Source organism: Aquisalimonas asiatica (assembly GCF_900110585.1).
GTDB classification, from domain to species: domain Bacteria; phylum Pseudomonadota; class Gammaproteobacteria; order Nitrococcales; family Aquisalimonadaceae; genus Aquisalimonas; species Aquisalimonas asiatica.
The window spans coordinates 55,501-110,897 of sequence record NZ_FOEG01000009.1 but is presented as its reverse complement, the minus strand read 5'-3'; the positions used below and the strand labels follow the sequence as shown (position 1 = coordinate 110,897).

Below are 55,397 nucleotides of genomic sequence, written 5' to 3'. Positions count from 1 at the left end.
TGCTCACGGTGCCACTGATGTGAAGGCCAGGGAAACTCCGTCAGCTCCATGGAGGGGCCGCCCTGCTCCGCCAGGGACCGGAGGGCGCGCACCGTCACGGCCATGACTTCGGGGCCGATCCCGTCGCCCGGCAGCACGGCAATCTTCCACTGCTTCCGGCGACCGCCATCACGGTTCCACATCGCGCTCTTTCCCCCTGGTGATCGGCGGCTGTGACCGCCTGCATGGAAATCGACTTCTCGTTTCATTACGGTCACCGACCACTTTCCAAAATGCAACAATGAAGGAGCGGTTCATGGGCAGGACGTGGATGCTCTACGGCGCCACCGGCTACACCGGACGGTTGATTGCCACTGCGGCGCGGGATGCGGGACTCACGCCGATACTCGCCGGGCGCAACGCGGAGGCGCTGGAATCAATGGCCGGCGAGCTCGGGCTGGACTGGCGAGCGTTCACACTGGACGACCCCGCGGCGCTCGACGAGGGGCTTCGCGACATCAGCCTGGTGCTGCTGGCCGCCGGCCCCTTCTCGGCCACCAGCGCGCCGATGCTGGACGCCTGCCTGCGCAACGGTGCGCACTATCTGGACATCACCGGCGAAGTGGATGTCTTCGAACACGCCCACGGGCGCGATGCCGACGCCCGCGGGGCCGGCATCGTCGTCTGCCCCGGTGTCGGTTTCGACGTCATCCCCACGGACTGCATTGCCGCAACCCTGAAGGCGGCGTTGCCGGACGCCACTCACCTGCGGCTTGGCTTCGACTCCCGCTCCGGCCCCAGCCCGGGCACGGCCCGCACCGCCATGGAAGGGCTGGCCGGCGGCGGACGTGCGCGCATCGACGGCGTCATCCGTCAGGTGCCGCTGGGCTGGAAGACCCTCAACATCGACTTCGGCGACGGGCCGAAGACCGCGGTCACCATCCCCTGGGGCGATATCGCCACGGCGTACTACACCACCGCCATCCCCAACATCGAAACCTACATCCCCATGGCGCCACGCACTGCCCGCCGCCTGGCACGGGCGAACTGGATCCGCCCCCTGCTCGCCACCGGCCCGGTTCAGCGCTTCCTGCAACGCCGCGCGGCACGGATTCAGGGCCCGGATGCAGCGCGCCGGAAGAAGACACCGACCCACGTCTGGGGTGAAGTCGTGAACGACCGGGGTGACATCCGCACCGCGCGGGTACGCACCGCGAATGGCTACGACGTCACCACCCACGGTGCGCTGGCGGTGGTGCGGCATCTGCTGGAGACGGACGTGGCGCCCGGCGCAACCACCCCCTCCCGGCTCATGGGTCCCGACTTCGTGACCCGGCTTCCCGGGAGCACCAGCATCGATCTGGACTGACCCGTCGGGACACGGTGGCGCCCGGGCTGGTATAATCCGGACCCGCTGAGTACGGATTCGAAACGCCAGACTGGCGCCACTGTCGGCCGCCGGAGGATTACGCATGTACAGCCCGAACGGTGAACCCGTTATCTTCAATCGCGATTGCGACGCGGTGGTCATCCCGGCCGGGGAGTCGGGCACCATTCCGGAAGGCGTCGAGGGGGTGATCACCCAGGCGCTCGGCGGCAGCTACACCGTTTACATCCAGGGCAACCTGTTCCGCATCGCGGGTGTGGACGCAGACGCCATCGGCAAGGAGCCCACGCCGCTGCCGGAGTTGCCGGAGAACGCGTCGGACAAGGACGTGGAAGATCTCGTCTGGGATCAGATGCACACCTGCTTCGACCCGGAGATTCCCATCGACATCGTGGAACTGGGGCTGGTGTACTACTGCAACATCGAAAAGCTGGATGGGGAACGTCGCAAGGTGGACATCCAGATGACGCTGACCGCGCCGGGGTGTGGCATGGGCGACATCATCGCCAGCGACGTCAAGCACAAGGTGGAGCTGGTCCCCACCGTGGAAGTCTGCAACGTGGAACTGGTGTTCGACCCGCCGTGGTCGGCGGACATGATGACCGACGCGGCCAAGCTGCAGACCGGGATGCTCTGACCCTGCTCAGGGATTACTCACCCGGCAGGGGCAGCCTCGGGGCATTGCGGAACAGCGCCATGCCCTCTTCCATCATCTCTTCCATGACCGACATGTACGACGGCCCCAGCAGCTCCATGCGGCCGGCCGTCTCGCCGTACTCCGCCGAGAGCGTCATGTCGAACTTGCGGGCGATGCGGTGCATGCGGCGGTTGCCCGGTTCGGAGACGATGTACACCCGGGACACGGCGCGGTTGCGGGCATGCATCACCAGCCGCCGGAACAGCGCCGTCCCCAGGCCGCGGTTCTGCCAGCCCGACTCCACGCTGAAGGCCAGCTCCGCCCGCCGTGGCGCGTCGTGGCTCAGCATGGCGAACTCGCCCACGGCCCGCAGCTCACCGTCCACGAAAGCCCCGAACAGGGTCAGCGAGAACGGATCCACGCGGGCACAGTAGCTGCGGATGAACGCATCGCTGACCACACCGGCGAATCGATCGCGCCGGTCCTGGGGACCCAGCCGCAGAAGATGCTCGCACCAGTCCTCGTGCTCGCTCGCCCAGAGACGCCGGATCACCGGCTCCGAGCCCCAGAAACCCAACAGGTTCGCTGGTGTATCCATGCCTACCTCGACTAGACCAGTCTGTACATTGATGCGGTGCATCATACCGCGCGCGAGCCCCCCGCGGCAAGCGAACTCGGTCACGTTTCCGGCGGCCATTGACGCCGTCACCGATCCTCCCGAGACTGGCGCGTTCGCTGGCGCGCTTCGGGCGGCTGACGATACTTTCAACAAGAACATGACAACCGGAGGAGACCACCATGAAGGCCTGGACCATTACCCAGCCCGGCAAACCCGACGTTCTGGAGCTGCGCGAGACCCAGCCCCCGGAGATGGGTCCCACGGATGTCCGCATTGCCGTCCAGGCCATCGGCCTCAATCGCGCCGATATCCTCCAACGGCAGGGGCTCTATCCCGCCCCGCCCGGCACCAACCCGGACGTCCCCGGCCTCGAATACGCCGGCGTGGTCACCGAAGTGGGCAGCAATGTCCAGGGCCGGCAGCCCGGCGACCGCGTCATGGGGCTGGTGGGCGGCGGTGCCTACGCCGAACAGGTGGTGGTGAACGAGCGCGAGACCATCGCCGTGCCCGCATCCCTTAGCATCACCGACGCCGCCGCCGTGCCCGAGGCGTTTCTCACCGCCTACCGCGCCATCTTCCTGGAGGGCGGCCTGCAACCGGGTGGCTGGTGCCTGATCCGTGCCGCCACATCCGGTATCGGCATCGCCGCCATGCAGCTCACCCGTGCGTTCGGGGCGCGCTCCCTGGGCACCAGCCGGTCCATGGAGCGTCTGAACGCCGTGCGCCACTGGGGGTTGGACGCCGCCCATGCGGAGCAGGACGGCCCACTGGTGGACGCCGTGCGCCAGCACACCGGTCCCGGTGCCCACGTCATCCTCGACCTGGTCGGGGGCAGCGGCTACCTGGAGGAGAACATGGCGTGTCTGCGCCCGGAGGGCACCCAGGTGGTGGTGGGCATCATGGCCGGCCGCGACGACAGCATCGACATGGGTACCCTGCTGTTCAAGCGCCTCACCCTGCGCGCCATGACCATGCGCTCGCTCCCCCTGGAGCGCCGCATCGGCCTGGCGCAGCTGTTCACCGAGCGCCTGGCACCGTTCTTCGCCGAAGGCCGGCTCAAGCCCGTGGTGGATACGGTCAGGCCCTTCGATCAGGCGCGCGAGGCCCACGAACTGATGGAATCCGGCGTCCACACGGGCAAGATCGTACTGGCCAATCTGGACAATGCCGGCGGCTGAGCATTCCAATTCCTGACCAGTCCATGCACAATCCCGGTTCGCGCACCAGCTGGGGGCATCGCGACCAATGGTCCGGAACGCAGAGAAACGGCTAGCCAGTCTTCTGAACACCCATCAGCGCGGGCTTCTGCGCGGGAGCCTGAAGGGGCTGGAGAAAGAGAGCCTGCGCGTGGACCGGGACGGCCACATCGCCCAGACGCCCCACCCCGGGGCGCTGGGCTCGAATCTCACGCACCCCTGGATCACCACCGATTATTCCGAGGCGCTGCTGGAGTTCATCACGCCGCCGGAGCACGAGATCTCCAGCGCACTGGCATTTCTCGAGGACATCCACACCTTCACCTACCAGAACATCGGTGACGAGCTGCTGTGGGCCACCAGCATGCCCTGCATTGTCGGCGGCGACGCCTCCATTCCCATCGCCTGGTACGGCGAGTCCAACGTGGGCATGATGAAGCACGTCTACCGCCGCGGGCTGGACTGGCGCTACGGCCGCGCCATGCAGGCGATCTCCGGCATCCACTTCAACTACTCGTTCAGCAGCGCGTTCTGGGAGGTGCTCAAGGAACACGAGGGCGACACGCGCGACCTGCAGACGTTCATCTCAGACGCCTACTTCCGGCTGATCCGCAACTTCCAGCGTTTCGGCTGGTTGATCCCGTTCCTGTTCGGTGCGTCGCCGGCCGTGTGCAAGTCGTTTACCGGTGGCGACAATCCGGGGTTCGGGGAATTCGACGCCTACACGTTCTACGAGCCCTACGGCACCTCGCTGCGCATGAGCGATGTGGGCTACAAGAACAAGGCCCAGGCGGGCCTGAACATCTCCTACAACGATCTGGACGCCTACGTGGGCAGCCTGGAGCGTGCCATCAGCACCGAAGACCCGGAGTGGGCAAAGATCGGCGCCCGGGTGGATGGCGAATGGCGGCAGCTCAACACCAACGTGCTGCAGATCGAGAACGAATACTACAGCTTCGTGCGCCCCAAGGCGGTGGCACGCTCCGGCGAGAAGCCCACGCGGGCGCTGCGCCGTGCGGGTGTGGAGTACGTGGAAATCCGCGCCCTGGACCTGGACCCGTTCGCCCCGGTGGGCGTGGTGGCCAGCCAGCTGCACTTCCTGGAAGCGCTGCTGGTCTACTGCCTGCTGGAAGACAGCCCCCCGATCTCCGCCCGCGAGCAGGGTCGCATCAACCAGAATCAGGGTCTGGTGGCCCGCAAGGGCCGTGACCCGGAGCTGATGCTGGATGACGGCCAGGGCGGGATCCGCCTGCAGGAATGGGCGGACACCATCTGCCGCGACCTTGCCTGCATCGCCGAACTGCTGGATCAGACCCGCACGGATACACCCTACGGCGATGCCGTGGCGCTCTACCACGCCAGCGTTCGGGACACCGACCGCACCCCGTCGGCGCGCGTGCTTGAGAGCATGCGCGGCAACGGCGAGAACTTCATCGAATTCGCCATGCGGCAGTCACGGGGCCACGAGCAGGCCTTCAAGAGCCACCCCCTGGATCCCGACACCCGGGCACGATTCGAAGCGGCCAGCCGCGAATCCCTGGCAGAACAGGCCGCCGTGGAACAGGCCGACACCCTCACCTTCGAGCAGTACCTGGCCCGCTATTTCAGTCAGGCCGCTGTCTCCTGACCCCCGCCATCACCGTGCGACCCAACCAGAAAGCGTTAATGATCGCTTGATTACCCGTTGTGCCAACCAGATCACAGCTTGTTGGCCGTCAGACTGGCATACCTGTAACTTCTGACAGGCTGATACTATAGACGTTGCCCCACCGCTTCGGGGGCAACCCGATCTGAAGCGATACCAAAATGACAACAGCCACGCCGTTGCCGGTTACGCACGATGGAATGAAGAGCAACCAGAAACAGACCCGGGACACCGTTCGCGACGCAGCCTTCCGGCTGTTTGGCCGCCATGGCTACGACGGCGTCTCCATCGACACCATTGCCCGGGCCGTTGGCCTCAGCAAGGGCGCCCTCTACTGGCATTTCGACGGCAAGGAAGCCCTCTTCAGGGAATGTCTCGAGGGCCTGGAGTCACTGTTCGACGAACACATCATCGCACCGATGCAGGCGGCCGCAACGCCGCGGGAGCAGCTCGACACCTTCTTCCGGGGTGTCTCGGCCCTGGCCGAGGACGAGCGCATTGCCGACGGTATCGCCGGGTACTGGCAGGAGCCATACAACAGTGCGGTCAACCGGGTCTTCCGCGAGCAGCTCGGTCGCCAGGAAGACAAGCTGCGACAACTGCTCCAGCAGTGCCTCGCGGGGCTGGCGCGGGAGCGTGGCGAGCGGTCCGTGGCGGATCTGGAGACGCGCAGCGAGACCCTGATGACGCTCATGGAGGCCGTGCTGCTCCCCCTGCGCCGGCGCAACCCCGCCGCCCGGGGCGCCATCATCGGCGAGCTCCGCGACACCGTCCTCAAGGCCTATTGAAACGGCCCGGTGGACGAGGGCACGCCGCCGGTCAGTAGCCGGTCAGCTCGGCGTAGCCCACCCCGTCCGGCCCCTGCTCCGCAGTGACGCGGATGGCGCCTTCCCAGTAACGAAAGGCGCCTCGCAGCTCCTGGTCGTCCACGACCGCCTCAAGCCGGAGATCCAGCTCCTCCTCCGGTAGCTGCATGCGCCAGGCGACCGGATACCGGGTGCCATCGTCGCTCTCCCAGTGCCGCTCCGGCTCCAGCGCCACGTCGTCCAGCGACAGCACCCGGCTCTCGCCGTCGGGTGCCACCAGCACCCCCTTGCTCAGGGGGTCGATGGAGCCGTCATCCCGGCGCAGGTGGTAGAACATGATGTCCCGGTCGTCCTCCAGCTGTATGGAGAACCAGTCCCACCCCGCCTGCTCCTCGCTCAGCGTGCTGGTGCCCCACTCCCGGTCCATCCACGCCTGTCCGCTGACCCCGTGGGTGGCGTCGCCCACCGTCAGCTCCCCGGACGCCGCCAGGCGGGTATAGGAGTAGTACCGGGAGGCGTTGCCCGCCTCCGGCCCCTTGCGGCTGTAGCCGTCCTCGCCCTGGAGCACCAGGTCCTTGCGCGGCTCCAGCAGAATATCCAGGCCCAGCTCGTCATCGGGGAACTGCAGCCGCAACGGCATCATGTCGTCCCCCTCGCCGGTCATCTCCCAGTCCTCTACCCAGACGCGGAAGGGCTCCGCGACACCGCCGGCCAGCCCCGCCGCCCCGCGCACGAACCGCTCACGGTGATGAAACTCGCCGCTCTCGGTGTCCGTAATGGCCAGATGCCCCATCCACAGCTGGTTGGTGGCCAGCGCCGCCTCCCGCTCCGGCGGATCGGCGGCGACGTTGAAACGGAACAGGGTGACCTGGAAGCCGAAATGGCGATCATCGTCATCGCGCACATTGCCGGTGACGTACCACCACTCATGGCGATAATCAGGATGGGGGCCGTGGTCTTCCGGGAACGACAGGGGCTCGGGGCCGGTGACACGTGCAAAGCCGGCCGCATCCTCTTCCCCGGACAGCGCCCCGGTCACGTCGAACCCGTCCGCCTCGGGGGTATCCGCGTCGTCCTCACCGGACCACATACGTAGCAGGAGCAGCAACACCAGCACCGCGACGACGGTGACGCCAAGCTGCCAGCGCATGCGCCGTCCGATGGGTCGGTGTTCGGGGTCCGTTGCCATGGGTCAGTCCTCTTTCATTGCCAGGGCCGGCGTGGTGCGGGCCATGCGCCAGGCCGGATAGAGCCCGGCCACCAGCGCCGCAACCAGAGCCAGCCCGAGGGCCTGCAGCAGTATCCAGGGATCGACGGCCAGGTCCATGGACCAGCCGAAGGAGCGCTGGTTGATCACAAGAATCAGCGCCGCCGCCAGGCCCAGCCCCAGCGGTATGGCGAACAGGCCGCTGAGCACGCCCACCAGGGCGTTCTGCGCGGTGACCAGCCCCCCGAGTTCGCGTGGTGTGACCCCAACCGCGCGGAGGACGGCATACTCCCGGGCCCGCTCCAGCGACAACGCCAGCAGCGCACTCAACACGCCGGTGACCGCCACGAGAATCGCCAGCATCCGCAGCACCTGGGTGATGGTGAACGTCTGATCGAAGATCTCCAGGGACAGCGCACGGATCTCGCGGTTGGACTGGAACTGCAACAACTGCTCACCCTCTGCGGCCGCGCCCTGGAGCCGCTCCCGCAACGCCTCCGTGGAGACACCGTCGCTGGCGTACACGCCGAGGCTGTCCACGGCCGGGTCATCCCAGTGGCCGTCGTACGTCTCGCGCCCCATGATAACCGCCCCCTCCGAGGTCCCGTAATCGTAGAGCACGGCCGCCACCGGGAAGGCGCGTTCGCCGCGGGAGGTGCCGAGGGTGATGGTGTCGCCGACGGCGACCCCGTGGTGCCAGGCATAGGGCTCCGTGACGAACACCGCCCCGTCGTCCCGGTACGCCTGCCAGGCCCTCCCGGGGTCGCCGGCCCGGAAACGGAAACCATCCTCGGCGGGCGGCGGGATGTCGAACACCCGCAGCCGGGCGTCATGGTCACCGGCGCCGACCCGCACGAAGCGCGACCGGGTGACGAAATCGACGCCGTCCACCCCTTCGAGTCGCTCGCGCTGGTCCGGTTCCATGGCCCCGCCGCCCGGCACCGAGACGTAGACGTCCGCGTGCAGCGTGGCATCCAGCCAGTCCGCGAAAGTGGTGCGGAAGCTGTCCACCATGACGCCGACGCCGATAACGGCGGACACCGCCACCGTAAGCGCGGCGGCGGCCACCCCCGTGCGCGAGAGGCTTGCGCCCACGCCGCGCGCGGTCATGCGCCCGAGATACCCGGCCGAGGCGCCCAGTACCGGCGCCAGCAGGCGCACGCTCAGGAACAGCAACGGCGGCACCAGCAGCGCCATGCCGACGATGAGCGCGAACAGCCCGGCAAACGCCGGTGCCAGCTGCTCCCCGGTGGCCGCCAGCAGCACCACGCCGAGCGCGCCCAGCACCAGCCCGACGGTGCTGAGCAGTGGCAGCCAGCGGCGGCGGCGATGCTCGAGGAACGAGCGGCTCAGCGCCGCCCGGGGCGGGATGGCGGTCGCTTCCCGCGCCGGCGCGAGCGCGGCGACAACAGTCATGCCGACGCCGAGCAGGGCCCCGCGCAGCAGCGACGCCGGATCGACGCTGAGCTCCCGGATGGCCAGCGCAAAGTAGAGGTCGTCGATGGTCCGGGTCACCAGGTCCACCAGGACCGTGGCCAGGGCAAGCCCCAGCAGCAGCCCGGCGGCCGTGCCGACAACCCCGATGATGGCGGCTTCCAGCAGAATCACCCGGAACACTTCGCCGCGGGTGGTGCCGGTGGCGCGGAGCATGCCCAGCAGCTGCCGGCGCTGCACCACCGAGAAGGTCATGGTGTTGTAGATCAGGAATGCGCCCACAACCAGGGCCAGCAGGCTGAACGCCTGCAGGTTGAGCTGAAAGGCGTCGGTCATCTGTGCCAGGGAGGCGGCGCGCTGATCCGCCTCCACCAGCCGCGCACCATCCGGCAGCAGCTCGGACAACACCGCCAGACGCCGCTCGTCCAGCACGAAATCCACCCGGTCCAGGCGCCCTTCCCGGCCCAGCAGTTCCTGGGCCGCCGCGATATCCATGATGACCACATCCCGCAGGCCGGTGGCATCCAGCTCCCGCTGCGGCGTCATCCCGTCCAGTATCCGCAGGGTGTGATCCCGCCCCCGGTGGCGGACGGTGAGCGGTTCACCCGGCTCCAGCTCCAGCCGGGCCAGGTCCGACGCCAGCATCACCGCGCCGTCCGGGTAGGCCAGCAGCTCCCCCACCGGCACGCGGCCGGTGATGCCACCAATGGCGGGGCGCATGCCGCCCTCGGCGAACACGTCCACGCCAAGCACCCGCAGACTGCGATCGTCCCGCTCCGGCAGGCGCACAAACCCTTCCACCACCGGTGCAGCGGGTCGCAGGCCGTGGTCGCGCCGCAGTGCCACGTACCAGTCTTCGGGGATGCCTTCCGGGCCGGCCACCACCTGGTGGGTCGCCTCGCCGGTCAATGCCTCGGTGGACAGGGTGAACGCCCGCGAGGCGCTCTGGTTGGCCAGGTCCACGGCCACCACCACGGCAACGCCGACGGCCACCCCCAGCAGCGCCAGCCCGAGCTGCCACGGGTGGCGCCAGAGGTAGCGCAGACTCGCGCGCAGCAGCAGGGAGCGCGGTGACAGCAACGCCATCAGCCAGTGCCACCCCCGAGCCTGAGCACGCGATCCATGCGGTGAGCCACGGCCATGCTGTGGGTCACGAGCACCACGGTCACCTGCCCCTGGCCGGTGAGCTCGTCCAGCAGTGCCAGGACCTCTTCGGCCGTGTCCTCGTCGAGGGTACCGGTGGGCTCGTCGGCCAGCAGCACGTCCGGCGCATGCACCAGCGCCCGGGCAATGGCGATGCGCTGCTGCTCACCGCCGGAGAGCGCATCGGGGAACGCTTCTTCGCGATCCGCCAGCCCCACGCGTTCCAGGAGGCCCCGCGCCCGCTGCCGGCCGGCCGTATCAACACCGCCGGTCATCTCCAGCGGCATGAGCAGGTTCTCGGTGACGGTCAGGGTGGGAATGAGATTGAAGAACTGGAACACGAAACCGATACGGTGGCGGCGCAGCAGTGTGCGCTCGCGCTCGTTCATGGCGGTGAGCTCGGCATCGCCGATGTGCACCCGGCCGGCATCGGGCACGTCCATGCCGCCAAGCAGGTTCAGCAGGGTGGACTTGCCGACACCGCTACGCCCGACCACCGCCAGCCGCTCGCCGGTGGCGACCGTCTCGGAGAACCGGTCCAGCACCACCCGCGATCGGCCGCCCTCGGTGAACGCGCGGGAGACCTGATCCAGGACGATCATCAGCGCCGCTCGGTCCGTTCCCGGCCGCAGCGCGAACAGCGAAGCACGGTCATCAGGCGCCCTTCGCGCACGTCGAAACGGGACTCGGTCACCACTTCCCAGCGGTGGCGACCGGCGCGGCAGAGGGTGTCACCTTCGCGTTTGCGCTGCCGGCGCTGGCGCCGCTGCAGCGGAATGACATCGGCCATGGTGGGGCTCCATCACCTAGCTGGAACCGCCATTGTGCCTGAGCCGGCGCCGCTTGGGGGAGCGCCGGTTACCGCTTGAACAGCACCAGCGCGTCACCCCGGCATACCACACGGCCATCGACGCCGGTGCACTCGGTGTCCAGGTTCACCAGCGCCTTGTCCGGGCGCAACCGGGTGATGACAACACGCGCCGTAATGGCCTCCCCCACCTGCGCCGGGCTGACCACCTCCAGGTGCTGCTTCAGGTAGTTGGTCCCGTGCCCCGGCAGGGTCTCGCCCAGCAGACAGGAGAACAGGCCCGCCAGCAGGGGCTCCGGAACGCCGTCTGCCGGCTCCGGAGCACGCGCCAGCGCCGCCCATTGCCGGACATCCTCGGCGGAGTAGGTGCGCACCAGGGAGGCGGTGTCACCCACGGCGAGCCGGTGGAACGCGTCGAGTACGGCGCTCATGACTGCGCCTCCCCGCCGAACCTGACCAGGCACTGACCATCGAGCCCGCGGCGCCCGTCCGCCTTCTCCACGCGGGTGGCGACGCGCCAGCAGTCGTCATCTTCCTGCCACAGGGGCTCCAGGGCGATGCTCACCGGTTCGTCGGCATAGGTCGGCGCCGGGAACATGAGATCCTGCGCCACCAGCTTCGCACCGGGCCAGCTGCGTGCGGCCAGGCCGTGCACCGCGCTGAACAGCAGCATGCCGTGCGCCACGGTGGCCCCGAACGCGGTGTCGGCGGAGAAAGCCGGGTCCACGTGGATGGGATTGCGATCGCCCGAGAGATCACCGAAGTGCTCGAAGTCGGCCTGGGTGAACACCCGTTCCTCGTGAACGGCCTGCAGTTCAGCGGCGTGCATCGTCGCGCAACTCCTGTTTCTGAACCTTGCCCAGGGCGTTGCGCGGCAGCGCATCGCGGATGGTGAACACCTTCGGCACCTTGTAGCCGGCGAGCCGCTCGCGGCACCAGTGGCGCAGCGCGTCGGCATCGGCGGCGCCCCCATCGCCGAGGCAGACGTACGCGCAACCCACTTCGCCCCAGCGCTCGTCCGGCATGCCCACCACCGCCACATCGGCCACGGCGTCGTGCTGCAGCAGCACCTGCTCCACCTCCGCGGGGTAGACGTTCTCGCCGCCGGAGATGAACATGTCCTTCCAGCGATCGACGATGAAGTAGTAGCCGTCCGCATCACAGCGGGCCACGTCGCCGCTGTGCAGCCAGCCGTCGGCCTCGATGGTCTCCGCGGTGGCGTCCGGGCGCTGCCAGTAGCCCGGTGTGACACCCGGCCCGCGGATCAGCAGCTCGCCGGGCTCGCCCGGGGGCACGTCATTGCCGTCACGGTCGACGATACGGGTCTCCGCCAGCAGCTGGGGCCGCCCGACGGAGCCGGTCTTGTCGAGCACGCGCTCCTCGTCCAGCAGGAACACGGTGGGGCCGGTCTCGGTCATGCCGAAGCCGGTGCGCACGTGGATGCCGTGGGCGACGTAACGTTCGGCCACCGACAGCGGCAGCGGCGCGCCGCCACACCCCCAGGAGCGCACGTGCCCGAGCCGCTCGCCGCTGAAACCGGGCTGCTCGATGAGCATCTGGTAGACGGCCGGAACACCGAAGAAGACGGTGGCCCGCCGCGCCAGCACGTCCAGGGCCTGCTCCGGCTCGAAACTGCGCTGCACCAGCACGGCCCCGCCCACCAGGAAGACGGCGGTGGAATACAGGTTGATGCCGGCGGTGTGGAACATGGGCAGTACGTTGAGCAGCACGTCGTCCTGCCGCAGCTCCACGGGAATACCGATGTTCCAGTAGTTCGCCATCATCATGCGGAAGGTCTGGATCACGCCCTTGGGCCGACCGGTGGTGCCGGAGGTATAAAGCAGGTACCACGGGGTGTCGGGTGATCGCGGCGCATGGGGCCCGAGGTCGGGCGTGGCCGCCGCGATGTCGTCTTCGTACGCCCGCGCGCCGGCTGCTCCCCCCTCCATGCCCACACTGACCAGTGCCGGACGACTGCCGGCCAGCGTGCCGGCGGCGTCGGCGAACTCGGCACCATGGATGAGCGCGGTGGGCGTGGCGTCGTCCAGCAGCCCGTCCAGTTCGGGCACGGCAAGCCGCCAGTTCAACGGTACCAGGATCACCCCGGCCTTGGCGCAGCCGAACAGCAGGGCGAAGAACTCGGCGCGATTGTGCCCAAGGTAGGCAAGGCGGTCACCGGCATCGAGCCCCCAGGTTCCGGTCGCCGCCGCGGCGACACGGGCGGCCCGCTCGTTGAGCTGGGCATAGGTGTAACGGGTGCCGTCGGTCAGATCTTCCACGGCCAGCGCATCGGGCGTCACCCGGGCCCGGTGCGCAAGCAGGTCGAACATGTCCATGGCCTTGCCCTCCGCGTTTCTGATTCACTTCGGGGTGTCTTCGTCCCTCACCCCTTGCCAAGAAAGGCAGCCATCCCCTGTTCCGCCTCGTCACTCCCGATCTGTTCGAGGAAGTTGTCCAGCTCGGCCTCCAGCCGGCGCTCCACGGCGACCGGGTCGGGCCGCGTCAGTGCCAATGTCCGGCGCACGCTCCCCGGCCAGCGGCTCTCCAGTTCATCTGCCAGCGCCAGGGCGGTCTCCACAACGCCCTCGTGGGGGGCCAGCCGCTGGACCAGCCCCAGCGCCGCTGCCGTGTCCGCGTCCAGCGCGCCGTTGCAAAGCTGCAGCTCCAGCGCCCGGGCGCGGCCGATCCGCTCGGGCAACAGCGCCGTCCAGCCGCCGTCGGGGCTGAAGCCCACATGGGTGTACCATGGCGAGAAGCTCGCGCGCGGCCCGGCGACCACCAGATCGCTGGCCAGCACCAGCCCCAGGGAGCCACCGGTCACCACGCCGTGCACCGCGGCGATGGTGGGCACCGGCAGGCGCAGAAGCTGGAGAATGACACCGTTCAGCGCACGCACTACGCGCCGGGCGTACTCCACCCGTTGCGCCCGGGGAACGGCATAGAACCCGGCCACGTCACCGCCCGTGGAGAACGATCTGCCGTTGGCCGCCAGCACCACTGCGCGTGGCTCATGCGCCGACGCCTGTGCCAGCGCCTCGGTCAGGGCGTCCAGCAATTCAGGCACCAGGGCGTTGTGCCGGTCGGGTCTGTTCAGCGTCAGCCGGACCACGTCCCCGGTACGGGTGGCCATTACCAACGGTTCATTCATTGTTGTGCTCTCCGGTCATCAGGCCGCTCCGGAGCAGATCACGCACCGTGTCCACGACGCGGTCCAGGGGCACGTCCCGCTCCCACAGCCCGTAGCGAAGCCCGAGAAAGTGCGCCATGCCCATCAGCGCCCAGACGCGGATACGGTTGTCCCCCGGGCGCACCTCACCGTCGGCTTCCGCCACATCCAGCAGGCGCAGGTAGCTCTCGCCGAACGCCTCGTAGTACTCGCGGTAAATGGACTCGTCCACGAACTGTGCTTCCTGCAGCACCCGGTACATCCACGGATGGCCGGCCACGTAGGCCAGGAAGGCCCGCAGCCCCCGCGCTTCGGCATCCAGGCGGTCACGGGCGTCGGAGATCTCCGCCGCCAGGTGCGCGCGCAGATCCCGGCCCATGTTGCGCACCAGCTCCCGCAGCACCTCTTCCTTGTTGCGGAAGTAGGAGTAGAACGTGCCCTGGGCAACCCCCGCCGCCAGGGTGATGTCGCTGATGCCCGCCCTGTGGTAACCGCGGGAGCCAAACGCTTCTTCCGCGGCCCGCAGCAGGCGGGAGCGGGTCTGGGCACCTCGGCGGGTGCGGGGCGCGGAATCGCGTGGCAGTGACTGATCCGGCATGGCAGTTCCGAAACATGACTCAATTGTCATTAATTTATTCGCGACCCGCCCCGGGGTCAAGACTGCAGGCGCACCTCAGTCCTTCCCCTGCAGGCGCTCCCAAAGGGCCCTGGCGGTGGCGCGATCCCGGTCGCCCTCCACGTCCAGGCTCAGGGTCTCGATATCCACCGGGTCGTCCGGCCCGTCGGGGGCAATGATCCGGTAGGTGAACACGTGCGGCCGATCGTCGCCGATCCACTCGAAGGCCTGGCCATAGCGCAGATCCCGGAACAGGAGCTCCCCCTCCTGCTCCGCCATCTGGTAGTACCCCTCGGAGACCTGCAGCAGATCCTGAACCACGGGGGCGTCACGATAGGGCGCCAGCAAGTCCGCGCGCCGCTCGAAGTGAATGAACGTCTCCGGCGGACCGTCGTCCAGCCGCGAATGAAAGCCGACCCAGTAGCCGTCGTCGACCTCGGCGATACCCCGCCAGAGCACGTTGTTGAACACCGTGGGCTTGACGAACAGGCGCTCGTGCTCGATCCCGGCACGCTCGAGCCCCGTCTCGAACACGGTGGTCACCCACCACTTGTGGGCGAGCGTGAACGCCAGGTAGGCACTGGACAGCGCCACGCCCACCCAGGCGAGCAGGCTCCGCCAGCGGGAGTGCTCGCGGAAGAACACCAGCGCCGGCACCGTGAGCAGGAGCGGTAGGGTATAGAGCGGATCGATCACCGAGATGCTGGCGAGGGCCACCGCGTGGTCGCTGAACGGCAGGAACAGCTGAATGCCGTAGGACGTGAAGGCGTCAATGACCAGATGGCTCAGCAACACCAGCCAGACCATCAGCGACCACCCCTGCCAGCCCACGCCGCGGCTTCGGTGGATACGCGCCAGCAGCCAGCCGAGCAACGGCGCCAGCAACGTGACGAAGAGCAGCGAATGGGTGATGCCACGGTGGAAGGTCAGCGCAGCGGCGTCGCCCATCAGTTCGCCGATGGGCACGTCCACATCCGGCACCAGGGCCACCGCGGCGCCCCAGGCCACCGCCACGTTGCCGACGCGGCGGCCGAGGGCAAGCTGCCCGATGGCGCCACCGAGCAGCAGATGAGAGACGGTATCCATTCAGCCTCCGGCCAGCAGCGAGGTGAGGAACACGGTGCACAGCCCCAGGTAAATGGACACCCCGGTGATGTCGGTGATGGTTGTCAGCACGGGACCGGTCATCATGGCGGGGTCGCGGCCGATGCGCTTGATCAGGAACGGAATGGTCCCGCCGACCACACCGGCCACCAGCACGTTCACCGCCAGGGCCGTCCCGGCCACGAGCCCGAGCACCAGGCTGCCCTGCATGACGTAGGCGACCACCGTGAACAGGGCCCCCAGGGCGATGCCATTGCAGATGCCGATGAACAGCTCCTTGCGCACCGCGAGCCAGAAGTCCCGCAGGCGCACCTCCCCCAGGGCAATACTGCGGATGGACACCGACAGTGCCTGGATGCCGACATTCCCGCCCATGTCGGTGATCATGGGCAGGAAGGCGGCGAGTATGGCCACCTGCACCAGGGTCTCCTCGAACGAGGTGATGACCACCACCGCCCCGAGGTTCAGAAAGATGTTCGCCGCCATCCACGGCAACCGCCGTCGCACCGCTTCGGCCGGCGGCGTGAAGAAGGTCTCGTCCACCGAGACGGCGTGAATCTGGGCGACCTCGTCCACCGCTTCGTGCGCCAGCAGGTCCATGGCCTGGTTGATGGTAATCACGCCAACAAGGCGGCTGTCGCCGTCCACCACGGGCAGCAGTTTCAGGCGGCGGCTGCGCACACGCCGCGCGGCATCCATGGCCGCGTCGTCCACACGCGCCACCATGACATCGCGGGTCATGAGGTCGCTGACCTCGTCGCGGGCCCGCGCCAGGGTCAGGTCGCGCAGGGACACCACGCCCACCGGGCGGCGCTCGGCATCCACCACGTAGATGTATGCCCCCCGTTCCACGTCGGCGGGCGCATAACGCACCGCGTCCACCGCCTCGTGGGCACTGGCGTGCTCCGGGACCGCCAGGTAATAGGGGCTCATGATCGAACCGGCACTGTCGTCGGGGTAGGCGGCGATGGTCTCCACCTGTCGCAACACATCCGCATCCAGCCCCTGCTTGATGGCCTGGCGCTCGTCCTCGGGCAGCACATCGAGCACGTCGGCGATGACGTGATAGGGCATCCCCGCGATGAGCAGCCGCGCCTCGTCATCCTCCATTTCGCCGAGCAGCCGGGCAGTGAACTCCCGCGGGAGATAGGTCGCCAGGCTCGCCGCCTTCTCCCATCCGGCGAGGCGGAAGAACGGCACCACGGTCCCTCTGGGCGCTTCCATCAGCACGGACGCCGCCCGCAGTGTGGAGACGTTGCCTGACGCCTTCAGCGCCGCGGGCAAATCGCCCTCTTTCAGGTTTGATGCGAGATCGGACGCGTAGCCGTCCAGTGTTGCGGTATCAAGCAGCATCGACATTCCCCGATCGATCAGTAGTGGCGCTATTGTCCACGAGCCCCACGGGCGGTGCCACCGGCGGTATAATCGCCGCGGCAACTGGAGCCCTCATGTCCGTTTCACACCCCCAACCTGCTGCCCGCCGTCGCGTTGCCGGCTGGCTGCTGGCCGGTACCGCACTGTTCACGGTGGTCACGGCCATGACGCCGGCGGACTGGCGGATCGCTGCCGGCATCACGGCCTGGGCAGCGTGCCTGCTGATGCTGCCGGATATCGCCCGGCGTTCGCGCTGGCAGAGCGGCGTGCTGATGACACTCGGTGCAGGCGGCATGCTCTGGGGGCTGTTCCAGGGCGAGGCCATCCAGTGGCAGCGCGCCGTCGCCGCGAATACCGGCCTGATCTCGCTGCTGATCGGCGTCAGCTTCCTGCAGCTCGTGGCCATGCCCCGTCGCGCAAGCGACACCACGCTGCCCACGGGCCCCTCCGCCTATCGCAACACGCAGGTCGGGGTGCAGCTCTTCGGCTCGGTCATCAACCTGTCCACGGTGTTCATCGTCGGCGACCGCCTGACCCGGGAACAGGGCATGGACCGCCGGCTCACCATTCTGCTCACCCGCAGCTTCTCCGTTGCAGCATTCTGGTCGCCCTTCTTCGCGTCCATGGCCGCGGCACTGGCATTCGCGCCGGACGCCAACGTCGGCCACCTGATCGCAACCGGGCTGCCTCTGGCCACGGCAGCGCTGCTGGGCACCTATCTCCTGGAAGGGCGCAAGGTGGACCACCGGTTCCAGGGTTACCCCATCCGTTACGACAGCCTGGCGCTGCCCGGTCTTCTGGCGGTCACCGTGCTGGTGGTCCACGCCTTCTACCCGGAGGTCTCGGTCATCGCCCTGATCACGCTGCTGGGGCCCATGATCACCATGGCGGCCCTGATCCCCCGGGGCCGCTCAGGCCGTCGGGCGCTGAAGCAGCAGGTGGAGGAAAACCTGCCGGGCATGGGCAACGAGCTGTCGCTGTTCCTGGCGGCTGGCGTTCTCGCCGCGGGGCTGGGCAGCGTGCTGGCAACCACCGGGGACTGGCTCCCGTTCCAGGCGTTCGGCGGGCTGGAGGCGTGGCTGACGCTGGTGGCCATGATCGGGCTGGCGATGGTGGGCGTGCACCCGGTGATCAGCGTGGCCACATTCGGCACCATGCTGGAGCCGCTGAACCCGGATCACAGCCTGCTCGCCGCCACCTTCCTGGCAGGCTGGGCCCTTGGCGTCTGTGTCAGCCCCCTGTCCGGGCTGACTCTCGCATTCCAGGGGCGCTACGGCGTCGACGGCACCCGCATTACCCGCTGGAACCTGGGATACACGGCATGGATGCTCGGTCTCTGCGCCGTCTCCCTCAGCCTGCTCGCCATGTGGACGGCAGGGGGATGATCAGGCCGCAAGGCTCATGAAGAACGGCGCATAGGCGATCACCAGCACCAGTGACACGAGCAGCTCGGAGCGGATGATGAGACGCAGCCGGGCCACCTCGTCAGGCGTGTTGTCGCTCATCCAGACCCGGGACATGAGGGCATCCAGCAGCAGGCCCACCAGGAACAGCGGCGCCAGCGTCGGCATGACCACCGTCTCCACGAACCCCATGCCTTCGTAGACGGTTTGCGCATCACCGGCGGGGGCCATGACCATGACGATCACCGACCCCACGATGAGCGCCGCGCGCAGCACTCCCAGCTGTCGGAAGTAGCCGCCTATGACGGTGCCGAACGCCTGTACGTAAGCCATTGGGAAAAGTCCACTCGATGCAATGCGGAAATCGGGAACGGATTGTAGCAGCCCGGGCCCCCAAGGGGGCACCGTCCGGCGGGTCAGGCAGAGCGTTGCTGGTAACGCTCGAACACGTACTCCCGCAGGGCACTGCGGCTGTCCCGGTCCATGTCCCGGCGGTCGAACGCCATGGCCACACCCACCCGGTCACCCGAGCGCCGCACACGCACCACGCGCCCGCCGACACGGACACCGTCGTGGTTGGGCAGTTGCAGGTGCAGCCCGGACAGGCTGGCCCCGCTGGACACCTCTTTCGCCTCCTCGCCCTGGAGGAAAACGCCGCTTGTGGAGATATCCACCACATCGGCCTGTTGCAGCCGCCCGCCATGGTCGCGGACACGGACTTCACCGTTACCGGGCCGAACCCGCAGGCTGCGGGCGCGACCCCGACGGTCCACGAGAACGGGATACCGGGCCCGCAGCTTGAGTTCGCGTGAGGCCAGGCTGTCGGGGTCCACGTCCAGCGAGTACTGGAGGGTCTCACCGTCACCATCGACGATCAGGCGCAGCCGCCCGGAGGCCAGCAGCCGCTGCACGAACCCGCTCTGCCCGGAATCCGCCTCGATCACGACGCGCTCCTCCGTCGTGGTGTCATCGCCGCGGCGGCGGGACTCGGCAAACAGTTCGCGCAGGAAACGGCGCTCATCCACAGTGAGAATGGTCCAGGCGTCGTGACGCGTCATCCAGTCACCCCGTTTTCAATACATCATCGAAGGCGTGCCGGTCGGCTTCGGAGAAGAACACGAAGCGGACCAGCCGCGGTGGCTCACCCAACGTCTCCAACGCATCGTCCACTCCCTGAACGGCCACTCTGGCAGCGTCCCGGAACGGATAGCCGAACGCGCCCGTGGACAAGGCCGGAAACCCCACGGACTGAATACCATATTGCGCGGTCAATTGCAGGGCATTCCGATAGCAGTCCGCCAGCAGCGTATCGGCCGGTTCGTCGATACCGAAGCGCGGGCCCAGGCAGTGGATGATCCAGCGGTTGGGCATGTTGAATGCGGGTGTCACCACCGCCTGACCGGGTGAGATCGGCGCAAGTGGGCGACATGCGGCCACCAGCTCCTCGCCCGCCGCACGGTGAATCGCCCCGGCCACCCCTCCGCCGGGCATCAATTGGGCGTTGGCGGCATTCACCACGGCGTCCAGGTCATCCTGCTGCGTGATGTCGCCGGTGACGGTCTCGATTCGCGTCGTCTCGTGTACCACGGTCAACACCCTCCCGTGACAGGGTCATGGGCGCCAAGCATACCAATCCGCTCCCCGGGTGTCGTGGTCATGCCCCCGGCCTGCGCCCGGTCAGGGGCGCAGCAGCCGCAGCCACAGCCAGACATTCAGCAGACTCATGGCGGCGGCGGCCACGTAGGTGAGCGCGGCGGCCTGCAGAATCCGCCGCGCGTGGGGGCGATCCTCGGGGTGCAGGTACCCGGCTTCCAGCAGCGGCATGGCGCGGCGGAAGCTGGCATCGAACTCCGTTGGCAGCGTCACCAGGTGGACCAGCACCCCCGTGGCCAGCCCCGCCACCCCCAGTGCCGCGGCCGGCAACAGCAGGGCCGGTGACCGGCTTACCGCCAGAATCAGCGGCAGCCCGAGCAGCAGCCCGGCGCCCACGCGCTGCCCCGCGGTGGCCCAGCGCACCATGCGCGTGCGCCAGTGCAGGGGCCGATAGCCGATGGCGTCCTGAACGGCGTGCCCGACCTCGTGGGCCGCGACGGTCACCGCGGTCAGCGACCGCCCCTCGTAGTTCTCCCTGCTCAGACCGATCCGGCGTCGCAGCGGATCATAATGGTCACCCTGCGTGGTCTGCTCGACCTCCACGTGCGGCAGCTCCAGGCGCCGCAGCAGATCGCGGGCAAGCTCCGCGCCGGTCATCCGGTAACGGTCTCCGGGCGTCCGGTAGCGCCCCATCACGCGGCGCACCCAGAGCCCGGGCACACCGGCGGCGACGAGGATAATGGCGCCGAGCACGAGCAGGGGAATCATCGGGAAATCGTCCGGGCCACCGGGAAATCGTGGAACATGAACCAGGGCCGCGTTGCAGCGCGTGACTTGCGCACTGGCAATACGCCTGAGAAGGTTAGTAGCATACCTGCCAGTAGCAGTGTACGTCAGTCAACGGGCGCATCGGGAGCGCGCCCTGCTGGCAGGGCAGCCCCAGGCAACAGGACGGACGCATGGCGACCAGTGAGACCCAGAAACGGCAGCGGGCCGAGCGGACGCGCGCGTTCCTTGACCAGCTCATGGAACAGTTCCCCGCCTGCTTCACCAGGGACCGCGAACAGATTCGCCCCCTGGCCATCGGTATTCAGAAGTCGCTGCGCGATGCCCTGGCCCGCAACCCCGAGACCGAGGAAACGCCGGGGTGGCTGGTGCGCCAGGCACTTGCCCTCTACACGCGCTCGCCAGCCTACCTGGACGCCACCATCGCCCGCCGCAACCGCATTCACCTCGACGGCAGCGACGCCGGGGAGGTGAGCGATGAGGCGGTCCGCTACGCCCAGGAACGGCGGGACGAACAAAAGAAGCGCCGCGCCGCCAAACGCAAACAGCACGCCAAGGCCGCCAAGCCACGCAAGCCGTCGGCCGAGGAGCGCAAACAGCAGAAGCTCGAGGCACTGGCGCGCAAGTTCAACGCCTGAACACCGCAGGGGCGCGGCCAGCGGCTGAACGCAGGCGCGCCAGCGCGGTCAAAAGCGCGAGCATGGCCGGTCCGCCCGTGACGGGCCGCGCAGGACCCGATAATCCCCTCCCGCACGATGGCGGCGATTCCGCAGGCATGGGTGGCCAATGAAGCAATACGGATCCGTGAGCGTCGTGCTCGCGCTCGGTCTCGCGCTGGGCGCGCTGATCTGGTTTACCGGTGACGACGACACCCCCTCGCGCCCCTCGGGCGAACCCCGGGGCGTGCCCGTGGAAGCCGTTCAGGTGGAGCAGCGTGACCTCACCCAGCGCGCCCGTTTCAGCGGCTCCCTCATGGCCGCCACCCAGGTGGGCATCGCGCCCCGGATCACGGGGCGGCTGGATTATCTGCACGTGGATCTCGGCGACGTGGTGGAGTCGGGCGAGATTCTCGCCGAACTGGATGACGAGGAGGTGCGCCAGGAACTGGCACAGGTCCGCGCCGAGCTGCTGGTCGCCAGGGCCAGCACCAACGAGGCGGAAGCGGCGCGCAACGCGGCCGAGCGACGCCTGAATCGAACCCGGGAGCTGCGTGAACAGCGCGTCGCCTCGGAATCGGAACTGGAGGCGGCAGAGACGGAGCTGCAGGCGGAGCGCGCCCGGCTGGAGCTGGCCCAGGCTCAGGTCAGCCAGCGCGAGGCTGCCGTGCGCGCCGCGGAGATCCGCCTGGGTTACTCCCGCATCCGCGCGGACCGGGTCGCCGACGGCGCCACGCGGCTGGTCGCCGAACGGCTCGCCGACCCCGGCTCCATCGTCCAGGCAAACGAACCGATTCTCACGCTGGTGGACCTCGATCCCCTGCGCGGTGTGGTGTTCGCCACGGAGCGGGAGTACGCCACGCTCCAGCGTGGTCAGACCGTGCTGCTGCGCAGCGACGCCCACCCGGACGAGACGTTCGAGGGCCGGATCGCGCGCATCGCGCCGGTGTTCCGTGAAGACTCCCGGCAGGCGCGCATCGAGATCGAGATCCCGAACCCCGACCACCGCCTGCGTCCGGGCATGTTCGTGGATGCCCGGGTCATCACCGGCGCGCGCGAGCAGGTCACCACCGTGCCGGCAGGCGCGCTGCTGGAGCGCAACGGAACGCGGGGCGTCTTTCGCCTGGAGCGCGACGACGACCGCTACCGTGCCCGGTTCGTGGAGGTCACTACCGGCGTGCGCGACGGCGAGTGGGTGGAAGTGCGTGACCCGGACCTGGACGGCCGCGTGGTCACCCTGGGCCGCCACCTGCTGACCGACGGCACCCCCGTGCAGGTCACCGACGAACCGGCCGTGACCGCGGAGCGCACGCCGTGAACCTGGCCGGGTTCACGGTTCGGCGGCCGGTTCTGACACTCATGGTCACGCTGATCAGCGTGACCATCGGCCTCATGGCCCTGAGCCGGTTGCCCATCGACCTGCTGCCGGACATCACCTACCCCACCATCACGGTCACCACCGAATACCCCAACGCCGGGCCGGAGGAAGTGGAGCAGCTCATCACCCGGCCCGTGGAAGAGGCGGTCGGCGCCGTGGAGGGCGTCGAGGAGATCAGTTCCACCTCCACGGAGGGGAGCAGCAACGTCCGCATCGCCTTTGGCTGGGGCACCAACCTGGAGGAGGCGTCCAACGACATCCGCGACCGCCTGGAGCGCATCATCGGCGCGCTGCCCGACGACGCCGACCGGCCACGGGTGCGCAAGTTCGACGCCGCCGACACCCCCATTCTGCTGATCGGCGTTGCCGCACCACTCGACCCCATCGAGCTGCGCCAGCTCGTGGACGACCGCATCCGGCCGCGGCTGGAGCGCCAGAGCGGGGTGGCCGCGGTGGATGTCTGGGGCGGCCTGGAGCGGGAGATCCGGGTGGACGTGCAGCCGCAGCGGATGCAGGCGCTGGGGCTGGATCTCCAGGACGTGCGCGATGCCATCCGTGACGCCAACGTGATCGTCCCCGGCGGCGACATCATGGACGGCCTGTTCGAGGTGCGGGTGCGCACGCCCGGGGAATTCCGCACGCTGGACGACATCGCCACAACGGTGATCGACGTGCGCAACGGCGCCCCGGTCACCATCGGGCAGGTGGCGGACGTGCAGGACACCCACCAGCGGGTGACGCGCATCATCCGCATCAACGACGACCCCGGCCTGCGGCTCGCGGTGCGCAAGCAGTCGGACGCCAACACCGTGGAAGTGGCGCGCAACGTCAACGCCGAGATCGAGCGCCTCGCGCGGGACTATCCGCAACTCCAGATCGTGCCGGCGGTGGACAACGCGGCGTTCATCCAGCGCTCCATCGACAACGTCAGCCGCTCCATCCTCTACGGCGGCAGCCTGGCGGTCCTGGTGCTGCTGTTCTTCCTGCGCAACATCCCGTCCACGCTGGTGGCGGCCACCGCCATCCCGGTATCGGTGATCGCGACCTTCGCGCTGATCTACTTCGGCGGTTTCACCCTGAACCTCATGACCCTGGGCGGGCTGGCGCTGGGGGTCGGCCTGATGGTGGACAACGCCATCGTGGTCATCGAAAACATCACGCGCCGCCGCCGCGATCTGGGCGAGGATCAGAACGTGGCGGCGGTGGCCGGCACCGGCGATGTGGCCGCGGCCATCATCGCCAGCACGCTGACCACCCTGGCCATTTTCCTGCCCATGTTCTTCGCCCAGGAGCTGGCTGGCGTGCTGTTCCGGCAGCTCGCCTACGTGGTGGCATTCGCGCTGTTCTGCTCGCTGCTGGTGGCCCTGACTCTGGTCCCCATGCTCATGGCGCGCCCGACCGTGGAGCGCGCGGCGGCGCCGGGCTTTTTCACGCCGCTGGCCAACGGCTGCGGGCGCCTGATTCGTGGACTCGAGCGCGGTTACCTGCGCGCCCTGGAATGGGTGCTCGGCAACCGCGCCGCCGTGCTGCTCGGCGCCGTGATCCTGTTCGTTGCGGCCATCGCCGTGGTACCCCGCCTTGGTACGGAGTTCATGCCCGCCACCGACGACGGCGAGGTACGTGTGACCTTCGAGATGGAGCCCGGGACCCGGCTGGACGTCATCGACGAACAGGTCCAGCGGGCCGAGGCGATCATCGGCGCCGCCGTCCCCGAGCTGCAGAACAGCGTCGTCAGCGTGGGCTCCTCGACCTTCCGTGCCAGCTCGCCGGCGCGGGCGGACATCACCATGAGCCTCGTACCAAGGGCCGAGCGCGACCGCAGCAGTGAGGACATCGCCAATGACCTGCGCCGCCGTCTCACGGACACCGCCGGCGCCACGGTGCGTGTGCGCGCCAGCCAGGGCATGGTGTTCCGCCGTCTCGGTGGTGGCGGCGAGGAACAGCTCGAAATCGACATCCAGGGCTTCGAGCTGGAGACCCTGGACGCCGTGGCCCGTGAGGTGGCCGACCGGCTGGAGGATGTGCCCGGTATCACCGACATCGCCCTCGCCCGGGAGGACGGCACGCCCCAGGAGCTGGTGCGGGTGAACCGCGAGCGCGCGGCGGACCTGGGCCTCAGCGTCGGCCGCGTGGCCCGCACGGTGGAGACCGCCCTGGGCGGCAGCACCACGGGTCAATTCCGCGACGGCGGCAGCGAACACCCGATCCGGGTCCAGCTCCAGGACGCGCGGCGCATGAGCACCGACGACCTGCTGGCGCTGACCATTCCCGGCCTCGACGGCGACAATATCGCCCTGCGCAACGTCGTCACCCTGGAATCCGCCGAGGGGCCGATCCAGATCTTCCGCAAGGAACAGCAGCGCCTGAATACCGTCTCCGCCAATGTCTCGGAACGCGACCTGGGGTCGGTGGTGGCGGACGCGCGGGCGGCACTGGCGGACATGCCGCTGCCCCGCGGGGTCGACATCACCTTCGCCGGCGATTACGAGGAGCAGGAGGCGGCCTTCTCCGAACTCGGCCTGTCCATGCTGCTGGCCATCGCGCTCGTCTACATGGTACTGGCGAGCCTGTACGAGTCCTTCCGGGACCCGCTGATCGTCATGGGCGCCGTCCCCATGGCCGCCATCGGCGTGGTGGGCCTGCTGCTCGCCACCGGCACCACCCTGAACACCCAGTCGCTGATCGGCTGCATCATGCTGGTGGGCATCGCCGTGAACAACGCCATCCTGCTGGTGGACCAGAGCGCGCGCCTGCGTGCCCACGACGGCTTCGCCGTGGGCGCCGCGGTGCGGGAGGCGGCCCGGCGGCGCCTGCGGCCGATTCTCATGACCTCGTTGACCACCATACTCGCGCTGCTGCCCCTGGCCCTGGGGGTCGGTGAAGGTGGCGAAGCGCAGGCGCCCATGGCGCGGGCCGTCATCGGCGGGCTGCTCAGCTCGACCGTCATCGCGCTGTTCGTAATCCCCGTGCTCTACACCCTGTTCCACCGGGAGCATCGCCAATGAGGCTATCCGCCGCACTGCCCGTCGCCCTGCTCGCAACAACCGCCCTGGCCCCGCCCACCCTGCCGGCGGAGCAGCCCGGCGACGCCGCGCGGGAGTACATCGATACCCGGCCGGTAGACCCGGACACTACGGCGCCGGATGGGACCGTGGAACAGCTGGACCGTGATCCCCCCCGGGAGGCGACCGGCGCGGAGCTGGATCTCTCCCTGCCGCTGGACTGGACAGGCCCCGAGCCGGTGGATGACGTGCCCCTGTCCCTGTCCGTGGAAGACGCCGTGCTGCTCACCCTGGAGAACAATCGCTCACTCGCCTCGGAGCGCCTGCAGCCCGCCATCGCCGGCACCTTCGAAGCGGTGGAGCGCGCCGTGTTCGACCCGGTGATCTTCGGCGAGATCAGCATCGGCCGCGACCGCGTCGTGCAGCAATTCCAGGAGGTGGATGAGCCCCCCGAGGAGCGGCGCACCGAGACCGAGCGGATCGAGGGCGGGCTGCGCCAGGCGCTGCCCACCGGCACCGAGCTGGAGCTGTCCGTGCGCAGTGACCGCGCCGACCGGTCCGGGGTCGAGGAGCAGTACGCCAGCCGCCTCGGCGTCACCCTCACCCAGGCCCTGCTCCAGGGTGGTCGCATCGACTCCAACCTGGCCAGCCTGCGCCAGGCGGAGATCGACACCCTCGCCAGCGTCTACGAGCTGCGCGGCTTTGCCGAGGCCCTGGTGGCGGAGGTGGAGAGCGCCTACTGGGGCTACGTGCTGGCCGACGAGCAGGTGGCCATCTTCGAAGAGGCCCTGGACGTGGCGGAGCAGCAGCTGGAGGAGACCCGGCGACGCATCAGCGTGGGCGACCGGCCCGAGACGGACGAGACCGCCGCGCAGGCGGAGGTGGCCCTGCGCCGCCAGGGCCTGATCGATGTCCGCAGCCAGCGGGAGAGCGCGCGCCTGTCGCTGCTACGCCTCATGAACCCGCCCGGCGCCACCTGGGACACGACGCTGGAGGCACAGGACGAACCGGACGTGATCCCCCTCCCGCTCGGCGAGGTCCGCGACCACGTCCAGCTGGGCCGCGGCCTGCGCCCGGACCTCAACGAAGCGCGCCTGCAGATCCGGCGCGGCGAGCTGGAAGTGGTACGCACCCGAGACGGCATGCTGCCGCGGCTGGATTTCTTCGTCACCCTCGGCAAGACCGGGTACGCCGACAGCTTCGGTGACTCCTGGCGCGACGTGGACGGGCCGGGCTACGACTTCCGCGCCGGCATCCAGGTGGAGACGCCGGTGTTCCGCCGGGCGGAGGAGGCCCAACAGGATCGCGCCCTGTTCAACCGCGAACAGGCCGGCGAAGCGGTGGCCAACCTGCGCCAGCTGGTGGACCTGGACGTGCGCAATGCCTGGCTGGAGGTGGAGCGCACCCGCGAGCAGGTGGACGCCGTGGCCGTCACCCGGCGCCTGCAGGAGGAAGTCCTGCGCGCCGAGCAGGCCCGCTTCGAGGTGGGCGAAACCACCGCACTGGTGGTCGCGCAGGCTCAGCGCGACCTGCTGGAGAGCCAACTCGAGGAAGTGGAGGCCGCCATCTCCTGGCGCCAGGCCGTCACCGAACTCCATCGGCAGAGCGGCACACTGCTGCTCCGGCGGGGAATCGGCATGCCGGGCGACGAGGAAGTGCTGACCCGGTGACACCCGACAGATTGACTTCCGGACGCGTGTGCCTGTCATAATGAGTGAGAATTAGACTCAATCTAAAGGAAGACCCATGCGTCCCCTGCTCACTGCCGTGCTGCTCAGTCTGCTGATTGCCGCGACCCCGGCACACGCCGCCGACGATGACCGCCTGAAGGTGGTTGCAACGTTCTCGATTCTCGCGGATATCACCAAGCGCATCGGCGGTGACGCCATCGCGCTCACCAGCCTCACGCCGGTCGGTGCCGAAGTGCACGAATGGGAGCTCAACGCCCGCAACTTCGCGGCCCTGGAAGAGGCCGACGTGGTCCTCTATAACGGCTATAACCTGGAGCAGTGGATGGGTCAGGTCCGCGCCACGGTCCAGGACGACACCCCGCTGGTGCCGGTCGCCGAGGAGAGCGGCCGGGAGACCCTGGGCATCGTTACCGGCGACCTGGAAGGGGATCCGGACCCACACCTGTGGATGGACCCACGCGCCGCCGCCGCATACGGGCAGGCCATCGCCGACGCCCTGGGCGAGCGGGCCCCGGAACACGCCGAGCGGTTCCAGTCCCGGGCCGACGCGTTCGCCGAGGAGATGGACGCCCTTTACGACGAGATCCAGACAATCCTGGCGGTCATCCCCGATGATCACCGCACCCTGATCACCAGCGAGGCCGCCTTCCTCTACTTCGCCGACGCGTTCGACTTCCATCACGACGGCATCTGGGGCACCAACTCCGAGGAGGAAGGCACACCGCGGCAGGTGGCCCGGGTCACCGACGTCATCCTGGAACGCCAGCCGCAGGCGCTGTTCTGGGAGAGCACCATCTCCGACCGCCACGTCCGCAGCATCTCGGGTGATACCGGCGTGCCCTACCACGGGCCCCTGTACGTGGACTCCCTGAGCGCGGCCGACGGCGATGCGCCCGATTACGCCACCATGCTGCGCCACAATGCGCGCATGCTCGCGGACCGGCTCGCACCCTGACCGCCATGGTGACGAACCCCGCCTCCCATCCGTCCTCCCCGACGCCCGCCAGTGCCGTGTCGGTGTCAGGGCTCACCGCGGCCTACGACGGTGCGCCGGTGCTGAGCAACGTCTCGTTCGAGCTGGACGCCGGACGATGGCATTCGGTCATCGGCCCGAACGGCTCCGGCAAGACCACGCTGCTGACCATCCTGGCCGGGTCACTGACACCGGTGCGTGGCGAGGTGCGGCTGTTCGGTGGCGACCCGGAGGCGTGCCGGCGCCGCAGCGAAGTGGCGTACATGCCCCAGCACGAGCACCTGGAGTGGGATTTCCCCATCTCCGTCTGGGACACGGTCATGACCGGTCGCTACGGGCACATGCGTCGGGACGCCCTGTGGCGTCGCTGCCTGCCGGCGCGGCTGAGCGCCAGCCGCCACCGGGAGATCTGTGCCCGCGCCCTGGCCGAAGTGCGCATGGACCACCTGGCCCGGCGCCCCATCGGCCAGCTCTCGGGCGGGCAGAAAAAGCGCGTGCTGCTGGCGCGCATGCTCACCCAGGAGGCGCCGCTGGTGCTGCTGGACGAGCCGCTGGTGGGCCTGGACAAGGACAGCCGCCGCCTGATCCTGGACGTACTGCGCCGGCAGCGGGAGCAGGGGCAGACCATCGTCATGGTGACCCACGATCTGGTGAATACGACCCGATACGCCGATCAGGTGCTGTTGCTGAATCGCTCGGTGATCGACATGGGCCCGCCGGCAGAGATGCTGCGCGACGACATGCTCACCCGCACCGCCACCGCCAACTGGCTGACCCAGACGCCCGCCACTGACGAGGAGGAGGTCTGATCGCCATGGTGGAGGAATTCGAGGCATTCAGCCGCATCGTGGTCGACGCACTCCTGAGCGGGCTCATGGGAGTGGTGGGCCTGCTCCCGGAGAGCATCGCCGCGCCGTTCCAGTACGCGTTCATGCAACGCGCCCTGCTCACCGCCATCGTGGTGGGGGCGACCTGCGGGATGCTGTCGTGCTTCATCGTGCTCAAGCGGTGGTCACTGCTCGGCGACGCCATCTCCCACGCGGTCCTGCCCGGCGTGGCCATCGCCTACCTGGTGGGCTGGCCCTTTTTCATCGGCGCCTTCATTACCGGCGCGCTGACGTCCCTGGGCATCGGCGCCATCGAGCGACACACGCGGCTGAAGGCCGATGCCGCCATGGGTGTCATGTTCACGGCGGCGTTCGCCATCGGCGTGGTCATCATCAGCCAGATCGCCTCCAGCACCCACCTGATGCATATCCTGTTCGGCAACGTGCTGGGCGTGCAGCCCGCGGCGCTGCTGCTGACCATCATCGCGGGCCTGATCGCCGTGGCGGCGGTGACGCTGTTCTACAAGGAGCTGCTGCTCTACACCTTCGACCCGGTGCAGACGCGGGCGCTGGGGTTCCACTCGGGCCGCATTCACTACGGCCTCATTCTGCTGCTGACGCTGACCATCGTGGCCAGCCTGGAGACCGTGGGCATCATCCTCGTGGTGGCAATGCTGGCCACACCTGGCGCCACCGCGCATCTGCTCACTGACCGCCTGCCGGTGATGCTCGCCATCGCCATCGGCGTGGGCGTGTTCTCGGCGATCATCGGCCTGTACCTGGCCTACTATTTCAACCTCGCCTCCGGTGGCAGCATCGTGGTGGTGGCCTCGACGCTGTTCCTGCTGGCGCTGGTGTTCTCGCCACGCCACGGCCTGCTGCGGCGCTGGTTCCGGGACGCGGCGATCCGGCGGGCGCACTGACCCGCCGCGATCAGCGCTTGCCGAGCCGGTTCTCCAGCCGCTCCACCTTCTCGTGCAGCTCCTCGATCAGCCGCAGCATCCGCTCGCGCTCCTCGTGCGCCTTGGCCTCGGTCTGCTGATGCTTGGCATCGGCCTCTTCCATGTGCCGCTCCTGCATGGTGTTGACGATGATACCGATGAAGAGGTTGAGCACCGTGAACGCGGACAGCAGGATGAAGACCACGAAGTAGAGCCAGGCCAGCGGGTAGACCTGCATCACCGGCCGCGCGATCTCCTCGGACCAGCTCTCCAGGGTCATCACCTGGAACAGGGAGAACAGCGTCAGACCCAGGTGACCGAAGTCCTCGGGGAAGCTCTCGCCGAAGAGCTTCGTGCCCATGACCCCGAAGATGTAGAACACCAGCCCCAGCAGAAAGGCGATCCAGCCGATGCTCGGAATCGCCTTCAGCAGCGACTCCACGATCATGCGCAGCCGCCCTACCTTGGCCACCAGGCGCAGCACGCGAAGGATACGCAGGGCGCGCAGCACCGAGAACGGCCCGGAGTCGGGCAACAACGAGATGGCGACGATGACGAAGTCGAAGACGTTCCAGCCTTCCCGGAAGAACCGGTAGTCGAAGGCGAACAGCTTCAGCGCGATCTCGATGACGAACACGGTCAGCACCGCCCGCTCGATGATGAGCAGCGGGCCGCCCGCGTAGTGCTGCACGATATCGAACGTCTCCAGCCCCAGCGTGATGGCGTTGAAGCAGATCAGAACGATGATGAAGTTCTGCACGGGGCGGCTTTCCACCCACTGCCCGACGCGCTGGCGCAGCCCCGGCGACGATGTGTATTCCATTGCCAACCTCTCGCTCGAAAACGGTCTGCCGCAGGCGGGGTACGAGCGAGCCGGGGCTCATGGGTCTCGTGGCACCGCGGCACCGAGGCGATGCATTATATCGGCGCTGCTCAGAAACCGAACAGGGCCCCGGTGACCAGAAACAACGCCATGCCCACCAGTGCACCAACCAGTGTGCCGTTGATCCGGATGAACTGCAGATCACGCCCCACTGCCAGCTCCAGCCGGTCCACCAGGCTGTCCGTGGGCCAGTCGCGGACCACGTCCGCGATGAAGGTGCCGATACTGTCCCGGAACGGCAGCACCAGCTCCCGCAGCAGCGCCTCCAGCCGTTCGTCCAGGCGGGCACGGGCTTCCGGGTCGGCCTGCAGGGTATCACCAAACCGCTGCAGACTGCCCACCAGGGATTGCCGGAAACCGCTGTCACCGTCGGAGACGCCGTCCACCAGCGCCTGGCGCAGATCACCCCAGAGCTGCTCCAGCAGCCCCTGCAGTTCCTCGCTGGCGAGAATGCTGTCGCGAATGCCGTCCAGTCGGTCACGCACGGCACCGGACGTGCGCATCTGACCGATCAGTTCGTGGACGGTCCGGTCGAAATCCTGCCGCACCGGGTGGTCGTGCTGGGCCAGCTCGCCCAACCACTCCTCGACCCCTTCCATGATGGCGTCGGCGAGGCGCCGGTCGAATCGACGGGGCACCCACCAATGGCTGCGCGCGCTGACCTGCGCGCGGATGGTGTCGCGATTGCGGCTGAGCAGATCCCGGGCCAGGTGCAGGGAGCGGTCGAACAGCCGCTGGTGGTCCCGGCTTTCCAGGAACAGCTCCAGCAGCCGCGCGATCACCGGCACCAGGTCCAGCTGGCGGACGTGCTGGGCCAGGGCGTCGCGATAGAAACCGCGGACTTCCTGATCCTCGAAGGCGTTGATGACGTCCGGCGCCAGCACCAGCAAGCGGTCGGCCACCAGGTCGGCGTTCTCCGGCCGAGCCAGCCAGCGCCCCAGGTGCAGGGACGGATCGGCCGCGTGCAGCCGCGAGATCACCACGTCCTGATCCAGGAAGTTCCGCGACACGAAATGGCCCAGCCCGCGCCCCAGCCGCTCCTTGTTACGCGGCAGAATGGCGGTGTGGGGAATGGGCAGCCCCAGGGGCCGGCGGAACAGCGCAGTGACCGCGAACCAGTCGGCGATGCCGCCGATCAGGCCCGCTTCCGCCCCCGCCCGCACCAGCAGCACCCACTGGTCCGGCTGCTCCACGAACTGGGTACCGAAATAGACGCCGGCCGCCCCGACCAGGGACGCCGTCGCCACGCGGCGATGCCTGCGCAGCACATCCCGCTGCAGCGTGTCGTCTTCGGCGGCGGTCATTCGCCGGCCCGGTGCCTCTGCACGCTGGCCACCTTGTCGTCCAGGCTCTGCGCCCGGTCCGTGCGCGTTCCGATCTTGAGGTTGGTGAACAGCCGCGGCGCGCCCATGGCATGAAGCCGTTCATGGCAACGTCTGATCGCCGCGAACACGGCATCCCACTCACCTTCGACGTTGGTACCGAAGGCGTGCAGCTCAACGGTCAGCCCGGCCGCCTCCAGCTCGTCCTGGCAGGCGGCGATGTAGGCCCCGAGCGACGGATCGGTGCCGATCGGGATGACACACAGTTCGACGTGGACGTGCATGACGGAACCCTCCGTAACGCGCGCGACCGTCCCGGCGGTCACGCGCCGTTGATCTCGATGACCCGGGCCGGGTCGAACGGCGCGCCCGGCACGGTTTCGTCCGGGTAGCCGCGCTGGTTGCTCAACACGTGCACCCCGCAGTGGTAGAGGTCCACATTGGCGTGGGTGTGGCCGTAGATCCACGCGGATGGCGCCCCCTCGGCCAGCAACGGGTGCAGATCGCTGACAAAGGCGGTGGAGACCTCGTTCAGACCGTAGTCCGGGTGTGCGCAGTCCAGCAGCGGCGCGGCGTGGGTCACCACCACGGTCGGCTGCTCATGCTCCGAGGTGAGCTCCTCGTACAGCCAGGCGCGGGTCTGCCGATGGCAGGAGCGGGTCATCTCCGGGGTCAACGGCTCGTCGTCGCCATTGATCTGGATGCAGCGGTAGTCCGGCATGTGCTGGCCCACCGTCGGCATGACGCGCGAGGGTGGAAAACGGCCGTCACCGGCAAAGTCCGTCCACAGCGTCGCCCCCAGAAAGCGCACGCCTCCGAGGGTGACGGCATCCTGTTCAAGCACCCGCACACCGGTGCCGTGCGCCTCGTCGCGCAGGGCATCCACCAGGCCCGGGTACTGGTTGCCGTAGAACTCGTGATTGCCGGCCACGTAGATGCACGGGATATCCAGAGCCCGCGACTGCTCGGCGGCCCAGCGCACGCCCTCCACGCCGTTGTCGATATCACCGGCAAGCACCAGCACATCCGCTCCGGCATCCGGCAGCCGCGGCGGCTCGTCACCGGAGTAGTGGCGCACCACTTCGTTATGGAGATCGCTGACGACCTGGATCCGCATCAGTCCTCCCCGGCAAAGCGGGCATCCAGCGCCGCCAGATACTCACGAATGCGCTCGGCATTGGCGCCGAGATCGCTGCGACCGAGGCGCGACGCGGACCGGACGTCCACGACAACCCCGTCATCCTCTTCCCGCAGCCGGACCACCACGTCGTCCTGGAAGCCGAACCACATGGTGGTGGCCACCGCCTCGATGCGGCCGTCGTCCCGGTCGGCTTCCTCGATGCGCCACTGCATGACCCGGGCGGCCTCTTCGGCGGCATCGAACACCGCGTCCATGGAGGCGCCGTAGCGGCGCGACTCCAGATCGGGATACGCCTCCTGCTGCTGCGCGATGACGTCTTCGCCCGGATGGTCGACCGCGTTGGGCGCGGCTTCCCGGGCGTCCACCAGGGCAACAAAGGCCGGCACGTCGTCGGTATCGGTGGTGATGTCGTGAATGGGCGGCGCGCTATCGGCACGGTGCTGAATGGTCAGATGACCCGACGCGGCACCAAGCCCGAACACCAGTGCCACGAGCCCCACCAGCGCACGCGCCCGGTTACGCGCCACCAGGGCAGCAAGAATCACGGCAAACCCGCACACCGCGGCGGCCAGACCGATCCAGGCCCCGTACTCGATCATGGTGAAGGCCGTGCCCACATCCACCCAGCCGAGTTGATACCAGGGGCCCGCCAACAGCACTACCAACCCCGCCAGCACACCCAGCGCCACACCGACACCGGCGACAGCACGCTGCCGGGGGCCGCCTTCATGTTTGCCGAACACCATTACTCTCCCATTCCGCACGGTCCGGACAGGATACCCGGAATGGCAACGCCAACACACGGGGGCGCGGGCCTCCACATCGCCGGACTGGAAAAACGCCCGCATCTCGGGTATCAACAAGACCATGGCATTCACGATCCCCGCTCCACCCTCGCTGTTGCCCTGCCAGGCCTGGCTCAACTGGCTGCTGCTGGCCGTTGTGGTCGTGGCACTGACGGGCTGCGGCCCGCGCGCGCAGGATGCCGAACCGCCCTCCAATCCGCCCCGGCTGGACCCCGGCGTGGCCACCATGCCGGACGGGCAGCGGCTACCCATGAGCCGCTGGAGTGCCCACGGTGGTGACCCCGACGCGGTGATCCTCGGCGTGCACGGCTTCAACGATTACCGCCGTGGCTGGGCCGTGCTGGGGCAGGACCTCCGCGAGCGGGGCATCTCCGTGTACGCCTACGACCAGCGCGGGTTCGGCGCCACGGAGCAGCGCGGGGTGTGGGCAGGCACCGACATCATGACCTCGGACCTGGCAGTGCTGGCCGCGCTGCTGCGGGAGCAGTATCCGGACACGCCGCTGTATATCGCCGGCGAGAGCATGGGTGGCGCCGTCACGCTGGTGACTCACGCCCGACACCCGGACCTGGATATCGACGGCACGATTCTGCTGGCCCCCGCCGTGTGGAACCGCGGCAACATGCCCTGGTACCAGCGTTTCGGCCTGTGGATGGCGTCCTGGGTTGCCCCCCAGAGCACGCTTCGCGGCAGCGGGCTCGAGGTCCGCCCCTCGGACAACCGCGAGATGCTGCGCGCCCTCGGCCGCGATCCGTTGATCCAGCGCGGTGCACGCGTCGACGCCCTGAGCGGGCTCGCCGATCTCATGGACCAGGCCCAGGCGGCCATCCCGGCGTACCGGGGCCGTACACTGATTCTCTACGGCGAGAAGGACCAGATCATTCCCCGCCGGCCCACCTGCGACATGTTCCGCCGCCTGCCCAACCCGGATCTGTGGCGCGCCGCGCTCTACCAGGAGGGCTATCACATGCTGACCCGCGATCTCCAGGGTGAGGTGGTGCGTGCGGATATCGGCGACTGGGCGCTGGACCCGGAGGGCCCGCTGTCCTCGGGCGAGGAAACGGAACTGGACGGCCGCCTGGGCGCGTTCTGCGGATACCGCGCCTGAGGCGGCGCCAATCACGACGACTTAGTCCACGCCCCCGCGCAGGGGCGCCACCTGGCCGGAGCGCAGCCAGTGGCGGTAGTCCTCCAGGATCAAGGCGTGGTCGAACACCAGCGGACCGGGGTGGTCCACCTCGGCAACCAGCACCGCTGCGGCGTCGTCGTCCGCAACCGGCTGCCCGCGCGCATCGGCCACGTACACACAGCTCACCGTATGGCCGCGCGGATCCCGGTCCGGGCGGGAATAGACGCCGAGCAGGCACACCAGCCGCACAGCCAGGCCCGTTTCTTCCCTGGCTTCGCGGCATGCAGCCGATTCCACCGCCTCGCCCGGGTCGACGAACCCGCCGGGCAACGCGCGGCCCAGTGGCGGATTGGCCCGCTCGATGAGCACGATACGGTGCGGATCGCCGTCCAGCCGGATGATGCAGTCGGCGGCCAGTGGCGGTGTCTCCGGCCGGGTCATCAGACGCTCACGTCCCGCATCAGATCCGGCTCCAGGGCATCTCGGGCCGTGCATCCGGATCCAGACCAAGCAGGGCGTGGACCGCATCGGAATCCGATGCCTCGCATACCGAGGCTGCCCGACGCCGGGCCTCGCCGGTATCCGTCTCCTGGACGACCCGAGCCAGGGTGGGAATCAGCCGCGGCGCCATGGAAAACCGCCGGAACCCCAGCCCGACCAGCAGCGGCAGCACACCGGGGAGCTGCTGCAGAAGGCCGCAGAGCTGAACGCGCTCGCAATCGTTGCCCGCCTGCCCGGCAACGATGCGAAGAAACCGCAGCAGGGGCGGCGAATACGGATCCAGGTAGCCGGCGACCTCGGGAATGTCCCGATCCGCCCCGAACAGGCACTGCATGAGGTCATTGCAGCCGATGGACACCATGTCCGCCCGCTCGCGCCACTCGGGCATCGCCAGCGCCGCCGCCGGCGTCTCCGCCATGATCCCCACGGGCACGGTCTCGGGTAACCAGGCACCCAGTTCCTGACGCCAGTGGCGGAACTCCTCGGGGCTCGCCACGTAGGGAATCAGCACGCGCAGATCATACCGGTCCGCCAGCTCCGCGATGGCGGCCACCTGAGCGCGCACGACACTGCGCACGGGCTCCACCGCGAACAGCCGCGAGCCCTGCATGCCCAGCAGCCCGGCCATGCCGGCCATCTCCCCGAGCCAGGGCGGGCGCTTGTCCACGGAGATATCCAGCAAGCGGAACGTGACCGGCAGGTTGCCGGCGGCGGCACAGATCTCACCCAGCGCCTCCCGGTAGAAGGCAACATCCGGCGGGCGCCCGTGGGGCGGGGTGAGGTACTCGGTACGCACCATGCCGATCCCCGCTGCACCGACGGTAACGGCCTCCCGTGCGCCTTCGGCGCCGGTGATGCTGCCGCGCAGCTCGACAGGCACCCCGTCAGCCGTGTACACCGGCGCACCCGCCTGCAGCCCCGGCACCCGGCCACCACCATCCACGCGCCCCGCGGCGGCACTGCGGAGCTGCCCGCTGCCACCATCCACATGGATGGCCTCCCCCGGGTTGAGCTCGGCCGCCTGCCGCCGGCCGAGCACCACCGTGGGGATACCGTAGCTCTGGAGCTGGGTCATGGGGTGTGACAGGGGCGCGCCACCCATGACGATCAAACCGGCAGGCCGGGCCTGGAAAGTCTCCAGATCAGCGTAGTCGATCAGCAGCACATGGCGGGCATCGGCGGCATGGATGTCGGTGCTGAGGAGTCCCTCGGCGACCCCGGGGACGAATGGCATGGCTTGGATGAACATGTCCGCAGTCTACGGAATCCGCGTGACCCGCGTCACCTACGCCGTGGCTCAGTCGATGGCGGTGAGCGTCCCCTCTGCATCCGGCGACACCGCCGTGTAGCGCAGCTCGGGGCCGAGCCGCTGCAGGGCCTCCGGCGGGTCCACCAGGAAGCGCTCGCCCAGCAGCACCATGTTCACCGGGTCGTCGGGGGCGATCCGCAGATGCAGCATGCCGGGCTCGCGGAAGAACGCGCGCAGGGCGTCCATGCCGGCATTCAGACGGGGGTCGTCCCACTCCGCCGCGGCCCACTCGAGTTCGCCCAGCACGTTGGCGCCCAGGGTCGGGCCGGTCATGCCCTGCTCCCGCGCAAGGCGGTCGATGAGACTGTGGAACAGACCGGTATCGCGCCAGCGACCGTCGAATTCCACCAGCTCCAGCCCGGACGCCGGCCCGTCGTAGGGGTGATCCAGCATGCCGCGATCCCCCAGCAGAAATCGGCTGCGGAATGCGATGGCGTCGCCACTGTGCAGCGCCACGGTGAGGTCGTCGATCTCCAGGCGGCGGCTGTCGGGCTCGAACGCCATGGACAGGGAGATATCGCCGACCACCGGGCCGTTCAGGGCATTCTCCAGTGCCGCCAGCGTCTCCGGCCAGCCACCCCGCTCCCAGTGAACATCGTAGAGCCGCAGATCCAGGGACTCGGGCAGGATCCCGCCACCGCTGTAGTTCGCGATGCTGGCGCGACGGATGCGGACGTCGGGGAAAAGCCCGGTGCCTTCCAGGCGCAGATCGTGGACGGCGGCGGTCCGATCGAAGGGATTGACGGTGACGGCTTCGTAGCTGCCGTCCAGGTACGCGGGCAGATCGTCGAGCAGCCGGTCCACGGCCGCTGCGACCCGGTTCTCCAGGTACCGCTGCCCGCCGAACAGCGCGACACCGACCAGCACCCCGACCAGGACGACAACCACCAGTGCGCGTACCGCCCGTCCCAGCATTCAGGCCCCTGTGACCAGAACAATCACCTGCAGGCAGACCGCCGCATACACGCCGGCCAGAATGTCGTCCACCATGATGCCGAAGCCACCCCCGACCCGGCGGTCAAGCCAGCCGATGGGCCATGGTTTGAGCACATCGAAAACACGGAACAGCAGAAACCCGAGCACCACCCAGACCAGGCCAACGGGCGCCAGAATCATGGTCACCAGAAACCCTGCCACTTCATCCCAGACGATGGCCGGGTGGTCGTGAACACCGAAATCCCTCGCGGCCCGGTCACAGATCCAGATACCGGCCACGATCGCGACCAGGGTCGCCAGCAGATAGCCCCACAGGGGCAGGGGTAGCAGCAGCGCATAGACCGGCAACCCCGCCAGAGTGCCCACCGTCCCCGGCGCTTTCGGCGCCAGCCCGGTGCCAAAGCCGAGCGCCAGGAAGTGCACGGGATTGCTCAGGCGGGCACGCCCGTGCAGGGAGGGTACGCCGTCGGGCTCACTCATCAGCGGACCTCCGGGAAATGGCTGTAGCCGGGCGTCTCCAGAGAGACCGGCGTCCGGTCCGAGCGGATCAGTCGCAGCCCCGGTTCAGGCTGCACGTGACCAATGCGGGTCAGCGCCACGCCAAGCCGGCTGGCAATGGCGTCGAGTTCGTGCAACCGCGAGCGCGGCACCGTGAAGCACAGTTCGTAGTCGTCCCCGCCGGTGAGCGCCGCCTGCCACTGCCGCTCCCGCCCGCCGAAACGCAACCCCGGCTCCGACAGCGGCAACCGGTCCACGTCCAGGGTGGCACCGAGGTTATCGGCGGCGAGCAGGTGGCCGAGATCCGCAGCGAGACCGTCGGAGACATCCACCGCCGCGGTGGCGCGCCCGCGCAGGGCCTGGCCCAGGCTGACCCGGGGGGTGGGCCGGTGCAGCCGGTCCAGCAGGTAGGCCACGTCGGGATCATCCCGGTCCGCCCTGCCCCGCCAGAGCGACAGCCCCAGAGCCGCATCACCCAGCGTGCCGCTGACCACCACGGCGTCACCGGGGCGCGCGCCCCGACGCCGCAGTGCCGTGCCCGTGGGCACGAACCCGGTGACCTGAACGCTGATGTTGAGCGGCCCCCGCGCCGTGTCCCCACCCACCAGACGCACCTGGTGATAGGTTGCGGCCCGCCCGAGCCCGCGGGCGAATTGCCGCAGCCAGCGCTCGTCGGCATCGGGAAGTGTCAGAGCAAGCAACACCCAGGCAGGCTGGGCGCCCATGGCAGCCAGATCGCTGAGATTGACCGCAAGGGCCTTCTCGCCGATGGCATCCGCGGGAGCGTCCACGGGGAAGTGCACGCCGTTGACCAGGCAGTCGGTGGCCATCACCAGCGAGTGGCCGGCCGGCGGCTGGAGCACGGCACCGTCGTCGCCGACGCCCAGCACCACGTCCTGCCGCCGGGACCCGACGTCGCTGAAGTAGGTGCGGATCAGATCGAATTCCGTCATGCCGTCTCCCGTCCTGCCGCAGCCCTTGCCGGAGCCCCAGTGAAGCGGGGGTCAGCGCCGGCCGCGCGGGCGTTCGATTTCCGCGGCACGCATGGCCTGGCCGCGGGCGACCTTGTCCAGCACGCCGTTGATGTACTTGTGGCTCGCTTCTGCACCGAAACACTTGGCGAGCTCCACCGCCTCGTTGATCACCACCCGGTAGGGGATGTCGAGACGTTCATTCAGCTCGTAGGCTCCCATGCGCAGAACCAGCCGCTCCACCGGGTCGAGGCTGGCCATGGCGCGATCGAGATGGGGCGCAATCTGCGCGTCCCACTCCTCCATGCGGTCCAGTACACCATGCAACAGTTCGCGGAACAGCTCCAGATCGGTGTCCGCCATATCCAGCGCTTCTTCCAGCTCCCGGTCCGGCTCCACGGCGGGCGGCCGCTCGGGTGGCGGCTGGTCGCCGTCATCCGGGAGGAACTGGCCCTCGATATCGCGGGCACTCTGACCCGTGAGCTGCCACTGGTACAGCGCCTGTAGCGCCCGCTGCCGCGCCGCTCGGCGCTGGCGGTTGTCATTCTGCCTGCTTCGCGTTCTGGCCATGGCGTTCAGCTGTCGAGTCTCCGCAGCAGGCTGACCATCTCCATGGCGGACATGGCGGCCTCGCCCCCCTTGTTGCCCGCCTTGGTGCCGGCCCGCTCGATGGCCTGCTCGATGGAGTCGACGGTGAGCACGCCGAAGGCAACGGGCAGGTCGCGGCTGGTGGCGATCTGGCCCAGCCCCTTGCTGCACTCGCCGGCGACGTAATCAAAGTGGGGCGTCCCCCCACGGATCACGGCGCCCAGGGCGATGACCGCGTCGAACTTGCCGGACGCGGCGGCCCGGTCGGCCACCAGCGGCAGTTCCCACGCCCCCGGGGCGCGCACTACGGTGATGTGGTCGTCGCCGACGCCGTGGCGTTTGAGTGCGTCCAGCGCACCACCCAGCAGGCTGTCAACCACGAAGGCGTTGAACCGGCCCACGACAATGGCGTACTGACCGTCAACGGACGTGAAATCACCCTCGATTGTCTTCATTGCACCTGTTTCCACGTTTCTGGATTGCTGTCGGCCCGCGCTTTACTCCGGGTCCACGTATTCAATCACTTCCATGCCGAACCCGGATAGCGCATGCATGCGCTTGGGCGCGCTGAGCACACGCATGCGCCGCACGCCCAGGTCCGACAGGATCTGGGCGCCCTTGCCGTAGGTCCGCAGATCGCCGCTGGACTGCGCCGCCGGGTCGTCGTCCGGCCGCTCCGCCTGGCGGTGGTATTCATGCATGCGCTTGAGCAGCGCGGAGTCGTCCTCGTTGCCACGCAGCACCACGACCACGCCCTCGCCGGCATCGGCCACCTGCCGCAGGGCCGCGCGCAGCGGCCAGCCACACAGGGGGCCGGTGCTGGCGAACATGTCCGAGAGCGTATTCTGCAGGTGGACCCGCACCAGCGTCGGCGCATCCGGGTCGGGGCGCCCCTTCACCAGCGCGAAATGCAGCGCATCGTCGACGTTGTCCTGGTAGGCGTAGAGGTGAAAGGGCCCGAACTCGGTGGGCAGCTCGCAGTCGGCAACCCGCTCCACGGTGCGTTCGTTGCGCACGCGGTAGGCGATCAGGTCGGCGACGGTGCCGATCTTGAGGCCGTGTTCACGCGCGAAGGCGATCAGATCATCGCGCCGGGCCATGGTGCCGTCCTCGTTGAGGATCTCCACGATCACCGACGAGGGCTCGAAACCAGCCATGCGTGCCAGGTCACAGCCCGCCTCGGTGTGCCCGGCCCGGGTCAAAACGCCGCCGGGCTGCGCCATCAGCGGGAAGATGTGGCCGGGCTGGGTGATGTCCTCCGGCTTGGCGTGGGGCGCCACCGCAGCCTGGACCGTACGGGCGCGGTCGGCTGCGGAGATGCCGGTGGTCACGCCGGTACTGGCCTCGATCGAGACGGTGAAATTGGTGCTCTGCGCCTCGTCCGTGCCGCCGACCATGAGCGGCAGGCGCAGCTGGGCACAGCGATCGCGGGTCAGCGTCATGCAGACCAACCCCCGGCCGTACCGGGCCATGAAGTTGATGTCCTCCGGGCGGACCATGCTCGACGCCATGACCAGGTCGCCTTCGTTCTCCCGGTCCTCGTCGTCCATGATGACGACCATCCGACCTTGACTCAGGTCCTCGATGATCTCCTCGATACTGTTCATGGCCATGGTGCTTGTCCTGTGGCTGCGGGCCCTGCTGGCGGCACCGCCGGTGGGGTTCAGTCGGCGCGAAAGCCGCTCCGGGCAAGAAACTCGCGGGTCATGCCGGCGCTTCCGGGTTCGGCGGCACGGTCACCCAGCATCAGACGCTCCAGGTAACGGGCAATAACGTCCACTTCCAGATTGACGGACTGGCCGGGACGATACCCGCCGAAACGGGTCGCGTCCATCGTGTGCGGTACGATATTGACATCGAAACAGGCGCCGTCGACCCCGTTCACGGTCAGGCTGACGCCGTCGATACAGATCGACCCCTTTTCGGCAATGTAGCGCGCCAGCCGGTCCGGGGCACGGAAGGTAAAGCGCCAGGAGCGGCCGTCCTGCCGGCGCTCCACGACGGTGCCAAGGCCATCCACGTGACCGCTGACCAGGTGCCCCCCGAGCGGTGTGGCCGGCGTCAGCGCCTTCTCCAGATTGACCCGGCTCCCCGCGCCCAGGCCACCCAGGCTGGTCCGGTCCAGGGATTCCACGGAGACGTCGGCACTGAAACCGTCCCCGGGCAGCTCGACGGCGGTCAGACAGACGCCGTTCACGGCAATGCTGTCACCGATGGCCACATCGTCGAGGGGCAGGTCACCGGTGCGAATGCGCAGACGGGCGTCGTCGCCGCGCCGCTCCAGGGCGGCCACTTCGCCCACGGCCTGAATGATACCGGTAAACATGGTCAGTCCTCCTGGCCGTGATCCGGCCGCGCCACAATGCGAATGTCGTCGCCGAGCTGGCGGACATCCAGTAATCGCAACGGCAACCGCTGGGCCATGCGCTCCAGCCCGGGGAGATGCAGTAACGCCCGCCCCTCGTGCCCCATGAGATGGGGCGCCTGGTAAAGAATCAGCTCATCCACCAGCGCTGCCGCCACGAAGGCGCCCACCAGCGTCGGCCCGGCCTCCACCAGGACTTCATTGACCTGGCGGCGGCCGAGGGCGAGCAGCGCCGCCTCCAGGTCCAGACCATGGGGGCCGGCAGGCAGTTTTTCCACCTCGGCACCGGCTGCCTCGAGGGCGGCCCGGCGGCGGGCGTCATCGCTCGCCGTGAGAATCAGAACCGGCCCGGGCTGGCGGAGCATGGCCGCATCGGCCGGCATCCGCAGCCCGCTGTCGAGCACCACGCGCAGGGGCGGCGGCACGGACGCGGGGTCGGCCACATCCCGCACGGTCATGGCCGGGTCGTCGGCCACCACCGTGCCCCGGCCGGTCACCACGGCGCAGGAACGGGCCCGCCAGCGGTGCACATCGGCCCGGGCCGCGCTGCCGGTGATCCAGCGGCTCTCACCCGACGCCATGGCCGTGCGCCCATCCAGGCTCGCGGCCAGCTTGGCCCGCACCCAGGGACGGCCGTCGGTCATGCGCCGCATGAATCCGGCGTTCAGCGCCACGGCGTTACCCTCGGCGACACCCTCGGTCACCTGGATGCCCGCCTCGCGCAGGCGAGCAAGACCACGCCCGGACACGGCCGGGTTGGGATCCGCTGCGGCGACCACCACACGGCTGACGCCGGCGGCGATCAGGGCGTCCACGCAGGGCGGAGTCCGGCCGTGATGGGAACACGGCTCCAGTGTCACGTAGGCGGTGGCCCCTGCTGCCGCCTCGCCGGCGGCGTTCAGGGCGTTCACTTCAGCGTGGGCTTCGCCGGCACGCACATGCCAGCCCTCTCCCACGTTCTCGCCATCGCGCACGATCACGCAGCCCACCCGCGGATTGGGGCGGGCCGTCCACAGGCCGTGCCTGGCCAGCTGCAGGGCGCGCGCCATCCAGCGGTGATCACTGGCACAACGGTGGTCGATCGGCGGTGGGGTCATCGGCAGGTGTCGCTAGTCTGAAGAGGACGGGGGCGTCTCTTCCAGGCCCTCGATGACCTCGCGGAAGGCGCTCACGTCCTCGAAGCTGCGGTAGACCGATGCAAACCGGACGAACGCCACCTTGTCGAGTTCCCGCAACTCTTCCATGACCCAGTGGCCGAGATCCTGCGTGGGGATCTCCCGTTCGCCCTGGGCGCGAATGTTCCGAACAATGCGGTGAACGGCGGCTTCGATGCGGTCCGTGTCCACGGGCCGCTTCTCCAGCGCCCGGAGCATACCGGTGCGGAGCTTGTCCTCGTCGAAGGGCTCGCGGGTGCCATCCTGCTTCACCATCCGCGGCATCAACAGCTCCGCGGACTCGAACGTGGTGAAGCGCTCACCACACTGCCCGCACTCCCGGCGACGGCGCACCTGGTCGCCCTCCCGCGCGAGGCGGGAGTCGACGACCCGGGTGTCCTGCGCCTGGCAGTACGGGCAGCGCATGGCGGCCGATCAGCCCTGGTTGGCCTGGTACACCGGCTTGCGGCGGCAGATGTCGACCACCTGCTCCCGGACACGGCTGATGACGCCCTGATCCGAGATGTTGTCCAGCACGTCGCAGATCCAGTGGGCGAGCTGGCTGGCATCCTCGGTATCGAAACCGCGGGTGGTGATCGCCGGGGTACCGATACGCAGGCCGGAGGTGACGAACGGCGACTGCGGATCATTGGGCACGGTGTTCTTGTTGACCGTGATGTGCGCTTCGCCGAGCGCGGCATCCGCGTCCTTGCCGGTGAGGCCCTTGTCCACCAGATCGATCAGGAACAGGTGGTTGTCGGTGCCGCCGGAGACCACGTTGTAGCCGCGCTCCTGCACCGTCTTCGCCATGGCGCGGGCGTTATCCACCACGCGCTGCTGGTAGGCGCCGAAGTCGGAGCCCAGGGCTTCCTTGAAGGCCACGGCCTTGGCCGCGATCACGTGCATCAGCGGACCACCCTGGGTGCCCGGGAAGATCAGGGACTGGAACTTCTTGGTGATCTCCGGGTTGTCGCGGGCGACGATCAGGCCGCCGCGCGGGCCGCGCAGGGTCTTGTGGGTGGTGGTGGTGCAGGCATCGGCGTAGGGCACCGGGTTCGGGTAGACGCCGGCGGCAATGAGACCGGAGACGTGGGCCATGTCCACCACCAGGTAGGCACCGACCTTGTCCGCGATCTCGCGGAAGCGGGCCCAGTCCACCACACGGGAGTACGCGGAGAAGCCGGCCACGATGATCTTCGGCTTGTGCTCCTGGGCGAGCTCGTCCACCTGCTTGTAGTCGATCTCGCCGGTCTCCGGGTCCAGCCCGTACTGCACGGCATTGAACACCTTGCCGGAGAAGTTGACCTTGGCGCCGTGGGTCAGGTGGCCGCCGTGGTCCAGGCTCATGCCGAGAATGGTATCGCCGGGCGAGGCCAGCGCCAGGTAGACGGCAGCATTGGCCTGCGAGCCGCTGTGCGGCTGGACGTTGGCGTAGTCGGCGCCGAACAGCTGCTTGGCGCGCTCGATGGCCAGGCGCTCGGCTTCGTCGACGAATTCGCAGCCGCCGTAGTAGCGCTTGCCGGGATAGCCTTCGGCGTACTTGTTCGTGAGAACACTGCCCTGGGCTTCCATGACCAGCGGGCTCGCGTAGTTCTCGGAGGCAATGAGCTCGATGTGCTCTTCCTGCCGACGCGTTTCCTTCTGAATGGAATCCCAGAGCTCGGGATCAAAGCTGGCGATGTTCAGGTCGCTGTTGAACATGCGGCTCCCTCGATGTTGTCAAAGAGAAATGACGTGATCCGGGTACTGGGCACCGGTGGATCACGGCCACCGAAAGCGGCCCGGACCCGCGGACGCTGTGACTCGGATGACGCGACCCGTCGGCGGCGCTGACGCGCCAGCGCGGCGGGCCGGGGGGCCCGGATGCTGCTCCGGAGAAGCGTATCAGTCTAACGGATTCGGGCTGTATCTGCACGGACGCGCGGTTAGTCACGAACGACGCCACTGTCGTCACCTGGTTGCGACCGGGGGCGATGGACGCGCTGACGGACACGCTGTGAACCCATCCATGGGCGCTTGACCGCGGCCGTCCAGGCCGCGGACAGTCCGTCAGCGCGTCCATCGCCCCCGATCGCAACCACTACCCGTCGTACCGGCCGCTGTGCACGAGGCTTGCCTCGCGCCGGTGAATCCTCTACAAGGGCCGAAAGCCCGGGCCTCGTGCCACATCCACCGCCATCTGACGGAGCGGCATGCGCAAACAGACCCCCAATCTGATGGCCGGCTGGCGGGAGTGGGCCGCCCTGCCGGATCTGCACATCCCCGCCATCAAGGTCAAAGTGGACACCGGCGCCCTCAGCTCCGCCCTGCACGCCATCCACATCGAGCATTTCTCGGAGGACGGGCAGGCGCGCGTGCGCTTCGAGATTCACCCGTTTCAGCGCCGCAGCCAGCCCACCATCGCGTGCACGGCGAATCTGATCGGGGAGCGCCTGGTCACCAGCTCGAACGGCCACCGGGAGCGCCGGCCGGTGATCCGCACCCGTCTCATGCTGGCCGGCCAGACCTGGCCCATCGATCTGACCTTGACCAACCGTGACAGCATGGGGTTTCGTATGCTGCTTGGCCGGCGGGCGATGCGCCGCCGGATCGTTGTCAATCCATCCGCCTCTTTCATCTGCGGGGCGCCCGACGGGGCGACACCGCAAACCGACCCATGGAGTAGCGCCGCTCGATGAACATCGTCATCCTCTCGCGCAACCGCAAGCTCTACTCCACCCGGCGCCTGGTCGAAGCCGGGGAAGCGCGCGAGCACACCGTGCGCGTTGTCGACCCGCTGCGCTGCTACATGAACATCAGCTCGCACAAGCCGGAGATCCACTTCAAGGGCGAGGTGCTGGAGATGCCGGACGCGGTCATCCCGCGCATCGGCGCCTCGATCACCTTCTACGGCACGGCGGTGGTGCGCCAGTTCGAGATGATGGGCGTGTTCCCGTTGAACGAATCCGTGGCCATCAGCCGCTCCCGGGACAAGCTGCGCTCCCTGCAGCTGCTCTCCCGGCGCGGCATCGGCCTGCCGGTGACCGGCTTCGGCTATTCACCGGACGACAACCAGGACCTGATCAACCTGGTGGGCGGTGCGCCGCTGGTGGTCAAGCTGCTGGAGGGCACACAGGGACGGGGCGTGGTGCTCGCCGAGACCAACAAGGCCGCCGAGAGCGTCATCGATGCCTTCCGCGGCCTGAAGGCGTACTTCATGACCCAGGAGTACATCCGCGAGGCCAACGGCGCCGACATCCGCTGCTTCGTGGTGGGCGACCGGGTGGTGGGCGCCATGATCCGCCAGGCCCAGGAGGGCGAGTTCCGCTCCAACGTGCACCGGGGCGGCTCGGTGCGGGCCATCCGCATCACGCCGGAAGAACGCTCCACCGCGGTGCGCGCGGCCAAGATCATGGGACTGAACACCGCCGGCGTGGACATCATGCGCTCCAACCACGGCCCGGTGGTGCTGGAGGTGAACTCCTCCCCCGGCCTCGAGGGGATCGAGCGGGCCACCGGCAAGGACATTGCCACCCACGTCATCCAGTTCCTGGAAAAACGCGGCCGCAAGGGCAAGACCGGCACCCGCGGCAAAGGGTGAAAAGGGTTCTCCGGCTGAGTGGCGGGGGTGGCGTTTTGAAGCGACTCGCGAAGCTCCGACCCGCAGGCCGCCCGGCCCGGAGGGTGGCGGCATGGATGCCGCCACCGGCTTTCAGCACAGGGATGTGCTGTAAGCCGGCCAGGCCGTAGGGGCGGAAACTCTCCTTCGCCAGAAGGAGAGTTGGGCGGAGTGCCGGAGCTTCAACACGCCACCCCCGCCGATCAGCCGGAGGACACAGCCCAAAGGACTGGCCAGCGCACGCGCGACAGGTAGAATGTTGCATCATTTTCCGGAACAGCAGGTTGAACTGACCAATGGCGCAGTACATCTACACCATGAACCGGGTGGGCAAGATTGTTCCGCCCAAACGCGAAATCCTCAAGGATATCTCCCTGTCGTTCTTCCCGGGCGCCAAGATCGGCGTGCTCGGCCTGAACGGCTCGGGCAAGTCCACCCTGCTGAAGATCATGGCGGGCGTGGAGACGGAGTTCGAGGGCGAGGCACGGCCGCAGCCAGGCATCAACATCGGCTACCTGCCCCAGGAACCGCAGCTCGATCCGGCGAAGGACGTACGCGGCAATGTCGAGGAAGGCGTCGCCGAGATCAAGAACCTGCTGGACGAATTCAACGCCGTCTCCGCCGAGATGGCCGACCCCGACGCGGACTTCGAGGCCCTGATGGAAAAGCAGGGCAAACTGCAGGACCGCATCGACGCCGCCAACGCGTGGGACCTGGAGCGCCAGCTGGAACAGGCCGCCGACGCGTTGCGCCTGCCCCCCTGGGACGCCGATGTCACGAAGATCTCTGGCGGTGAACGCCGCCGCGTAGCCCTGTGCCGGCTGCTGCTCTCCGCGCCGGACATGCTGCTGCTGGACGAGCCCACCAACCACCTGGACGCCGAATCCGTGGCCTGGCTGGAGCGTTTCCTGGACGAGTTCCCGGGCACCGTGGTGGCGGTCACTCACGATCGCTACTTCCTGGACAACGTCGCCGGCTGGATCCTGGAGCTGGACCGCGGCCGGGGCATTCCCTGGCAGGGCAACTACTCCTCCTGGCTGGAGCAGAAGGAGAAGCGCCTGGAGCAGGAGAAGAAGCAGCAGGCCTCCCATGATCGCGCCGTCAAGGCGGAGCTCGAATGGGTGCGCACCAACCCCAAGGGTCGGCAGGCGAAGAACAAGGCGCGTCTGCAGCGCTTCGACGAGCTGCAGTCGAAGGAATTCCAGAAGCGCAACGAGACCCAGGAGCTCTACATTCCGCCGGGGCCACGCCTGGGTGACAAGGTCATCGAGTTCGACGGCGTCAGCAAGGCGTTCGAACACGAGCTGCTCTACGAGGACCTGACCTTCAACCTGCCCCCGGGCGGCATCGTCGGCGTCATCGGCCCCAACGGCGCCGGTAAAACGACGCTGTTCCGCATGATCAACGGCCAGGAAAAACCCGACTCCGGCGAGATCCGTATCGGCGATACCGTAGACCTGGCCTACGTGGACCAGTCCCGGGACAGCCTGGATGACAGCAAGACCGTGTGGGAGGAGATCTCCAACGGCCAGGACATCATCCAGGTGGGGAGCTACGAGGTGAACTCACGCGCCTACGTGGGGCGGTTCAACTTCAAGGGCACGGAGCAGCAGAAGCGCATCGGCGAACTCTCCGGCGGTGAGCGCAACCGCGTCCACCTGGCCAAGCTGCTGCAGAGTGGCGGCAACGTGCTGTTGCTGGACGAACCCACCAACGACCTGGATGTGGAAACCCTCCGCGCGCTGGAGGAAGCGCTGCTGACCTTCCCCGGCTGCGCCGTGGTGATCTCCCACGACCGCTGGTTCCTGGACCGGATCAGCACGCACATCCTCGCCTTCGAAGGTGACAGCCAGGTGGCGTTCGTGGAGGGCAACTACCAGGACTACGAAGCGGACCGCAAGAAGCGCCTGGGCGACGACGCCATGACACCCCACCGCATCAAGTACAAGCGGCTGGCGTAAGGGAGTAAGGGGGATGGGTGGTGGTGGACCTGAAGGTCCACCCTACTCCATCCCCTGCACCACTCCCCGATTCCCGGCGTCAGTTCATCCGGCGTCACGCGTAGGGTGCACCTCCAGGCCCACCACCCCGCCCCGGGCTTCACCCCCGGCCATAGACATCCGTGAGCCGCACGATGTCATCCTCGCCGAGATAGCTGCCGGACTGCACCTCGATCAGCTCCAGCGGGATCTTGCCCTGGTTCTCCAGCCGGTGGGTCACGCCCAGCGGGATGTAGGTGGACTGATCCTCGGTGAGCATGAAGGACTCGTCGCCGCGGGTGATGTGCGCCGTGCCACGCACCACCACCCAGTGCTCGGCCCGGTGATGGTGCATCTGCAGTGACAGACTCGCCCCCGGCGCGACGATGATCCGCTTCACCTGAAACCGCTCACCGCTGGCGATGCTCTCGTACGATCCCCAGGGCCGCACCACGCGCCGGTGGTTGAGCGGCTCCTCACGGCCGTCCCGACGCAGCCGGTCAACGATCGCCTTGACGTCCTGAACACGGTCACGGTCCGCCACCAGCACGGCATCGGCCGTCTCCACGATGACCGCATTCTCCACCCCCACCGTCGCCACCAGCCGGTGCTCGGAGCGGATGTAGCTGTTGTGGCTGTCATGGGCGTAGACGTCACCCTGGGTCACGTTGCCGTCGCCGTCGGCGTCGGTGGCTGCCTGCAGCGCCGCCCAGGAGCCGAGATCGCTCCAGCCCGGATCCATGGGGACGACCATGGCATCCCGGGTGCGCTCCATCACCGCGTAGTCGATGGAATCCGAGCGGCAGCGGGCGAACGCGTCGTGGGCCAGCCGCACGAAATCCAGGTCCTGGCTGGCGCCTGCCACGGCCTCGCGACAGGCCGCCAGCATGTCCGGCTCGAAACGCTCCAGTTCCTGCAGAAAGCGGTCCGCCCGGAACAGGAACAGCCCGCTGTTCCAGAGGTAATCGCCCGAGCGCACGTAGCGTTCGGCCGTGGTGAGGTCCGGCTTCTCCACGAACTCCGCAACCGCCACCGGCCCCTGCCCTGACTGCCCCTGCAGGTCGGCGCGGATATACCCGTAGCCGGTCTCGGCGTACGCCGGCCGGATGCCGAAGGTGACCAGCGCACCGTCACGCGCCGCCTGGGCGCCGGCATGCACGGCGTCGCGGAAGGCGGCGGGATCGGCGATGGCATGATCTGCCGGCATGACCAGCAACAGCGTCTCCGGATCGGTGTCCTGGGCGTGCAGGGCCCCTGCACAGACCGCGGGCGCCGTGTTGCGCCCGGCGGGCTCCAGCAGGATATCCGCCCGTTCCATGGCCGTGCCACGCAGTTGCTCGGCGACCAGAAAACGGTGCGACTCGTTACAGATCACCACCGCGCGGCCCGCCAGATCCGGAAGGCCGGCAAGCCGGTTCACGGTGCTCTGAAGCATGGTCTCCTGCGGCGACACCAGCGGCAGCAGCTGCTTGGGGTAGAGCTCACGCGACAGGGGCCACAACCGCGTGCCGGAGCCACCGGAGAGAATGAGCGGCGTAATGGTCGCCATGGCGCATGCCTCGGTTGAAGTCAGTGGATACCCGGAATGCTAGAGGATGACGCCGCTCCAGAACAGCACGACGAAGACGATGAGCATGGCGGCACCGACGCCGCGGATGGCGAGATCCGGCAGCCGCCCCAGGCGCATGAGATCATCCACCTTGCCGAACAGGGCACCGCTGGCCTCGCCCGGCCAGTGTCCCGCGCCGAGCCGGTGAATCAGCGCAAACGCCACGTAGACCAGCAGCACACTCAGCACGCCATAGATGGGCCCCAGGATGGCCGGCTGGATATTGCCCAGGGGCGCCTCGATCCAGACCGCGAACGGCCAGCCCAGAAGCAGCCCGACGAACAGCGCGGCCAGGTAGAAGAAAAAAGTGATGAACGCCTGGGACAGGGTGGCCATGAACAGCAGCAACGGCCGGCCCGGCGGCACCTGGCGCAGAATCAGCACCACACCGCCCACCACCAGCAGCGATCCCACCGCCAGCTCGCGCAGCAGTGCGTTCACCGGACGCAGCGTGTTCAGCCACTCCACGGCGGTGCCGTCGAACGTCCGCGGCACCAGCAGCACGAGAATGGCGAAGAGAAAGCTGACAGCCGCAAACGGCCACACCCGGGCAACGATGGCGCGCAGAAAGGCCCCGGGGGTCAGCCGGGCAATATCGGGCGTATGCAGAATGCTGCGCATGCAGGCGCTCCTTTCTTGAATGACCAGTCGAGTATGACGGGGCGGGCGCGAGAAGGCCAAACCTGTCAGCAGGAGCCGGGCTCGCCCCGACCACCATCGGGCTCGACCAGCGTACACGCACCGGGCTCCACCTCGAGATTCTCCCGGGCCTCGAAGGCGATGGAATCGTCCGCCGCCGGGTCGTCGTCATCGGCGGCGCAGGTCCACGCCGCCGTATAGCGACCGGCCGGCATGTAGGCAAGGGTGAGCGACGACAGGTCACCCACCCGCAGGCTGAACAGCGGGCCGTTGCCACCGCCCATGGGCACGGGGTCGGCGTCGAACCCGGGATACAGGTAGACGCCGCGGCCGTCCGATGGGGTACAGAAGGGAAACGCGGCAAACAGCACCAGCCCGCTTCGGGAGGCCGTGGTGACCACACCATCACCGTGCAGCGTGTAATCGCCACCGTCGCCGCGCAGGGCCGACGGGAGGTCCACATCCACCACCACGTCGTCGCTACTGCTGTCGGAGATGGTGAACGCGTCCTCGAAGGTCACGGCGTCGCCACTGTCCGCCAGTTCAAGGCCCCTGCTGGCGCCACCTGCGGTGGTCACGCTGCTTGCGGCCACATCCACGCGCAGGGACACCGCGTCATACTCTCCCGCCGGCACCCGCTCGCCGGAGAACACAATGGCCGACGGCGGCGCCGGATCGCCGAGCTCGCTGACCAGCTCCACGGTCACCGCCTCATCCAGCTCCACCTCATGCACGCCCGGGTCACCGTCCAGCGTCACCGACTCGATCACGAGCCGGACGCTGGCCAGGTCGACAGACGGTTCCTCTGGCATGCGCAGCGTGATCTCGGTGCGGTCACCGGCGGTACCCGCCGACCACTCCAGATTGCAGCCCGCGATCACGGCCCCACCGATGAGCACCACGGTCAGCCCTGCTGCCGCCCGCCTCGTCCGATTCCCATGAATACGATCCATTGCCGACGCTCCCTGTCGTCTGCCATTCGTTCCTTATACCGTTTCATGGCGGCCCGGGGAAAGCGGCGCTGGTGAACAACACCCGTCTCCCCGCCCCGGCTCGCACCCTCCTGTGTTGCGGCGTATCCTGTGGCACCCATGACGACACAGCCCAGCGACGCGACCCGGGAGCAGGCCACACTGCCCATCGACCCGCTGCGAGCCGCGGTCGGCGAGGCCCTGGACACGGGGCATGTGGTGGTGACCGCGGCCACCGGCACGGGAAAATCCACGCGCCTGCCGGTGTGGGCCGCAGTGCGCGGCGCGGTGCTGGTGGTCGAGCCACGGCGCATCGCCGCCATCGGGCTGGCAGAACGGGTCGCACAGGATACGCAGACACCGCCAGGGGCGTACGTCGGCCACGCCGTGCGCGGCGACGCACGCTACAACGCCGACACCACCATCGTCTTCGTCACGCCGGGCATGGCTCTCAACTGGCTGATGCGCGACGGGCTGAGCCGCTTCGCCACCATCGTGCTCGACGAGTTCCATGAGCGCCGATGGGACACGGATCTGCTGCTCGCCCTGCTCAAGGCGCGGGGTGAACATCGCCTGCTGGTCACGTCGGCCACGCTTGAAGGCGAGCGGCTCGCCACCTGGCTCGGAGCGACTCACCTGGAGGCGGACGGAAACAGTCATCCGGTCACCGTTGAGCATCGGGCGGACAACCCCCGCGCCATGCCCCATGACGACCGTCTCGCGGAACGGGTCGCCGCGGCGGTTGAGGACTGTCTGGCGAACGACGACGGCGACGTCCTCGTCTTTCTTCCAGGCCGCCGCGAGATCGACGCAGCGGCCCGGGCGCTGCACGGCCTCGCGGCGGACGTGATCCCGCTGCACGGCGGCGCCTCCGCGCGGGAACAGCGCCGGGCACTGGCCCCGGGAAACGGTGCGCGGGTGATTCTCGCCACCAACGTGGCCGAGACCTCGCTCACCGTACCCGGCGTCACCGGCGTGGTGGACAGCGGCCTGGAACGGCGCACGGCGCAACGCAACGGCCGCACGGTGCTGACACTGGGCCCCGTTGCCAAAGCCAACGCCGAGCAGCGGCGCGGACGCGCCGGGCGCACCGCCCCTGGACGCTGCATCCGTCTCTGGGGCGCCCAGGCCCCGCTGGCAGCGGTCACACCGCCGGAGACCCAGCGCGAGGACCTCACGGATCTGGCGCTGGCAGCCGCCAGCGCGGGCGCACCGGCATGTAGCCTGGACTTCCCGGACCCGTTGCCGCCGGCCCCTCTGGCACGGGCGGAATCAAGGCTCCGGGCCCTCGGGGCCCTGGCCGATGACGGCACCGCGACGCCGCTGGGGCAGCAGTTATTCAGCCTGCCCGTGGAGACACAGCTCGCCACCCTGATCCTGTCCATGCCGGACGCGGACACCCGCGGCGTCATGGTGGACCTGGCGGCAGCCCTGACCAGCGGCAGAGGCATGGTCTCGCCACCCCCGGATCCGGACCAGCGCCAGCGCCTGACCCGCGCACTGGGGCGGCGCTGCGACGCCACTCTGCTGGTGGCAGCCGTCCGCGACGTCGATCTGCCCGAGGCAACCATCGCCGGGGCCGCGTGCAGCGAGGCCCGCGCCCTGGCCACGCAGCTGCGGGACGACCTGGGGCTGCCGGCGATACCTTCGACGCTGACCGCCGACGTGATGGAACAGGCCCTGACCCACGCGCTACCCCGGGCACCGGACATGGTGTTCGTCCGTCGGCCCCGCCGCCGCGAGGCCATGGGCAACGGCGGCAGCGAGCTTCAGCCCGGGCGCCGGAGCCTGTTCGGCGAACGGGACGAGGCGGCACTGGTCCTGGACGACCACAGCGTCCCGGGCCGCGGAACCCGGCAGACACTGACCGTGGGCACCTGCATGGCGCCCGTCCCCCTCGCCGCCCTGGTCTCGGCCGGGCTTGCCGAGGTGTCCGTCGCGGCGCCGTCACTGGACCACGGCCGGCTGACCTGTCAGCAGCAGTGGCACTATGCCGGCCGGCTGCTGCAGGAGCAGGCAGTGGAACCCCAGGGCGAGGCGGCGCGACGCGCCATGGCCACCCTCATCCTGGCCGGCAGGCTGCTGCGCCCCGCAGGTGAGCGGCTGCGGGATGACATGGAAGCCTGGTGGCTGTATCAGCACGTGGAACTGGACACCACCGCCGAGCCGGGCGACCCGGAGACCTGGCTACTGGACCGCCTGCAGTCCCTGGGTGTGGAGCACGGCGATGACCTGGCGCTGATCGAGGCCGACGACCTGCGCTTCGACGGCGTGCCCGACTGGGAGCGCGACCGCTTCGACGCACGCTTCCCCCGCCAGTGGTCGTTGCCATCCCTGGAGCTGCGCCTGCACTACGAGCCCCGGCGTCGGCGCGTGACCGCCGAACAGACCGGCGGAACCCGGCGCAAGCCACCGCAGCGCTGGGAACTCCCCGCATGGCCGGGATGGGAGGTTCGTTTCAGAAAGGCCAGCCGCGACGTGCGCATCGACTGAGCCGCGGCAGAGAAACGTCAACGGCATACGTATCGCCGACGTGGCATCCGGCGATACCATCAAGAAAATGCTCCGGCGTGCCGATCTAGCACTGTACCGGGCGAAAGAGCACGGCAAGAACCGTGTCGAGGTCC

The 55,397-nt window shown here is 68.5% G+C and carries 55 protein-coding genes (1 of these 55 running past the window's edge); 18 read left to right on the top strand and 37 right to left on the bottom strand.

Annotated elements, in window-relative coordinates; genetic code table 11:
* A protein-coding gene (locus BMZ02_RS15750) for an isocitrate/isopropylmalate dehydrogenase family protein (protein ID WP_091645604.1) crosses the window boundary here: on the bottom strand, positions 1-182 show its 5' portion. Its footprint begins 994 nt before the window's first position; only the first 182 of its 1,176 coding nucleotides appear in the window; it begins with the start codon at positions 180-182; the stop codon falls past the left edge of the window.
* Between the two features lie 113 nt (positions 183-295).
* Between BMZ02_RS15750 and BMZ02_RS15745 the strand changes: the two genes are divergently transcribed.
* Both BMZ02_RS15745 and sufT read left to right on the top strand, forming a co-directional pair.
* Positions 296-1,348: a saccharopine dehydrogenase family protein gene (locus tag BMZ02_RS15745; protein ID WP_216110873.1), complete on the top strand. Its 1,053-nt coding sequence runs from the start codon at positions 296-298 to the stop codon at positions 1,346-1,348.
* A gap of 103 nt (positions 1,349-1,451) precedes the next feature.
* On the top strand, positions 1,452-2,003 hold the full coding sequence (sufT, locus tag BMZ02_RS15740; protein WP_091645601.1) for a putative Fe-S cluster assembly protein SufT: 552 nt from the start codon (positions 1,452-1,454) through the stop codon (positions 2,001-2,003).
* A gap of 13 nt (positions 2,004-2,016) precedes the next feature.
* Here the strand turns inward: sufT and BMZ02_RS15735 are convergent, their stop codons facing one another.
* A complete protein-coding gene (locus BMZ02_RS15735) occupies positions 2,017-2,601 on the bottom strand; it encodes a GNAT family N-acetyltransferase (RefSeq protein ID WP_171909957.1) in 585 nt (194 codons plus the stop codon).
* A gap of 200 nt (positions 2,602-2,801) precedes the next feature.
* On the opposite strand from BMZ02_RS15735, the gene BMZ02_RS15730 reads away from it, so the two are divergent.
* From BMZ02_RS15730 to BMZ02_RS15720, 3 genes are all read left to right on the top strand, one after another.
* Positions 2,802-3,800, top strand: coding sequence for an NAD(P)H-quinone oxidoreductase (locus BMZ02_RS15730; RefSeq protein ID WP_091645598.1), 999 nt, complete (start codon positions 2,802-2,804; stop codon positions 3,798-3,800).
* Positions 3,801-3,867: 67 nt separating this feature from the next.
* Complete coding sequence (gene gshA / locus BMZ02_RS15725) at positions 3,868-5,445, top strand: glutamate--cysteine ligase (RefSeq protein ID WP_091645596.1); 1,578 nt, start codon at positions 3,868-3,870, stop codon at positions 5,443-5,445.
* A 179-nt stretch (positions 5,446-5,624) separates the two neighbouring features.
* Positions 5,625-6,251 carry a TetR/AcrR family transcriptional regulator gene (locus BMZ02_RS15720; protein ID WP_139209242.1) on the top strand — a complete coding sequence of 209 codons (627 nt, stop codon included), beginning with the start codon at positions 5,625-5,627 and terminating at the stop codon, positions 6,249-6,251.
* A 31-nt stretch (positions 6,252-6,282) separates the two neighbouring features.
* Here BMZ02_RS15720 and BMZ02_RS15715 read toward each other — a convergent pair whose 3' ends face one another.
* The 11 genes from BMZ02_RS15715 to mgtE form a co-directional block, all read right to left on the bottom strand.
* The gene (locus tag BMZ02_RS15715) at positions 6,283-7,458 is read right to left on the bottom strand and encodes a lipocalin-like domain-containing protein (protein WP_245754051.1); all 1,176 of its coding nucleotides are present in this window, start codon (positions 7,456-7,458) and stop codon (positions 6,283-6,285) included.
* Between the two features lie 3 nt (positions 7,459-7,461).
* The gene (locus tag BMZ02_RS15710) at positions 7,462-9,996 is read right to left on the bottom strand and encodes an FtsX-like permease family protein (RefSeq protein WP_091645592.1); all 2,535 of its coding nucleotides are present in this window, start codon (positions 9,994-9,996) and stop codon (positions 7,462-7,464) included.
* On the bottom strand, positions 9,996-10,655 hold the full coding sequence (locus BMZ02_RS15705; protein ID WP_091645591.1) for an ABC transporter ATP-binding protein: 660 nt from the start codon (positions 10,653-10,655) through the stop codon (positions 9,996-9,998). Before BMZ02_RS15705 ends, BMZ02_RS15710 begins: the two co-directional genes overlap by 1 nt.
* Positions 10,655-10,843 carry a hypothetical protein gene (locus BMZ02_RS15700; protein WP_091645589.1) on the bottom strand — a complete coding sequence of 63 codons (189 nt, stop codon included), beginning with the start codon at positions 10,841-10,843 and terminating at the stop codon, positions 10,655-10,657. Before BMZ02_RS15700 ends, BMZ02_RS15705 begins: the two co-directional genes overlap by 1 nt.
* Before the next feature lie 68 nt (positions 10,844-10,911).
* Positions 10,912-11,292 (bottom strand): hotdog family protein, encoded by a 381-nt coding sequence (locus BMZ02_RS15695; protein WP_091645587.1) that lies wholly within the window; start codon positions 11,290-11,292, stop codon positions 10,912-10,914.
* Positions 11,289-11,690 carry a MaoC/PaaZ C-terminal domain-containing protein gene (locus BMZ02_RS15690; RefSeq protein ID WP_091645585.1) on the bottom strand — a complete coding sequence of 134 codons (402 nt, stop codon included), beginning with the start codon at positions 11,688-11,690 and terminating at the stop codon, positions 11,289-11,291. Before BMZ02_RS15690 ends, BMZ02_RS15695 begins: the two co-directional genes overlap by 4 nt.
* Positions 11,677-13,197, bottom strand: coding sequence for an AMP-binding protein (locus tag BMZ02_RS15685; RefSeq protein ID WP_091645583.1), 1,521 nt, complete (start codon positions 13,195-13,197; stop codon positions 11,677-11,679). Before BMZ02_RS15685 ends, BMZ02_RS15690 begins: the two co-directional genes overlap by 14 nt.
* 47 nt (positions 13,198-13,244) lie before the next feature.
* Positions 13,245-14,009 carry an enoyl-CoA hydratase/isomerase family protein gene (locus BMZ02_RS15680; RefSeq protein WP_091645582.1) on the bottom strand — a complete coding sequence of 255 codons (765 nt, stop codon included), beginning with the start codon at positions 14,007-14,009 and terminating at the stop codon, positions 13,245-13,247.
* Positions 14,002-14,625, bottom strand: a complete 624-nt coding sequence (locus BMZ02_RS15675; RefSeq protein ID WP_091645580.1) for a TetR/AcrR family transcriptional regulator — start codon at positions 14,623-14,625, stop codon at positions 14,002-14,004. The genes BMZ02_RS15680 and BMZ02_RS15675 overlap by 8 nt, the downstream gene beginning before the upstream one ends.
* Before the next feature lie 75 nt (positions 14,626-14,700).
* Complete coding sequence (locus tag BMZ02_RS15670; RefSeq protein ID WP_091645578.1) at positions 14,701-15,729, bottom strand: metal-dependent hydrolase; 1,029 nt, start codon at positions 15,727-15,729, stop codon at positions 14,701-14,703.
* The gene (gene mgtE / locus BMZ02_RS15665; RefSeq protein WP_171909955.1) at positions 15,730-17,100 is read right to left on the bottom strand and encodes a magnesium transporter; all 1,371 of its coding nucleotides are present in this window, start codon (positions 17,098-17,100) and stop codon (positions 15,730-15,732) included. It lies immediately after the preceding gene.
* Between the two features lie 95 nt (positions 17,101-17,195).
* On the opposite strand from mgtE, the gene BMZ02_RS15660 reads away from it, so the two are divergent.
* Positions 17,196-18,506 carry a hypothetical protein gene (locus BMZ02_RS15660; protein ID WP_091645574.1) on the top strand — a complete coding sequence of 437 codons (1,311 nt, stop codon included), beginning with the start codon at positions 17,196-17,198 and terminating at the stop codon, positions 18,504-18,506.
* On the opposite strand, the gene BMZ02_RS15655 is transcribed toward BMZ02_RS15660, so the two are convergent.
* The 4 genes from BMZ02_RS15655 to BMZ02_RS15640 form a co-directional block, all read right to left on the bottom strand.
* Complete coding sequence (locus BMZ02_RS15655; RefSeq protein ID WP_091645572.1) at positions 18,507-18,857, bottom strand: hypothetical protein; 351 nt, start codon at positions 18,855-18,857, stop codon at positions 18,507-18,509.
* An 83-nt stretch (positions 18,858-18,940) separates the two neighbouring features.
* Positions 18,941-19,582 (bottom strand): PilZ domain-containing protein, encoded by a 642-nt coding sequence (locus BMZ02_RS15650; protein WP_091645570.1) that lies wholly within the window; start codon positions 19,580-19,582, stop codon positions 18,941-18,943.
* Between the two features lie 4 nt (positions 19,583-19,586).
* Complete coding sequence (locus BMZ02_RS15645) at positions 19,587-20,120, bottom strand: macro domain-containing protein (protein WP_091645569.1); 534 nt, start codon at positions 20,118-20,120, stop codon at positions 19,587-19,589.
* An 81-nt stretch (positions 20,121-20,201) separates the two neighbouring features.
* Positions 20,202-20,885, bottom strand: coding sequence for a zinc metallopeptidase (locus BMZ02_RS15640; protein ID WP_091645567.1), 684 nt, complete (start codon positions 20,883-20,885; stop codon positions 20,202-20,204).
* A gap of 191 nt (positions 20,886-21,076) precedes the next feature.
* Here BMZ02_RS15640 and BMZ02_RS15635 point away from each other — a divergent pair, with 191 nt between their 5' ends.
* The 7 genes from BMZ02_RS15635 to BMZ02_RS15605 all read left to right on the top strand — a co-directional run bounded on the left by BMZ02_RS15635 (position 21,077) and on the right by BMZ02_RS15605 (position 30,353).
* The gene (locus tag BMZ02_RS15635; protein WP_091645566.1) at positions 21,077-21,541 is read left to right on the top strand and encodes a ProQ/FINO family protein; all 465 of its coding nucleotides are present in this window, start codon (positions 21,077-21,079) and stop codon (positions 21,539-21,541) included.
* Positions 21,542-21,689: 148 nt separating this feature from the next.
* Positions 21,690-22,877, top strand: coding sequence for an efflux RND transporter periplasmic adaptor subunit (locus BMZ02_RS15630; protein ID WP_091645564.1), 1,188 nt, complete (start codon positions 21,690-21,692; stop codon positions 22,875-22,877).
* Positions 22,874-25,942, top strand: coding sequence for an efflux RND transporter permease subunit (locus BMZ02_RS15625; protein ID WP_091645562.1), 3,069 nt, complete (start codon positions 22,874-22,876; stop codon positions 25,940-25,942). The genes BMZ02_RS15630 and BMZ02_RS15625 overlap by 4 nt, the downstream gene beginning before the upstream one ends.
* On the top strand, positions 25,939-27,609 hold the full coding sequence (locus tag BMZ02_RS15620) for a TolC family protein (protein WP_091645561.1): 1,671 nt from the start codon (positions 25,939-25,941) through the stop codon (positions 27,607-27,609). Before BMZ02_RS15625 ends, BMZ02_RS15620 begins: the two co-directional genes overlap by 4 nt.
* A 76-nt stretch (positions 27,610-27,685) precedes the next feature.
* Complete coding sequence (locus BMZ02_RS15615; RefSeq protein WP_091645559.1) at positions 27,686-28,585, top strand: metal ABC transporter solute-binding protein, Zn/Mn family; 900 nt, start codon at positions 27,686-27,688, stop codon at positions 28,583-28,585.
* 5 nt (positions 28,586-28,590) lie between these two features.
* Positions 28,591-29,412 (top strand): metal ABC transporter ATP-binding protein, encoded by an 822-nt coding sequence (locus BMZ02_RS15610; protein ID WP_091645557.1) that lies wholly within the window; start codon positions 28,591-28,593, stop codon positions 29,410-29,412.
* Positions 29,413-29,417: 5 nt separating this feature from the next.
* Complete coding sequence (locus BMZ02_RS15605; RefSeq protein WP_091645555.1) at positions 29,418-30,353, top strand: metal ABC transporter permease; 936 nt, start codon at positions 29,418-29,420, stop codon at positions 30,351-30,353.
* A gap of 10 nt (positions 30,354-30,363) precedes the next feature.
* Here BMZ02_RS15605 and BMZ02_RS15600 read toward each other — a convergent pair whose 3' ends face one another.
* The 5 genes from BMZ02_RS15600 to BMZ02_RS15580 all read right to left on the bottom strand — a co-directional run bounded on the left by BMZ02_RS15600 (position 30,364) and on the right by BMZ02_RS15580 (position 34,463).
* Positions 30,364-31,194, bottom strand: a complete 831-nt coding sequence (locus BMZ02_RS15600; protein ID WP_091645554.1) for an ion transporter — start codon at positions 31,192-31,194, stop codon at positions 30,364-30,366.
* A gap of 110 nt (positions 31,195-31,304) precedes the next feature.
* The gene (locus tag BMZ02_RS15595; protein ID WP_091645552.1) at positions 31,305-32,558 is read right to left on the bottom strand and encodes a DUF445 domain-containing protein; all 1,254 of its coding nucleotides are present in this window, start codon (positions 32,556-32,558) and stop codon (positions 31,305-31,307) included.
* The gene (locus BMZ02_RS15590) at positions 32,555-32,860 is read right to left on the bottom strand and encodes an MTH1187 family thiamine-binding protein (protein ID WP_091645551.1); all 306 of its coding nucleotides are present in this window, start codon (positions 32,858-32,860) and stop codon (positions 32,555-32,557) included. The genes BMZ02_RS15595 and BMZ02_RS15590 overlap by 4 nt, the downstream gene beginning before the upstream one ends.
* A gap of 38 nt (positions 32,861-32,898) precedes the next feature.
* Positions 32,899-33,693, bottom strand: a complete 795-nt coding sequence (locus tag BMZ02_RS15585; RefSeq protein ID WP_091645549.1) for a metallophosphoesterase — start codon at positions 33,691-33,693, stop codon at positions 32,899-32,901.
* Positions 33,693-34,463, bottom strand: coding sequence for a DUF1499 domain-containing protein (locus BMZ02_RS15580; protein ID WP_171909954.1), 771 nt, complete (start codon positions 34,461-34,463; stop codon positions 33,693-33,695). The genes BMZ02_RS15585 and BMZ02_RS15580 overlap by 1 nt, the downstream gene beginning before the upstream one ends.
* A gap of 121 nt (positions 34,464-34,584) precedes the next feature.
* Between BMZ02_RS15580 and BMZ02_RS15575 the strand changes: the two genes are divergently transcribed.
* The gene (locus BMZ02_RS15575) at positions 34,585-35,631 is read left to right on the top strand and encodes an alpha/beta hydrolase (protein WP_245754050.1); all 1,047 of its coding nucleotides are present in this window, start codon (positions 34,585-34,587) and stop codon (positions 35,629-35,631) included.
* Positions 35,632-35,652: 21 nt separating this feature from the next.
* Here BMZ02_RS15575 and BMZ02_RS15570 read toward each other — a convergent pair whose 3' ends face one another.
* The 12 genes from BMZ02_RS15570 to glyA are packed head-to-tail and all read right to left on the bottom strand — an operon-like array spanning position 35,653 to position 45,675.
* Positions 35,653-36,093 (bottom strand): NUDIX domain-containing protein, encoded by a 441-nt coding sequence (locus BMZ02_RS15570; protein WP_091645547.1) that lies wholly within the window; start codon positions 36,091-36,093, stop codon positions 35,653-35,655.
* Between the two features lie 19 nt (positions 36,094-36,112).
* Entirely contained in the window at positions 36,113-37,402 is a 1,290-nt protein-coding gene (locus BMZ02_RS15565; RefSeq protein WP_091645545.1) for a putative PEP-binding protein, read from the bottom strand.
* A 48-nt stretch (positions 37,403-37,450) separates the two neighbouring features.
* The gene (locus BMZ02_RS15560) at positions 37,451-38,377 is read right to left on the bottom strand and encodes a hypothetical protein (protein WP_091645543.1); all 927 of its coding nucleotides are present in this window, start codon (positions 38,375-38,377) and stop codon (positions 37,451-37,453) included.
* Entirely contained in the window at positions 38,378-38,878 is a 501-nt protein-coding gene (locus tag BMZ02_RS15555) for a phosphatidylglycerophosphatase A family protein (protein WP_091645542.1), read from the bottom strand.
* Entirely contained in the window at positions 38,878-39,849 is a 972-nt protein-coding gene (thiL, locus tag BMZ02_RS15550) for a thiamine-phosphate kinase (protein WP_091645540.1), read from the bottom strand. The genes BMZ02_RS15555 and thiL overlap by 1 nt, the downstream gene beginning before the upstream one ends.
* 51 nt (positions 39,850-39,900) lie before the next feature.
* Positions 39,901-40,437 carry a transcription antitermination factor NusB gene (gene nusB, locus BMZ02_RS15545; RefSeq protein WP_091645538.1) on the bottom strand — a complete coding sequence of 179 codons (537 nt, stop codon included), beginning with the start codon at positions 40,435-40,437 and terminating at the stop codon, positions 39,901-39,903.
* 5 nt (positions 40,438-40,442) lie between these two features.
* Complete coding sequence (ribH, locus tag BMZ02_RS15540; RefSeq protein WP_091645536.1) at positions 40,443-40,910, bottom strand: 6,7-dimethyl-8-ribityllumazine synthase; 468 nt, start codon at positions 40,908-40,910, stop codon at positions 40,443-40,445.
* Between the two features lie 42 nt (positions 40,911-40,952).
* Entirely contained in the window at positions 40,953-42,068 is a 1,116-nt protein-coding gene (ribBA, locus tag BMZ02_RS15535; protein WP_091645535.1) for a bifunctional 3,4-dihydroxy-2-butanone-4-phosphate synthase/GTP cyclohydrolase II, read from the bottom strand.
* A 50-nt stretch (positions 42,069-42,118) separates the two neighbouring features.
* Positions 42,119-42,781: a riboflavin synthase gene (locus BMZ02_RS15530; RefSeq protein WP_091645533.1), complete on the bottom strand. Its 663-nt coding sequence runs from the start codon at positions 42,779-42,781 to the stop codon at positions 42,119-42,121.
* Positions 42,782-42,783: 2 nt separating this feature from the next.
* Positions 42,784-43,917 carry a bifunctional diaminohydroxyphosphoribosylaminopyrimidine deaminase/5-amino-6-(5-phosphoribosylamino)uracil reductase RibD gene (gene ribD, locus BMZ02_RS15525; RefSeq protein ID WP_245754049.1) on the bottom strand — a complete coding sequence of 378 codons (1,134 nt, stop codon included), beginning with the start codon at positions 43,915-43,917 and terminating at the stop codon, positions 42,784-42,786.
* A 12-nt stretch (positions 43,918-43,929) separates the two neighbouring features.
* On the bottom strand, positions 43,930-44,400 hold the full coding sequence (nrdR, locus tag BMZ02_RS15520) for a transcriptional regulator NrdR (protein ID WP_091645529.1): 471 nt from the start codon (positions 44,398-44,400) through the stop codon (positions 43,930-43,932).
* A 9-nt stretch (positions 44,401-44,409) separates the two neighbouring features.
* Complete coding sequence (gene glyA, locus BMZ02_RS15515) at positions 44,410-45,675, bottom strand: serine hydroxymethyltransferase (RefSeq protein ID WP_091645527.1); 1,266 nt, start codon at positions 45,673-45,675, stop codon at positions 44,410-44,412.
* A gap of 491 nt (positions 45,676-46,166) precedes the next feature.
* On the opposite strand from glyA, the gene BMZ02_RS15510 reads away from it, so the two are divergent.
* From BMZ02_RS15510 to ettA, 3 genes are all read left to right on the top strand, one after another.
* The gene (locus BMZ02_RS15510; protein WP_091645525.1) at positions 46,167-46,652 is read left to right on the top strand and encodes an ATP-dependent zinc protease family protein; all 486 of its coding nucleotides are present in this window, start codon (positions 46,167-46,169) and stop codon (positions 46,650-46,652) included.
* Entirely contained in the window at positions 46,649-47,554 is a 906-nt protein-coding gene (rimK, locus tag BMZ02_RS15505; RefSeq protein WP_091645523.1) for a 30S ribosomal protein S6--L-glutamate ligase, read from the top strand. Before BMZ02_RS15510 ends, rimK begins: the two co-directional genes overlap by 4 nt.
* 314 nt (positions 47,555-47,868) lie before the next feature.
* Positions 47,869-49,533 (top strand): energy-dependent translational throttle protein EttA, encoded by a 1,665-nt coding sequence (ettA, locus tag BMZ02_RS15500; RefSeq protein WP_091645521.1) that lies wholly within the window; start codon positions 47,869-47,871, stop codon positions 49,531-49,533.
* A gap of 139 nt (positions 49,534-49,672) precedes the next feature.
* Here ettA and BMZ02_RS15495 read toward each other — a convergent pair whose 3' ends face one another.
* The 3 genes from BMZ02_RS15495 to BMZ02_RS15485 form a co-directional block, all read right to left on the bottom strand.
* On the bottom strand, positions 49,673-51,100 hold the full coding sequence (locus BMZ02_RS15495; RefSeq protein ID WP_091645519.1) for a mannose-1-phosphate guanylyltransferase/mannose-6-phosphate isomerase: 1,428 nt from the start codon (positions 51,098-51,100) through the stop codon (positions 49,673-49,675).
* A gap of 39 nt (positions 51,101-51,139) precedes the next feature.
* Positions 51,140-51,781: a hypothetical protein gene (locus BMZ02_RS15490; RefSeq protein ID WP_091645517.1), complete on the bottom strand. Its 642-nt coding sequence runs from the start codon at positions 51,779-51,781 to the stop codon at positions 51,140-51,142.
* A 65-nt stretch (positions 51,782-51,846) separates the two neighbouring features.
* On the bottom strand, positions 51,847-52,752 hold the full coding sequence (locus BMZ02_RS15485) for a DUF4382 domain-containing protein (protein WP_091645516.1): 906 nt from the start codon (positions 52,750-52,752) through the stop codon (positions 51,847-51,849).
* Positions 52,753-52,890: 138 nt separating this feature from the next.
* Between BMZ02_RS15485 and BMZ02_RS15480 the strand changes: the two genes are divergently transcribed.
* Complete coding sequence (locus tag BMZ02_RS15480; protein WP_091645514.1) at positions 52,891-55,263, top strand: helicase-related protein; 2,373 nt, start codon at positions 52,891-52,893, stop codon at positions 55,261-55,263.
* The last annotated feature ends 134 nt before the right edge of the window (positions 55,264-55,397 follow it).

What these genes read in the sequence shown, in the direction of transcription:
- BMZ02_RS15745 (WP_216110873.1), top strand. Translation starts at nt 296, where the DNA reads ATGGGCAGGACGTGGATGCTCTACGGCGCCACCGGCTACACCGGACGG.
- sufT (WP_091645601.1), top strand. Translation starts at nt 1,452, where the DNA reads ATGTACAGCCCGAACGGTGAACCCGTTATCTTCAATCGCGATTGCGAC.
- BMZ02_RS15735 (WP_171909957.1), bottom strand. Translation starts at nt 2,601, where the DNA reads ATGGATACACCAGCGAACCTGTTGGGTTTCTGGGGCTCGGAGCCGGTG.
- BMZ02_RS15730 (WP_091645598.1), top strand. Translation starts at nt 2,802, where the DNA reads ATGAAGGCCTGGACCATTACCCAGCCCGGCAAACCCGACGTTCTGGAG.
- gshA (WP_091645596.1), top strand. Translation starts at nt 3,868, where the DNA reads ATGGTCCGGAACGCAGAGAAACGGCTAGCCAGTCTTCTGAACACCCAT.
- BMZ02_RS15720 (WP_139209242.1), top strand. Translation starts at nt 5,625, where the DNA reads ATGACAACAGCCACGCCGTTGCCGGTTACGCACGATGGAATGAAGAGC.
- BMZ02_RS15715 (WP_245754051.1), bottom strand. Translation starts at nt 7,458, where the DNA reads ATGGCAACGGACCCCGAACACCGACCCATCGGACGGCGCATGCGCTGG.
- BMZ02_RS15710 (WP_091645592.1), bottom strand. Translation starts at nt 9,996, where the DNA reads ATGGCGTTGCTGTCACCGCGCTCCCTGCTGCTGCGCGCGAGTCTGCGC.
- BMZ02_RS15705 (WP_091645591.1), bottom strand. Translation starts at nt 10,655, where the DNA reads ATGATCGTCCTGGATCAGGTCTCCCGCGCGTTCACCGAGGGCGGCCGA.
- BMZ02_RS15700 (WP_091645589.1), bottom strand. Translation starts at nt 10,843, where the DNA reads ATGGCCGATGTCATTCCGCTGCAGCGGCGCCAGCGCCGGCAGCGCAAA.
- BMZ02_RS15695 (WP_091645587.1), bottom strand. Translation starts at nt 11,292, where the DNA reads ATGAGCGCCGTACTCGACGCGTTCCACCGGCTCGCCGTGGGTGACACC.
- BMZ02_RS15690 (WP_091645585.1), bottom strand. Translation starts at nt 11,690, where the DNA reads ATGCACGCCGCTGAACTGCAGGCCGTTCACGAGGAACGGGTGTTCACC.
- BMZ02_RS15685 (WP_091645583.1), bottom strand. Translation starts at nt 13,197, where the DNA reads ATGGACATGTTCGACCTGCTTGCGCACCGGGCCCGGGTGACGCCCGAT.
- BMZ02_RS15680 (WP_091645582.1), bottom strand. Translation starts at nt 14,009, where the DNA reads ATGAATGAACCGTTGGTAATGGCCACCCGTACCGGGGACGTGGTCCGG.
- BMZ02_RS15675 (WP_091645580.1), bottom strand. Translation starts at nt 14,625, where the DNA reads ATGCCGGATCAGTCACTGCCACGCGATTCCGCGCCCCGCACCCGCCGA.
- BMZ02_RS15670 (WP_091645578.1), bottom strand. Translation starts at nt 15,729, where the DNA reads ATGGATACCGTCTCTCATCTGCTGCTCGGTGGCGCCATCGGGCAGCTT.
- mgtE (WP_171909955.1), bottom strand. Translation starts at nt 17,100, where the DNA reads ATGCTGCTTGATACCGCAACACTGGACGGCTACGCGTCCGATCTCGCA.
- BMZ02_RS15660 (WP_091645574.1), top strand. Translation starts at nt 17,196, where the DNA reads ATGTCCGTTTCACACCCCCAACCTGCTGCCCGCCGTCGCGTTGCCGGC.
- BMZ02_RS15655 (WP_091645572.1), bottom strand. Translation starts at nt 18,857, where the DNA reads ATGGCTTACGTACAGGCGTTCGGCACCGTCATAGGCGGCTACTTCCGA.
- BMZ02_RS15650 (WP_091645570.1), bottom strand. Translation starts at nt 19,582, where the DNA reads ATGACGCGTCACGACGCCTGGACCATTCTCACTGTGGATGAGCGCCGT.
- BMZ02_RS15640 (WP_091645567.1), bottom strand. Translation starts at nt 20,885, where the DNA reads ATGATTCCCCTGCTCGTGCTCGGCGCCATTATCCTCGTCGCCGCCGGT.
- BMZ02_RS15635 (WP_091645566.1), top strand. Translation starts at nt 21,077, where the DNA reads ATGGCGACCAGTGAGACCCAGAAACGGCAGCGGGCCGAGCGGACGCGC.
- BMZ02_RS15630 (WP_091645564.1), top strand. Translation starts at nt 21,690, where the DNA reads ATGAAGCAATACGGATCCGTGAGCGTCGTGCTCGCGCTCGGTCTCGCG.
- BMZ02_RS15620 (WP_091645561.1), top strand. Translation starts at nt 25,939, where the DNA reads ATGAGGCTATCCGCCGCACTGCCCGTCGCCCTGCTCGCAACAACCGCC.
- BMZ02_RS15615 (WP_091645559.1), top strand. Translation starts at nt 27,686, where the DNA reads ATGCGTCCCCTGCTCACTGCCGTGCTGCTCAGTCTGCTGATTGCCGCG.
- BMZ02_RS15610 (WP_091645557.1), top strand. Translation starts at nt 28,591, where the DNA reads ATGGTGACGAACCCCGCCTCCCATCCGTCCTCCCCGACGCCCGCCAGT.
- BMZ02_RS15605 (WP_091645555.1), top strand. Translation starts at nt 29,418, where the DNA reads ATGGTGGAGGAATTCGAGGCATTCAGCCGCATCGTGGTCGACGCACTC.
- BMZ02_RS15600 (WP_091645554.1), bottom strand. Translation starts at nt 31,194, where the DNA reads ATGGAATACACATCGTCGCCGGGGCTGCGCCAGCGCGTCGGGCAGTGG.
- BMZ02_RS15595 (WP_091645552.1), bottom strand. Translation starts at nt 32,558, where the DNA reads ATGACCGCCGCCGAAGACGACACGCTGCAGCGGGATGTGCTGCGCAGG.
- BMZ02_RS15590 (WP_091645551.1), bottom strand. Translation starts at nt 32,860, where the DNA reads ATGCACGTCCACGTCGAACTGTGTGTCATCCCGATCGGCACCGATCCG.
- BMZ02_RS15585 (WP_091645549.1), bottom strand. Translation starts at nt 33,693, where the DNA reads ATGCGGATCCAGGTCGTCAGCGATCTCCATAACGAAGTGGTGCGCCAC.
- BMZ02_RS15580 (WP_171909954.1), bottom strand. Translation starts at nt 34,463, where the DNA reads ATGGTGTTCGGCAAACATGAAGGCGGCCCCCGGCAGCGTGCTGTCGCC.
- BMZ02_RS15575 (WP_245754050.1), top strand. Translation starts at nt 34,585, where the DNA reads ATGGCATTCACGATCCCCGCTCCACCCTCGCTGTTGCCCTGCCAGGCC.
- BMZ02_RS15570 (WP_091645547.1), bottom strand. Translation starts at nt 36,093, where the DNA reads ATGACCCGGCCGGAGACACCGCCACTGGCCGCCGACTGCATCATCCGG.
- BMZ02_RS15565 (WP_091645545.1), bottom strand. Translation starts at nt 37,402, where the DNA reads ATGTTCATCCAAGCCATGCCATTCGTCCCCGGGGTCGCCGAGGGACTC.
- BMZ02_RS15560 (WP_091645543.1), bottom strand. Translation starts at nt 38,377, where the DNA reads ATGCTGGGACGGGCGGTACGCGCACTGGTGGTTGTCGTCCTGGTCGGG.
- BMZ02_RS15555 (WP_091645542.1), bottom strand. Translation starts at nt 38,878, where the DNA reads ATGAGTGAGCCCGACGGCGTACCCTCCCTGCACGGGCGTGCCCGCCTG.
- thiL (WP_091645540.1), bottom strand. Translation starts at nt 39,849, where the DNA reads ATGACGGAATTCGATCTGATCCGCACCTACTTCAGCGACGTCGGGTCC.
- nusB (WP_091645538.1), bottom strand. Translation starts at nt 40,437, where the DNA reads ATGGCCAGAACGCGAAGCAGGCAGAATGACAACCGCCAGCGCCGAGCG.
- ribH (WP_091645536.1), bottom strand. Translation starts at nt 40,910, where the DNA reads ATGAAGACAATCGAGGGTGATTTCACGTCCGTTGACGGTCAGTACGCC.
- ribBA (WP_091645535.1), bottom strand. Translation starts at nt 42,068, where the DNA reads ATGGCCATGAACAGTATCGAGGAGATCATCGAGGACCTGAGTCAAGGT.
- BMZ02_RS15530 (WP_091645533.1), bottom strand. Translation starts at nt 42,781, where the DNA reads ATGTTTACCGGTATCATTCAGGCCGTGGGCGAAGTGGCCGCCCTGGAG.
- ribD (WP_245754049.1), bottom strand. Translation starts at nt 43,917, where the DNA reads ATGACCCCACCGCCGATCGACCACCGTTGTGCCAGTGATCACCGCTGG.
- nrdR (WP_091645529.1), bottom strand. Translation starts at nt 44,400, where the DNA reads ATGCGCTGCCCGTACTGCCAGGCGCAGGACACCCGGGTCGTCGACTCC.
- glyA (WP_091645527.1), bottom strand. Translation starts at nt 45,675, where the DNA reads ATGTTCAACAGCGACCTGAACATCGCCAGCTTTGATCCCGAGCTCTGG.
- BMZ02_RS15510 (WP_091645525.1), top strand. Translation starts at nt 46,167, where the DNA reads ATGCGCAAACAGACCCCCAATCTGATGGCCGGCTGGCGGGAGTGGGCC.
- rimK (WP_091645523.1), top strand. Translation starts at nt 46,649, where the DNA reads ATGAACATCGTCATCCTCTCGCGCAACCGCAAGCTCTACTCCACCCGG.
- ettA (WP_091645521.1), top strand. Translation starts at nt 47,869, where the DNA reads ATGGCGCAGTACATCTACACCATGAACCGGGTGGGCAAGATTGTTCCG.
- BMZ02_RS15495 (WP_091645519.1), bottom strand. Translation starts at nt 51,100, where the DNA reads ATGGCGACCATTACGCCGCTCATTCTCTCCGGTGGCTCCGGCACGCGG.
- BMZ02_RS15490 (WP_091645517.1), bottom strand. Translation starts at nt 51,781, where the DNA reads ATGCGCAGCATTCTGCATACGCCCGATATTGCCCGGCTGACCCCCGGG.
- BMZ02_RS15485 (WP_091645516.1), bottom strand. Translation starts at nt 52,752, where the DNA reads ATGGATCGTATTCATGGGAATCGGACGAGGCGGGCGGCAGCAGGGCTG.
- BMZ02_RS15480 (WP_091645514.1), top strand. Translation starts at nt 52,891, where the DNA reads ATGACGACACAGCCCAGCGACGCGACCCGGGAGCAGGCCACACTGCCC.